The 53,646-nt window shown below is 59.2% G+C and carries 67 protein-coding genes, 1 tRNA gene and 2 pseudogenes (1 of these 70 only partly in view); 24 read left to right on the top strand and 46 right to left on the bottom strand.

What is annotated here, in order from left to right; genetic code table 11:
- The 3 genes from PGX04_RS10705 to PGX04_RS10695 all read left to right on the top strand — a co-directional run.
- On the top strand, positions 1–220 hold the 3' portion of the coding sequence (locus PGX04_RS10705; RefSeq protein ID WP_273738479.1) for a MaoC family dehydratase. It extends 167 nt beyond the left edge of the window; only the last 220 of its 387 coding nucleotides appear in the window; its start codon lies beyond the left edge, outside the window; the stop codon is at positions 218–220.
- A gap of 201 nt (positions 221–421) precedes the next feature.
- Complete coding sequence (locus tag PGX04_RS10700; protein ID WP_273738478.1) at positions 422–559, top strand: hypothetical protein; 138 nt, start codon at positions 422–424, stop codon at positions 557–559.
- Entirely contained in the window at positions 556–945 is a 390-nt protein-coding gene (locus tag PGX04_RS10695) for a type II toxin-antitoxin system VapC family toxin (RefSeq protein ID WP_273738477.1), read from the top strand. The genes PGX04_RS10700 and PGX04_RS10695 overlap by 4 nt, the downstream gene beginning before the upstream one ends.
- A 236-nt stretch (positions 946–1,181) precedes the next feature.
- Here PGX04_RS10695 and PGX04_RS10690 read toward each other — a convergent pair whose 3' ends face one another.
- The 4 genes from PGX04_RS10690 to PGX04_RS10675 form a co-directional block, all read right to left on the bottom strand.
- Positions 1,182–1,382 carry a hypothetical protein gene (locus PGX04_RS10690; RefSeq protein WP_273738476.1) on the bottom strand — a complete coding sequence of 67 codons (201 nt, stop codon included), beginning with the start codon at positions 1,380–1,382 and terminating at the stop codon, positions 1,182–1,184.
- A gap of 111 nt (positions 1,383–1,493) precedes the next feature.
- Entirely contained in the window at positions 1,494–1,910 is a 417-nt protein-coding gene (locus PGX04_RS10685; RefSeq protein WP_273738475.1) for a hypothetical protein, read from the bottom strand.
- Positions 1,910–2,155 (bottom strand): hypothetical protein, encoded by a 246-nt coding sequence (locus tag PGX04_RS10680; RefSeq protein ID WP_273738474.1) that lies wholly within the window; start codon positions 2,153–2,155, stop codon positions 1,910–1,912. The genes PGX04_RS10685 and PGX04_RS10680 overlap by 1 nt, the downstream gene beginning before the upstream one ends.
- Entirely contained in the window at positions 2,152–2,349 is a 198-nt protein-coding gene (locus PGX04_RS10675; protein WP_273738473.1) for a hypothetical protein, read from the bottom strand. Before PGX04_RS10675 ends, PGX04_RS10680 begins: the two co-directional genes overlap by 4 nt.
- A gap of 181 nt (positions 2,350–2,530) precedes the next feature.
- Here PGX04_RS10675 and PGX04_RS10670 point away from each other — a divergent pair, with 181 nt between their 5' ends.
- From PGX04_RS10670 to PGX04_RS10660, 3 genes are read left to right on the top strand one after another with little or no spacing between them, the layout of a single operon-like run.
- Positions 2,531–2,809 (top strand): helix-turn-helix transcriptional regulator, encoded by a 279-nt coding sequence (locus PGX04_RS10670; RefSeq protein WP_273738472.1) that lies wholly within the window; start codon positions 2,531–2,533, stop codon positions 2,807–2,809.
- On the top strand, positions 2,802–3,005 hold the full coding sequence (locus PGX04_RS10665; RefSeq protein WP_273738471.1) for a hypothetical protein: 204 nt from the start codon (positions 2,802–2,804) through the stop codon (positions 3,003–3,005). The genes PGX04_RS10670 and PGX04_RS10665 overlap by 8 nt, the downstream gene beginning before the upstream one ends.
- Entirely contained in the window at positions 2,983–3,240 is a 258-nt protein-coding gene (locus PGX04_RS10660) for a hypothetical protein (RefSeq protein ID WP_273738470.1), read from the top strand. The genes PGX04_RS10665 and PGX04_RS10660 overlap by 23 nt, the downstream gene beginning before the upstream one ends.
- 432 nt (positions 3,241–3,672) lie before the next feature.
- Here the strand turns inward: PGX04_RS10660 and PGX04_RS10655 are convergent.
- Positions 3,673–3,816, bottom strand: a pseudogene (locus tag PGX04_RS10655) (integrase core domain-containing protein); the annotation flags it as partial.
- Between the two features lie 149 nt (positions 3,817–3,965).
- Between PGX04_RS10655 and PGX04_RS10650 the strand changes: the two are divergent.
- Complete coding sequence (locus PGX04_RS10650) at positions 3,966–4,772, top strand: SDR family NAD(P)-dependent oxidoreductase (RefSeq protein WP_273738469.1); 807 nt, start codon at positions 3,966–3,968, stop codon at positions 4,770–4,772.
- Positions 4,773–4,887: 115 nt separating this feature from the next.
- Here the strand turns inward: PGX04_RS10650 and PGX04_RS10645 are convergent.
- Positions 4,888–5,080, bottom strand: a pseudogene (locus tag PGX04_RS10645) (IS6 family transposase); the annotation flags it as partial.
- Between PGX04_RS10645 and PGX04_RS10640 the strand changes: the two are divergent.
- Positions 5,075–5,368: a hypothetical protein gene (locus PGX04_RS10640; protein WP_273738551.1), complete on the top strand. Its 294-nt coding sequence runs from the start codon at positions 5,075–5,077 to the stop codon at positions 5,366–5,368. The pseudogene PGX04_RS10645 and the gene PGX04_RS10640 overlap by 6 nt on opposite strands.
- Before the next feature lie 140 nt (positions 5,369–5,508).
- On the opposite strand, the gene PGX04_RS10635 is transcribed toward PGX04_RS10640, so the two are convergent.
- Entirely contained in the window at positions 5,509–5,697 is a 189-nt protein-coding gene (locus tag PGX04_RS10635) for a hypothetical protein (protein WP_273738468.1), read from the bottom strand.
- 57 nt (positions 5,698–5,754) lie between these two features.
- Positions 5,755–6,018, bottom strand: a complete 264-nt coding sequence (gene ddfA, locus PGX04_RS10630; RefSeq protein WP_273738467.1) for a DdfA family disk-determining factor — start codon at positions 6,016–6,018, stop codon at positions 5,755–5,757.
- Between the two features lie 125 nt (positions 6,019–6,143).
- Between ddfA and PGX04_RS10625 the strand changes: the two genes are divergently transcribed.
- The 4 genes from PGX04_RS10625 (at position 6,144) to PGX04_RS10610 (ending at position 11,403) form a co-directional block, all read left to right on the top strand.
- Positions 6,144–6,476: a DUF7344 domain-containing protein gene (locus PGX04_RS10625; RefSeq protein ID WP_273738466.1), complete on the top strand. Its 333-nt coding sequence runs from the start codon at positions 6,144–6,146 to the stop codon at positions 6,474–6,476.
- Positions 6,477–6,884: 408 nt separating this feature from the next.
- Positions 6,885–7,064: a hypothetical protein gene (locus PGX04_RS10620; protein WP_273738549.1), complete on the top strand. Its 180-nt coding sequence runs from the start codon at positions 6,885–6,887 to the stop codon at positions 7,062–7,064.
- 1,150 nt (positions 7,065–8,214) lie between these two features.
- Positions 8,215–10,629 carry a BGTF surface domain-containing protein gene (locus tag PGX04_RS10615; protein WP_273738465.1) on the top strand — a complete coding sequence of 805 codons (2,415 nt, stop codon included), beginning with the start codon at positions 8,215–8,217 and terminating at the stop codon, positions 10,627–10,629.
- A gap of 138 nt (positions 10,630–10,767) precedes the next feature.
- The gene (locus PGX04_RS10610; protein WP_273738464.1) at positions 10,768–11,403 is read left to right on the top strand and encodes a hypothetical protein; all 636 of its coding nucleotides are present in this window, start codon (positions 10,768–10,770) and stop codon (positions 11,401–11,403) included.
- Positions 11,404–11,859: 456 nt separating this feature from the next.
- On the opposite strand, the gene PGX04_RS10605 is transcribed toward PGX04_RS10610, so the two are convergent.
- The 16 genes from PGX04_RS10605 to PGX04_RS10530 form a co-directional block, all read right to left on the bottom strand.
- Positions 11,860–14,610, bottom strand: a complete 2,751-nt coding sequence (locus PGX04_RS10605; protein ID WP_273738463.1) for a fibronectin type III domain-containing protein — start codon at positions 14,608–14,610, stop codon at positions 11,860–11,862.
- The gene (locus tag PGX04_RS10600; RefSeq protein WP_273738462.1) at positions 14,610–16,961 is read right to left on the bottom strand and encodes a fibronectin type III domain-containing protein; all 2,352 of its coding nucleotides are present in this window, start codon (positions 16,959–16,961) and stop codon (positions 14,610–14,612) included. The genes PGX04_RS10605 and PGX04_RS10600 overlap by 1 nt, the downstream gene beginning before the upstream one ends.
- Before the next feature lie 150 nt (positions 16,962–17,111).
- The gene (locus PGX04_RS10595; RefSeq protein ID WP_273738461.1) at positions 17,112–18,278 is read right to left on the bottom strand and encodes a hypothetical protein; all 1,167 of its coding nucleotides are present in this window, start codon (positions 18,276–18,278) and stop codon (positions 17,112–17,114) included.
- Positions 18,279–18,281: 3 nt separating this feature from the next.
- Positions 18,282–18,869, bottom strand: coding sequence for a hypothetical protein (locus PGX04_RS10590; RefSeq protein ID WP_273738460.1), 588 nt, complete (start codon positions 18,867–18,869; stop codon positions 18,282–18,284).
- Positions 18,870–18,962: 93 nt separating this feature from the next.
- Positions 18,963–20,444, bottom strand: a complete 1,482-nt coding sequence (locus PGX04_RS10585; RefSeq protein ID WP_273738459.1) for a hypothetical protein — start codon at positions 20,442–20,444, stop codon at positions 18,963–18,965.
- A 141-nt stretch (positions 20,445–20,585) separates the two neighbouring features.
- Positions 20,586–21,131, bottom strand: a complete 546-nt coding sequence (locus PGX04_RS10580) for a hypothetical protein (RefSeq protein ID WP_273738458.1) — start codon at positions 21,129–21,131, stop codon at positions 20,586–20,588.
- A gap of 6 nt (positions 21,132–21,137) precedes the next feature.
- Positions 21,138–22,097, bottom strand: a complete 960-nt coding sequence (locus tag PGX04_RS10575; protein ID WP_273738457.1) for a phage tail tube protein — start codon at positions 22,095–22,097, stop codon at positions 21,138–21,140.
- A gap of 37 nt (positions 22,098–22,134) precedes the next feature.
- Positions 22,135–22,680, bottom strand: coding sequence for a hypothetical protein (locus PGX04_RS10570; protein ID WP_273738456.1), 546 nt, complete (start codon positions 22,678–22,680; stop codon positions 22,135–22,137).
- Positions 22,677–23,132: a hypothetical protein gene (locus tag PGX04_RS10565; RefSeq protein ID WP_273738455.1), complete on the bottom strand. Its 456-nt coding sequence runs from the start codon at positions 23,130–23,132 to the stop codon at positions 22,677–22,679. The genes PGX04_RS10570 and PGX04_RS10565 overlap by 4 nt, the downstream gene beginning before the upstream one ends.
- On the bottom strand, positions 23,132–23,872 hold the full coding sequence (locus PGX04_RS10560; protein WP_273738454.1) for a hypothetical protein: 741 nt from the start codon (positions 23,870–23,872) through the stop codon (positions 23,132–23,134). Before PGX04_RS10560 ends, PGX04_RS10565 begins: the two co-directional genes overlap by 1 nt.
- A gap of 2 nt (positions 23,873–23,874) precedes the next feature.
- Positions 23,875–24,183, bottom strand: a complete 309-nt coding sequence (locus PGX04_RS10555; protein ID WP_273738453.1) for a hypothetical protein — start codon at positions 24,181–24,183, stop codon at positions 23,875–23,877.
- Positions 24,184–24,186: 3 nt separating this feature from the next.
- Entirely contained in the window at positions 24,187–24,588 is a 402-nt protein-coding gene (locus PGX04_RS10550) for a hypothetical protein (RefSeq protein ID WP_273738452.1), read from the bottom strand.
- An 11-nt stretch (positions 24,589–24,599) separates the two neighbouring features.
- Positions 24,600–24,785 (bottom strand): hypothetical protein, encoded by a 186-nt coding sequence (locus PGX04_RS10545; protein WP_273738451.1) that lies wholly within the window; start codon positions 24,783–24,785, stop codon positions 24,600–24,602.
- Positions 24,786–24,796: 11 nt separating this feature from the next.
- Complete coding sequence (locus PGX04_RS10540; protein ID WP_273738450.1) at positions 24,797–25,750, bottom strand: phage major capsid family protein; 954 nt, start codon at positions 25,748–25,750, stop codon at positions 24,797–24,799.
- A gap of 2 nt (positions 25,751–25,752) precedes the next feature.
- Complete coding sequence (locus PGX04_RS10535) at positions 25,753–27,216, bottom strand: XkdF-like putative serine protease domain-containing protein (protein ID WP_273738449.1); 1,464 nt, start codon at positions 27,214–27,216, stop codon at positions 25,753–25,755.
- A 210-nt stretch (positions 27,217–27,426) separates the two neighbouring features.
- Positions 27,427–29,346 (bottom strand): phage portal protein, encoded by a 1,920-nt coding sequence (locus PGX04_RS10530; RefSeq protein ID WP_273738448.1) that lies wholly within the window; start codon positions 29,344–29,346, stop codon positions 27,427–27,429.
- A gap of 296 nt (positions 29,347–29,642) precedes the next feature.
- On the opposite strand from PGX04_RS10530, the gene PGX04_RS10525 reads away from it, so the two are divergent.
- Together PGX04_RS10525 and PGX04_RS10520 are read left to right on the top strand one after the other, a co-directional pair.
- Entirely contained in the window at positions 29,643–30,065 is a 423-nt protein-coding gene (locus PGX04_RS10525) for an ester cyclase (protein WP_273738447.1), read from the top strand.
- Between the two features lie 18 nt (positions 30,066–30,083).
- Positions 30,084–30,704, top strand: a complete 621-nt coding sequence (locus tag PGX04_RS10520; protein ID WP_273738446.1) for a helix-turn-helix domain-containing protein — start codon at positions 30,084–30,086, stop codon at positions 30,702–30,704.
- 139 nt (positions 30,705–30,843) lie between these two features.
- On the opposite strand, the gene PGX04_RS10515 is transcribed toward PGX04_RS10520, so the two are convergent.
- From PGX04_RS10515 to PGX04_RS10500, 4 genes are read right to left on the bottom strand one after another with little or no spacing between them, the layout of a single operon-like run.
- Entirely contained in the window at positions 30,844–32,484 is a 1,641-nt protein-coding gene (locus tag PGX04_RS10515; RefSeq protein ID WP_273738445.1) for a phage terminase large subunit family protein, read from the bottom strand.
- A complete protein-coding gene (locus PGX04_RS10510) occupies positions 32,477–33,106 on the bottom strand; it encodes a hypothetical protein (protein ID WP_273738444.1) in 630 nt (209 codons plus the stop codon). Before PGX04_RS10510 ends, PGX04_RS10515 begins: the two co-directional genes overlap by 8 nt.
- Before the next feature lie 36 nt (positions 33,107–33,142).
- Positions 33,143–33,424, bottom strand: coding sequence for a hypothetical protein (locus tag PGX04_RS10505; RefSeq protein WP_273738443.1), 282 nt, complete (start codon positions 33,422–33,424; stop codon positions 33,143–33,145).
- On the bottom strand, positions 33,421–33,624 hold the full coding sequence (locus PGX04_RS10500) for a hypothetical protein (RefSeq protein ID WP_273738442.1): 204 nt from the start codon (positions 33,622–33,624) through the stop codon (positions 33,421–33,423). The genes PGX04_RS10505 and PGX04_RS10500 overlap by 4 nt, the downstream gene beginning before the upstream one ends.
- Positions 33,625–34,206: 582 nt before the next feature.
- On the opposite strand from PGX04_RS10500, the gene PGX04_RS10495 reads away from it, so the two are divergent.
- Positions 34,207–34,578, top strand: a complete 372-nt coding sequence (locus PGX04_RS10495; RefSeq protein ID WP_337959463.1) for a DUF7344 domain-containing protein — start codon at positions 34,207–34,209, stop codon at positions 34,576–34,578.
- A 25-nt stretch (positions 34,579–34,603) separates the two neighbouring features.
- Here PGX04_RS10495 and PGX04_RS34620 read toward each other — a convergent pair whose 3' ends face one another.
- From PGX04_RS34620 to PGX04_RS10485, 3 genes are read right to left on the bottom strand one after another with little or no spacing between them, the layout of a single operon-like run.
- Positions 34,604–34,750 carry a helix-hairpin-helix domain-containing protein gene (locus PGX04_RS34620; protein WP_377042546.1) on the bottom strand — a complete coding sequence of 49 codons (147 nt, stop codon included), beginning with the start codon at positions 34,748–34,750 and terminating at the stop codon, positions 34,604–34,606.
- Complete coding sequence (locus tag PGX04_RS10490; protein WP_273738441.1) at positions 34,747–35,067, bottom strand: hypothetical protein; 321 nt, start codon at positions 35,065–35,067, stop codon at positions 34,747–34,749. The genes PGX04_RS34620 and PGX04_RS10490 overlap by 4 nt, the downstream gene beginning before the upstream one ends.
- Before the next feature lie 5 nt (positions 35,068–35,072).
- Complete coding sequence (locus PGX04_RS10485; RefSeq protein WP_273738440.1) at positions 35,073–35,585, bottom strand: hypothetical protein; 513 nt, start codon at positions 35,583–35,585, stop codon at positions 35,073–35,075.
- Positions 35,586–36,168: 583 nt separating this feature from the next.
- Here PGX04_RS10485 and PGX04_RS10480 point away from each other — a divergent pair.
- Positions 36,169–36,648 carry a hypothetical protein gene (locus tag PGX04_RS10480; RefSeq protein ID WP_273738439.1) on the top strand — a complete coding sequence of 160 codons (480 nt, stop codon included), beginning with the start codon at positions 36,169–36,171 and terminating at the stop codon, positions 36,646–36,648.
- 969 nt (positions 36,649–37,617) lie between these two features.
- Here the strand turns inward: PGX04_RS10480 and PGX04_RS10475 are convergent.
- Entirely contained in the window at positions 37,618–37,809 is a 192-nt protein-coding gene (locus tag PGX04_RS10475; RefSeq protein ID WP_273738438.1) for a hypothetical protein, read from the bottom strand.
- Positions 37,809–38,507 carry a hypothetical protein gene (locus tag PGX04_RS10470; RefSeq protein WP_273738437.1) on the bottom strand — a complete coding sequence of 233 codons (699 nt, stop codon included), beginning with the start codon at positions 38,505–38,507 and terminating at the stop codon, positions 37,809–37,811. Before PGX04_RS10470 ends, PGX04_RS10475 begins: the two co-directional genes overlap by 1 nt.
- Positions 38,508–38,881: 374 nt before the next feature.
- Here PGX04_RS10470 and PGX04_RS10465 point away from each other — a divergent pair, with 374 nt between their 5' ends.
- Positions 38,882–39,421 (top strand): hypothetical protein, encoded by a 540-nt coding sequence (locus tag PGX04_RS10465; RefSeq protein ID WP_273738547.1) that lies wholly within the window; start codon positions 38,882–38,884, stop codon positions 39,419–39,421.
- Between the two features lie 1,200 nt (positions 39,422–40,621).
- On the opposite strand, the gene PGX04_RS10460 is transcribed toward PGX04_RS10465, so the two are convergent.
- The 9 genes from PGX04_RS10460 to PGX04_RS10420 all read right to left on the bottom strand — a co-directional run bounded on the left by PGX04_RS10460 (position 40,622) and on the right by PGX04_RS10420 (position 44,016).
- Positions 40,622–40,870 (bottom strand): winged helix-turn-helix domain-containing protein, encoded by a 249-nt coding sequence (locus PGX04_RS10460; RefSeq protein WP_273738436.1) that lies wholly within the window; start codon positions 40,868–40,870, stop codon positions 40,622–40,624.
- Complete coding sequence (locus PGX04_RS10455; protein ID WP_273738435.1) at positions 40,863–41,042, bottom strand: hypothetical protein; 180 nt, start codon at positions 41,040–41,042, stop codon at positions 40,863–40,865. The genes PGX04_RS10460 and PGX04_RS10455 overlap by 8 nt, the downstream gene beginning before the upstream one ends.
- On the bottom strand, positions 41,039–41,266 hold the full coding sequence (locus PGX04_RS10450) for a hypothetical protein (protein WP_273738434.1): 228 nt from the start codon (positions 41,264–41,266) through the stop codon (positions 41,039–41,041). The genes PGX04_RS10455 and PGX04_RS10450 overlap by 4 nt, the downstream gene beginning before the upstream one ends.
- 486 nt (positions 41,267–41,752) lie before the next feature.
- Positions 41,753–42,136: a hypothetical protein gene (locus tag PGX04_RS10445; RefSeq protein WP_273738433.1), complete on the bottom strand. Its 384-nt coding sequence runs from the start codon at positions 42,134–42,136 to the stop codon at positions 41,753–41,755.
- Complete coding sequence (locus PGX04_RS10440) at positions 42,133–42,390, bottom strand: hypothetical protein (RefSeq protein ID WP_273738432.1); 258 nt, start codon at positions 42,388–42,390, stop codon at positions 42,133–42,135. Before PGX04_RS10440 ends, PGX04_RS10445 begins: the two co-directional genes overlap by 4 nt.
- Positions 42,387–42,587 carry a hypothetical protein gene (locus PGX04_RS10435; protein ID WP_273738431.1) on the bottom strand — a complete coding sequence of 67 codons (201 nt, stop codon included), beginning with the start codon at positions 42,585–42,587 and terminating at the stop codon, positions 42,387–42,389. Before PGX04_RS10435 ends, PGX04_RS10440 begins: the two co-directional genes overlap by 4 nt.
- Positions 42,588–42,794: 207 nt before the next feature.
- Positions 42,795–43,349 carry a hypothetical protein gene (locus tag PGX04_RS10430; protein WP_273738430.1) on the bottom strand — a complete coding sequence of 185 codons (555 nt, stop codon included), beginning with the start codon at positions 43,347–43,349 and terminating at the stop codon, positions 42,795–42,797.
- Positions 43,346–43,567, bottom strand: coding sequence for a hypothetical protein (locus PGX04_RS10425; protein ID WP_273738429.1), 222 nt, complete (start codon positions 43,565–43,567; stop codon positions 43,346–43,348). Before PGX04_RS10425 ends, PGX04_RS10430 begins: the two co-directional genes overlap by 4 nt.
- A gap of 298 nt (positions 43,568–43,865) precedes the next feature.
- Positions 43,866–44,016 (bottom strand) — tRNA-Met (locus PGX04_RS10420).
- 102 nt (positions 44,017–44,118) lie between these two features.
- Between PGX04_RS10420 and PGX04_RS10415 the strand changes: the two genes are divergently transcribed.
- Positions 44,119–45,270 carry a DUF7115 domain-containing protein gene (locus tag PGX04_RS10415; RefSeq protein WP_273738428.1) on the top strand — a complete coding sequence of 384 codons (1,152 nt, stop codon included), beginning with the start codon at positions 44,119–44,121 and terminating at the stop codon, positions 45,268–45,270.
- Between the two features lie 77 nt (positions 45,271–45,347).
- On the opposite strand, the gene PGX04_RS10410 is transcribed toward PGX04_RS10415, so the two are convergent.
- On the bottom strand, positions 45,348–45,767 hold the full coding sequence (locus PGX04_RS10410) for a DUF5830 family protein (RefSeq protein WP_273738427.1): 420 nt from the start codon (positions 45,765–45,767) through the stop codon (positions 45,348–45,350).
- Positions 45,768–46,777: 1,010 nt separating this feature from the next.
- Here PGX04_RS10410 and PGX04_RS10405 point away from each other — a divergent pair.
- The 3 genes from PGX04_RS10405 to PGX04_RS10395 all read left to right on the top strand — a co-directional run bounded on the left by PGX04_RS10405 (position 46,778) and on the right by PGX04_RS10395 (position 48,675).
- Positions 46,778–47,071 (top strand): PadR family transcriptional regulator, encoded by a 294-nt coding sequence (locus PGX04_RS10405; protein WP_098727058.1) that lies wholly within the window; start codon positions 46,778–46,780, stop codon positions 47,069–47,071.
- Positions 47,072–47,439: 368 nt separating this feature from the next.
- Positions 47,440–48,411 (top strand): transcription initiation factor IIB, encoded by a 972-nt coding sequence (locus PGX04_RS10400; RefSeq protein WP_273738426.1) that lies wholly within the window; start codon positions 47,440–47,442, stop codon positions 48,409–48,411.
- Positions 48,412–48,675 carry a MarR family transcriptional regulator gene (locus PGX04_RS10395; RefSeq protein ID WP_273738425.1) on the top strand — a complete coding sequence of 88 codons (264 nt, stop codon included), beginning with the start codon at positions 48,412–48,414 and terminating at the stop codon, positions 48,673–48,675.
- A gap of 42 nt (positions 48,676–48,717) precedes the next feature.
- Here PGX04_RS10395 and PGX04_RS10390 read toward each other — a convergent pair whose 3' ends face one another.
- Complete coding sequence (locus tag PGX04_RS10390) at positions 48,718–49,872, bottom strand: multicopper oxidase domain-containing protein (RefSeq protein WP_273738424.1); 1,155 nt, start codon at positions 49,870–49,872, stop codon at positions 48,718–48,720.
- A 242-nt stretch (positions 49,873–50,114) separates the two neighbouring features.
- On the opposite strand from PGX04_RS10390, the gene PGX04_RS10385 reads away from it, so the two are divergent.
- On the top strand, positions 50,115–50,474 hold the full coding sequence (locus PGX04_RS10385) for a cupin domain-containing protein (RefSeq protein ID WP_377042503.1): 360 nt from the start codon (positions 50,115–50,117) through the stop codon (positions 50,472–50,474).
- A gap of 16 nt (positions 50,475–50,490) precedes the next feature.
- Here the strand turns inward: PGX04_RS10385 and PGX04_RS10380 are convergent, their stop codons facing one another.
- Entirely contained in the window at positions 50,491–51,123 is a 633-nt protein-coding gene (locus PGX04_RS10380) for a uracil-DNA glycosylase family protein (RefSeq protein ID WP_273738423.1), read from the bottom strand.
- 148 nt (positions 51,124–51,271) lie between these two features.
- Here PGX04_RS10380 and PGX04_RS10375 point away from each other — a divergent pair, with 148 nt between their 5' ends.
- Positions 51,272–51,763: a metal-dependent hydrolase gene (locus PGX04_RS10375; protein WP_273738422.1), complete on the top strand. Its 492-nt coding sequence runs from the start codon at positions 51,272–51,274 to the stop codon at positions 51,761–51,763.
- 27 nt (positions 51,764–51,790) lie between these two features.
- On the opposite strand, the gene PGX04_RS10370 is transcribed toward PGX04_RS10375, so the two are convergent.
- Positions 51,791–52,666 carry a COX15/CtaA family protein gene (locus tag PGX04_RS10370; RefSeq protein WP_273738421.1) on the bottom strand — a complete coding sequence of 292 codons (876 nt, stop codon included), beginning with the start codon at positions 52,664–52,666 and terminating at the stop codon, positions 51,791–51,793.
- 269 nt (positions 52,667–52,935) lie between these two features.
- Between PGX04_RS10370 and PGX04_RS10365 the strand changes: the two genes are divergently transcribed.
- Positions 52,936–53,646: M24 family metallopeptidase (locus PGX04_RS10365; RefSeq protein WP_273738420.1), on the top strand; the 711-nt coding region annotated here is incomplete at its 3' end.

The raw sequence follows: 53,646 nt of genomic DNA, 5'->3' as shown, positions 1-53,646 counted from the left end.
GAAACTGGGTAGCGACAACGAAGTGTTAGCCAGTACGATGGAATTCAACTTTCACCAGCCGGTCTACACCGGCGAACCAATCACATGCCAATCAACGTTTGACACCGTTGAAGAACGAGATGACCGTTACGAATTCACGTCAGACGTTGTTTGTGAGAACGCGGATAATGAGACTGTGTTGACCTCGGCGACTAACGGAATTATTTGGAAAGACGAGTAACTCGATCAACGGTACATACGCATCTGTAGTTACCGAATTGGGCGTATCAGTTTCATGTCTACTTCTGAATAAAGAATCCGTATTACCAACTACTGCTACTCGCTGGTCGCAACGCCGTTGAGGTTCCCAGTACATTTATCCACCACGCACCGGAGCTACATTACCAATAGAACCATGGCTGTAGCCATCAATCCCTCTGATATGGACGACGAAACCTCGCCACCAAACGACGACGGCGACGATGTCCCATTAGGGACGCTTCTGTCACAGGCGTTCGATGACGTCGACGTCGACGTCGATTCGGTAGAGGACGTCCGAGAGATCCGCGAAGACGTATGAAGCTGTTCGTCGATACGAACATTCTCGTCGCTGCGACACTCAACGAATCGGAACGAGGCGATATCGCAACTAAATTCTTGGATTTAGATCGCGAGCTATCGACGATATTCAACCTGATGGAGTTCCGAACCGTATTGGCGAAGAAAAAGCGGCTCAATCAGGACCGGGTTGAGAACCTTCTCGAGAATCTCTGGGATCGGGTGACGGTCTACCGGCCAGACACTGACGATATCCTCACATCCTACTCAGTCCAAGAGCGGACGCTACTGTATCCGATGGACTGCCTTATTCTCTCGACGGCTGAAGAAACAGATGGTGTCCTGGTCACGTTCGATTCTGAACTGCTCGAGAACGGTGCCGTCTCGCCAGAAGAGTTCCTGGACTGATTATTTACCGATCGCGACGTCGTCGGTTGCGGCAACCGTGAACGTTACCCACACCTTCAAGCGACGTGGTATAGTGTCACACTATGCGGCCGCCACGGCCATCAATGTACTGAGTTGACATCCGTGGACCCATCGGCATGCGTGGGCCCATCGGCCGCAATTAGCACCCTTCGCCACCCACTCGGCCAGCACGCCGAGTGGGCGCGAACTTACGACATCGAAAAACAGCCTGACTATTAGCCGATCGCGACGCCGTCGGAAGTCTCGAGGGCGACGTTCGCGACGATCTCCTCGCCAGTTATCCGCCAGCGTCCACGCCGGCGCTCGTAGGTAATCCGATCCCAACCGCCACTCGATCGCGGCTCGAAGACGACCTTCTGGGGCCGTCCACGAGGCGGCGAGTACCGGACAGCGAAACTATCCCGCCGGTCACTCATCGTCGTCCTCCAGGAACTCGGCGATCGCCCGACAGCGCTTGGCGACCTTCTCGTCGGTCAACGGCCGTTCGAACTCGACTCGCATCTCGACCGTGTCACCGCTGGCCGCCATCACGCGGTCACCTCTTTCCAGACGCCGGCGCGCTTCGCAGCCTCGGAGTGTCCCTGGAGCCAGTCTCGAGCCTCGTGTTTCGCGGCGTCGATATCGCCCTGGTCGTGGACGTCATCCCAGTCGTCGATGACCTCGAGCAGATCCGCGAGTGCGGCCGCGATGACTTCGTCGACGACGTCATCGATGTGACTGTCAATCTCTTCGGCAGCCCCGAAGACGTCCAGTCGGCGGTCCTCGAGATCCTCGTCGGCCGAGAGCTCGTAGACGTCTTCGGCGACCGAAACGTACCGCTCGAGGTCTGGCCCGTGGTCATGGTGGCCCTGGACTGCCTCGTAGACATTGTTGTGACAGATCGTCGCGTCGAACGCGTTCGCGTGCTTGTGAGCGAGTTCGTTGAGTCGTTTCCGAGCCTGCATCACCACTCACCTCCGCCGTCGCCGCCGGCACGGATCTCTGGGCCGGCGACCGCATCGGCTTCGCAAGCGAGCTGACGCTGGTGCTCGAGATCTTGTTGAGCCTGCTGTTCGCGGGCATTCGCGACTCGGGCCCTGAGTTCGCGCCGATCGACAACCTTCCCGCAGGAGTCACATAGGCCGCGAGCATCGAGCGGTCGGAGTGCATCGCAGCGTTCGCAGCCGTTGGGATCTCTGCCGGCTATCATAGGTCTGCTCCCTGTTCGATAACATGCTCGAGCGTGTCCTTCGTCGCCTTGCACACGGCGTTGAACTCCTGGAAGTCCGGGAGCTCGTCGCCGGTCGGGACCGTCTGCGCGACGATCTCGTTCAATTCGATGGAGGTGTGGTCGTCGGTCGGTTCGTCCGAAACCGTTTCGTGGATTCGCGGTTGAATACTCATTGTCCTTCTTCCGAGGACACAGGTCGGGTGTTAGAGCACCCGGCCGAGAACCGTTTTCCCGGCCACCCTGCGTCACAGTTACTACTCTATTCGCCAGTACCATAAAGATTGTGCATAATGCACAGTCATTAGCCCCATCCACATCACAATGGCTTAGTGCTTACAACTGGTACTTATGCACATGGCGACTGCACAGTCTCCTCAAGACATGGATGCGGATGACCTGACACGGACAGATCGTGCCATTCTCGACGTGCTGAAAGAGGGGCGCGGTGGAGACGAGCCGTGGGGGATCGCAACGAAAGGGCGTCTCGTCGATGAGACCGACTTCTCGAGAAATAGTGTCTACAACCGGCTCGAAGTGCTCGAGGCTGCAGGCTTCGTTGAACTAATCCACGAGCCTACTCGAGAGTTCAAATTCGCCGAAGACCCACGCGGGGAGGCGGATCGCGATGAGTAGTCCGGCAGATCACCTCCGCTCTGCGGCGGACTACATCGATAATGCGCGGACTGATCTGGATTACGGCGATCTCGAGATGCCGGGCGACGAACTCCAGCGCCAAGTCGCCGGCCTGGACGACGTGGCCCACGATCTCGAAGACACGCTTCGCGAAATCGCGATCCTCATGGAAGTTGAGGAGGTGGACGCTGAGTAGCACCCAGTACACTGACAAGCGAACCATCGACTGGCCTCGAGGCCACGGCTGCACCGACCCAGCCAACCGCGAATCCTATCCGGGCGACCTCACGCCCACGCGCAAAGAGTCGTTCCAGTCGATCGTCGACAAGCTCGAAGCGTGGAAGGCCACCGAGGGAAACGTCCGGACCGAGACCGCCTCGCAGCACTACGTCGACCGGCCGAAATCCCCACCAGCACGACAAGCCCGATGACGCCGGCGAGAGTGGCGAGACGATCGAACAGGACGTGCGTTTCGTCCTGAACTTCGAGGAATTGGACGATGTCGACCGACTCATGCGCACGTCGAATATTTAGCTCATCGAGGCGATCGTCTCTCAACGCCCAGAGAGCATCCGCCAGGCGGCAGCCGCTATTGGCCGTAACTACCGTTAAGTGCATCGAAATCTGAAAGAACTCGAATTATTAGGCGTCCTCGAGTTCGAGACAAGTGGACAGAGCAAGAAGCCGATTCTCCGAGAAGGGGCCGAGAACATCGATTTCTCGATTCGGTCCCCACGGCCTGCTGAAAACGAAGAACGGCCCGGCGCATCTCCGTGAGAACGTTTTGAAAACAGAGTAGGGAAAGGGGTCGCACCTCTAAAGGGGTGGGAATGGGAGATCGGAGGCATCAGCACTGTTTAGTTCTAAACTGCCTCGACTGGTGTTTTTCTGTTGAGAACTTGATGCGGTCTTTGCTGATTGTAGTAATGTGCGAACTGTTCAACTCATATGTGTACGTTTGACCGACTGCCGACCCATGAATTATGGAAGAGGTCGGTTCTTATTTTAGATACGCTCGTGATTAGAGGGTGGCCACCAATCCAGCAGCCGCTGAAACACGGATCCAGAGCTACGCATATTGCTGGAACCAACTAATCTGAACAATGCCGTTATTCGCAAGCCGAACGTTGATTTCCAGACTAGTTGGAGGCAGCATATGGTAGAAGAACATAATCTAGATAGTTTGGTTGCTATCGTCACCGGTGCAGCAGGCGATATTGGTGGTGGTATCACACGTGAGCTAGCGAAGGAAGGTTGTGATCTCGCTCTTGTAGACCTTGGTGTTTCTGAGGAAGCAGCCGAGAGCGACACAAAGCCAGACAACCGCGAGCATGCACTTGAACTTGCTGACGAGCTCAATTCCCTGGGAGCGGAGGCGCGGCTTATTGAGTGTGATGTCACTGACGCAGAGCAGGTCAGGGATATGGTTGAGACAACGGTTGAAGAACTTGGAAGTCTTGATATACTCGCAAGCAACGCTGGTATCATCTCGTATTCGCCCGTCGAAGAGATGGATGAGGGCCAGTGGGATGCTGTTATGGATGTCAATGCAAAGGGGGTATTCCTCTGTGCACGAGCAGCTATCCCACATCTCAAGGGTGGGGGGACGATCATCAACACTGCCTCAATCGCAGGCGAAATCGGATCTAAAGGAATCGCCCACTATTCGGCGTCAAAACACTCCGTCATGGCGCTCACAAAAACACTTGCACTTGAACTTGCCGAGGATGACGTAACAGTCAACGCGATTTGCCCCGGTATCGTTGACACGCCAATGTGGCGCGATGTACTTACGCCTGCTAGCGGTGAGGCTTATGAGGATACGATCCAGCGATCCATTCCGCTTCACCGCGACCAAAAGCCTGAAGACATGGGACGCCTCGCTGTCTTTTTCGCCCAAAATCGCAATATTACTGGGGAGGCGGTCAAGGTTGACGGTGGAATCACTCAAGATGTACTCTAACAATAGACAGTGGTTTATCTATTCGGCATTTGTTAACAGCCACAAGCAACCAGAGTAAGATGAAAAATGAACTGGCTTGATATACCGGTATCAGCGGCACTGTCCAGTTCTGTCCCTCCTTGATTGGTGCCTTTCTATCGAGAGATTGGCGCGGTCTCTGATAGCTGTAATTAATGCACGAACTGTTCAAGCCACTCGCGGACGCTCGCCCGACTGCCCGCCCACGAAGTATGGAGACGGTCAATACTCATTTTGAGGGTGTGAAACCACTTTTCGATGAGGTTTCGATCGGTATAGTTGACTTGGCCGTGAAAATCGCGGTAAGTACAGACAACCCACCAAACGCTCGAGCGCCTCGAGGCAGCGGTTCGCGATCGCTGGGTGACGAGTGGTCGATCTGGGTGACACACTTCTCTGACGGGACGATGCAGGCCTACGCGTACCGCTCGCGCGGCGTCGTCGACAACGATCGTGAGGAGAAAACGCTGGAGCAGGAACGACTCTATACGGACGGCGACAGGGTCGTGTTTCGACGTGTCCATTTTCATCTGGAGGACGTCGTCGACGTTCTTGAAGAGCGTGAGATCGAGGGATGACTACCGCCACTCGCGATACAGCCAGTCCAGATCATTGCGATGCTCCTCGAGCCAGTCCTCAAGATCGACATCGTTCTCGAGCCGTCCGCCGTAGGCCTGAGTGCCGTCGGTGTTGATGGTGTAGGTATCGAGCGTCGCCCCTATCGCGAAGAACTCGTTTGATCGGTAGACCAGTGCCTCGCGGCCACGATCACGTCTGCAACGAGATTTCCCTCGAACGGCGTGGCGAGCGCCTCAACCATTGCCTCGACGTCACCGTCACGGAGCTCCAGGAGTCGCTTCCCGAGCTCGTATCTAATGACGCGTCGATTCCGTTCCTCCTCGTGCATATGAAGTGAACAGACGCGACCCCTCTTATCGCTATCTGGGCCGGACCGACTCTTCCGTTAGCTCCGTGTTGAGATCCCTTCCACTGTGACCGTTGGCTCCTCATCAAATTCGACGAGGACCTGATACCCAGCATATCGGAATTCGATCCGGCCAGATCGCTCTGCCTCATCCGTAGTCGTCGCGAACAGATCACCAAGGGCGTCAGAATCAATACTATTGTATAACGGAGGAAGATCTAAAGGATCTGTATCATCCTTTTGTGCAACACTATCAAGGATACTGACGCAGATGTCTTCTTTCCTAACCGAATTCCCTCCCATAGCGGGTTCTTTACGTGATTGCATTAATAAATGACGAATTTCTTATTTCCAATAGTTATGGCTATTGGGGCTAACTCTCCTCCACAACCATCATGGTTTTACTTGACCGAGTACTACTTACTTACATGGTTTCTGTTGATAAGACGCTAGATCTGTTGCGTAATGACCGGCGGCGGTACACATTGTATTATCTTCAAGAGCAGGATGGACCTGTTCACATAGACGATGTAGTGGAGACGGTTGCCGAAATGGAAGCAGATGCGGCGGAAACGAAATCTGATGGCAATCTGGAAGACATCGAACTGTCCCTGTACCACAAACACCTGCCAAAAACGCAGCCGCTCGAGTTCATCTACTACAACAAGGACGAGCAGACGATACAACTCACCGATGAACCGACCAAATTCGACATGCTGCTCACGGTTGCAAAGGTGTTAGAACAGCCAAGTGGCCAGTAATCCAAGCGGCTACACAATTCGGTTTCAGGAAAAGGAAATGCGAGTGAACCCTGTCGAACGATAGTACCTCATCCAACAAATTATTGTGCTCGGATATGGGCAGTAGTGGTTTCGTATGGTGTTATATAGCCGACAAGTTGATGGATTACCAATTCCAAAGGGTGGATGGCGAGGGGGCATGGATTCAGTCGTTGCCAGACAGAATCCGTCCGACATTAGACATACGGTCCCTCGTCTTCCGAGATCGAATCACGTTCCGACGTGAAGCCAATAGCCATATTGTCAGACCCGATTTCGGTCCCACCCAAGTCGATACCCATTGACTTTGGATGGGGGCTCAACGCTGGCCTCTGGCCGGCGTTTCTGTGATGCGAGAATTTATACGGGAAGCCGCGGCCAACGCCGGCGATCTCTCTGGACGATCATCGCGAAGACCTCTTGATCGCTATTGCACTGGCCGAGTTTTCTGTCCACTACGAAGCTGCTGATCCCGAACTCGCCGTGCATGCCTGGCAACTCGCAGCGAGCCGCCTCGTCGATCGCGACGTCGAGCCCGCCGAGGCCGTCGACGCCCTCGAGATCGGATAGCTATCGCTCGGTGTCTAATCGTCTCGAGAAGACCTCAAAAGGCCGCCCGGATGGGCGCAGGGGGGATGGCCGCCGGGCGGCATGGAAACTGGATCTGTGGGGTTTGGTGCTGATTGTCGCGTGGTGGGAGCGCGACAGTGAATATGTTCGTCCTTTCCTATATCAATCTCGCTCCGATTCCAAGTGCGTTGGAATCGTCCTACTGATCCTTTGAAATCCCACCGAGATCAAGTTCGACATGTCAGCTATCGTCCTAGTTGCCAGCGAACGATAGCCGCCAGTTCTGAATGGGATAGGTCTCCGACTTGAAACTCGCCACTGCTGGCGCATCGATCGTCACGGTCTGGGAGCCCCTCTCGAGTCATCGATGAAGGACTTGCCGTCCGGAACTGATCGCTCGAGGATCGAATCGGGGAAGCACGCGGTATCGACGATCGTCGCGAAGACCTCCTGATCGCCGTCGCACTAACCGAGTTCAATGTCTATTACGAAGACGTGGATCCCGAACTCGCCGAGCAAGCCTGGCAGCTGACTGCCAACCAGCTTGTCGATCATGACGTCGGACCCACCCCTGAGTGATACATCACCTAATAGATGGGAGCTCAACGCTGGCCTCTAGCCGACGTTTCTGTGATGCACGATGTTCTATGCAGAGCACCAGTCAACGCTGTAGAGATCCCTGGGTGACACAGAGTTAGCACTTTGAGGTTGGAAAACGCGCCGTGGGAGAAGAAAACTACGGTCCCTACCCGGTAGCTTTCCCCAGGCAGCGCGAAACGCCATATCACGATCGCGACGTTATGTGGGGAGTAACCCCATGCTAATATCGTTTTGCTGAATACCATTATTCTTCCGACAGAGACATTGTATATCGTGGATGCTATCTTCACCGACAGTGACATTGTAGATTGTGGATGCTATATTCAGGAAGTAGCCGTGTGCATGCGTAGGACATCAAATTCAGAGGGTATTGAATCGGTTGGAAAAATGGGGTAAGGGGACACAAAGCTTATGCCATGAGTGGTAAGTTGATATTAATACCCCTATCCGGAGGCCCGTCGGTATGCGGCGAGATGTCGATACCACGTGGACGGTCGCTTCCGTTGAATCGCACGCAAACTAACGCAGACACGACAATAACAAAAACATAATGACAAACGAAACGACCTATCGCGACAAGGGACGTGCAGTCGTCCTGGCAGCGCTTATGGTCCTCTCTGTTGTTGCCATGACCGTTTCCTTCACGGGTGCGGCGGCAGCACAGACGGCGACAAACGCAGATGCAACGATCGATGCAAACGATCTCAACGGAGATAACGTCTGGATCGGACAACAAGTAAATATTACAAACCTCCAGTCACCTGCTGACCTGACGCAGGGTGGCGACGTGGTGAAAAGCCTTCGTGTTAACGACGGCTCCGCCATGCTCGACACGAGTGACCTCAGTGCAGGACGTTACAACATTGAGGTGGATGGTTCCAGTAACGGATCCATCTGGATCAACGAACACGAAATCAGCACTGGTTTCAATAGTAATACTGTCGTTCAGGGCGGCAATGCTGGCCTCACATACGAAGACGTGAGTGACTACGCACGCCGCTCTGGTGACGCAGATAACGCAGTTGAGGTCAGTGTCACTGGTGAGTATGAGGGAGAAAACCTCAGCGATTCGGAACTCGCCGCCATCTTCGATAACGCTGACGCTGGCACTGGTGATGCTGCGGACGACAACGCAGTCCTTCTCACTGGCCTCAACAATCAGTCTGGAGAAGCTGCCGAAGAAAATATTGCGACTACCTTCGGCGACAGTGAAGAAGCCGGGAACTATTCCTTCACGTTCGACGTGACCGACACGACGGCCTCGGATACTGCCGAGATTACTGTCGTGGAACAGGGTTCCTCAGAAGTTAACTTTGGTCAGACCACCTACCAAGGTGTCGCTGGTGACAATGTCGAAATCGATCTCGACCTCACCAACACCAACAACGCGTACCTCAACCTGACCCACGAGGGCACTCACGTCGCAAACATCAATGTTTCCGATGTCAACGAAGAGGACGTGACTGTTGTCGTCGATACGTACAACGGCGAGATCGTCAAACTCCTCGATGGAGACGGTGAGGAAATCTCGAGCAGCGACTACGATGCAGCGAACACGGAATTCGACTGGGCAACCTCACAGACGGCGCTGCCAGCAGTCGAATACGACCTTGAGGCTCAGTACGATCCCGCAGAAGACGTTACTGACGGCGCACTGCTGATCCTCAACGACCGATCCACTGACGGAATCACGACGCATGTCGCACCGTCGGAGATCGATTACGACAGCGATAATCCTGAAGACTTCCTTGGATCTGCGACCGAGCGCGACTATGTCGCAAGTGGTGACTACCTGATCACACAGGTTGAAGCGACTGGTATCTACAGCCAACTTCAGGCTACGGGTGCGGACTCCGGTCTGAACAGTGGCCAAGGTCTCAGCCTCACATACGAACGACAGAGCACCGGTGCGTTCGATACGACTGAAACCTTCACCCTTGCTGACCTTGACGACAAGGGAATCAACTATCACATTTACGAGGACGCTGACAATGGAACGTTCTACGTGATCTTCAACACTGCTGACCTCGCAGATGTCAGTGATGAGGACTACGATCTGTCCGCTGGAGAAGAGTGGAACGCTGAGTTCGAAGTTAACGGCACCGAAAACGCCTACGTTGACGAGGACGAAGTTGAGACCGTCGATACAGACTTTGACGTCGAAGCAATCAATACCGAACTGACCGGGGAGTTCAACGAGGACGACCGTCTGCAGGTCTCGAACAGCGCAGAATCCGAGATCAGCGCGCAGACTAACCTCGCGCCTGGTACGACAGCTGACTACTACGTCCGCTTCCAGACGGAGGTCTACGAGCAGGAGACCACCGTTGGAGAGGATGGTATGATCTCCGCAACGTTCGACTTCAGTGACCGTTCCGCCGGTGATGAGCTCAAGACGGTCCGCGTCAGTCCCTCTATTGGCGATGCGGCTAAGAGCAGCGGCATCATCGTCGCTTCTGAACCCGAACCTGAGGCAAACATCTCCATCGACGGAGAACTCACTTCCTCTGAGGTTCAGGTTGGCGAAGAGGGCGAACTCGTCGTGACCGTCACCAACAGCGGTGACGCCGAAGGTACTGTTGACTTCCACGTCGACATTGGCGACGAGACTATCACCCAGGAACAGCTCACCCTCGCAGCTGGTGAGGACGTCACTCGCACCTATACTGACTTCAACACCAGCGAAGCAGGCTCCGAAATCAGCTGGGAAGCCCACGCTGGTAACGCCACCGACGAAGGTGCGCTGAGCGTCGTCGAGTCCGACGACCCGGGCAACTCTGACGACTCCGGCTCCGACGACTCCGGCTCCGGCGACTCCGGCTCGGATGACTCCGGCTCCGGCGACTCCGGCTCGGATGACTCCGGCTCCGACTCCGACGACGATGGCACGCCCGGCTTCGGTGTCGGCGTCGCTCTCGTCGCACTCCTCGGCGCTGCCATGCTGGCACTCCGCCGTCAGAACTAAGCTGTAGAACTACCGGATCACTCCGGCCCTAACTTCCGCGGTTTCTTTTATTGGGCGCTATACCCATCAGCGACAGCACCCGATACCGACAGCGGAGTCGGAATAAATACGGTTGTGAAACCCCAAGCCCGTTCTATTGTGACCTCACTCTATGACCAGCTTGCCGAGTGCCCCCAGACGAAAATCAACGTTGGGGGGTTATCCTACGACGAGCGGGCCGAACTCCGCCAAATAAAAGTCACGCAGTCAACTGATCTGACGAACAGTGGCGGTGCAGGTCGGTTCACGACCGTCTATTATCTCGAGGGCGATGAGCCCCAAGCAGCGGAAGTGTTCGTCGAAACGAACCGTTCGCAACTCGAGGGGATCGATTTCTCGAAGAAGAACGTCGTCCAGCGCGGCGTCGAACGCGAGGTATATGACTGGATCCTGCACACACTCGGAAAGCGTGAGCTGGAGAAATACGAATCAGTTGTTCGGGAAGTACGACCAGACGAGAACGTGACGTGGGTGATCAGCTGCGACCATTTCGACGCCTATCCGATGCGTCGGTACTCAGTCGGCGAAACGCCATCAGTACGTATCGATGGGACATCGCTTCGAAAGCTCTACGACGGCTTTGGCGAGGTGATCACGGCAGCCGACCTTGAGGGGTATGATACCGTGGAAGGAGATGTCCGCTACGTCCTCGAGTACTACCGTGTTGCCGACGGGTTTGCATGTGATCCCATCACCCATGAGGGAGAGATGTCGATTGAAAAACGCGATAGCTGACGCTATCTCTACCATGTGAGTTCTAATTACTGTTGGACGGCCAGTGAACGTGAGGTCGAGAGATTACATCCGTTTGTGTACATTTAGCAGTCTCGCTGGCCGATTCCTCGAGATCAGTGTAATAGTCAGCACCAACCATCCCGTTGGCCACGACGTCGAGACCGTCGGCGAACTTGAGATCAGGCAGATATCGATCTAAATCAGTGTATAGTCTCCTCGAAACCCCTCAGAACGCCCGGAGGGCCGGGGGCAACGGCCGCCGCCGGGCGAGGCTGAGAGTAATGTCAGACAGGCGTGATTGGAGCGCCCTTGTCGCGCGGTGGGAAACGCGACAGTGTATCTGTTCGGTGCACGCTTATCAACTTCGTCCCGATTCTAACTCTCTTAGAATCGTCACTGCTTGTCACACAACCGTGTAGTGATGGGGTCGACCATACAAGGCCGTCGCGTACTCCGTTACACCCGGTCGCTCGCCGCGTCGACGGTTGACTGAATCTGCTGGACCGTCTCCTCGACCCGTGATCGCGACCCCAGCCGGAGCGAGAGCCGCTCCGGTGTGACATCGAGGCTGTAGACACTCATCACCTCGCCGGCGATCCCGTCGACGTCCAGCGCCTCAAGGAGTCCACCGACGCGGTCGCCGGCCGGGATCTCGACGTCGGCCTCCCACCGTGGCGTCGAGGTCGTATCGACGATTAGCTTTGCGGCGAGCTCGCAGCCGCGCTCGGTGGTAATCGCGTTGATCGTTTCTTCGCGATCGTAACGTGCCTCACCATCATACTCGTCGGCCTCATAGCTGTCCGAAACCTTGTAGTCGTACTCGACCTCGAGCGTCTGTCCATCGGCGATGCTTCCGTTTGAGAGCACTTCGAGAGTGCCAGTGGGTTTTTGGATGATATAATCTCTGAGGTACTCGTACCGTTCGCCCGTATCTGCGTCTCGAACTGCCTCACTGCCTGAAACAACGTATTGGTTCTCGAGAGCGATGGGGTCATCGAGGACAGCGTCGACAGTCTCGCGGGCCGTCCGAGCACCACCCTTAACCGTACAGCGCAGCGTCCGATCGCCGCGCTTGGTCACGGAGTATGAGGACAGAGAGAGGTCGCGGTCACTCGAGCGCTGGCCGGCCTGCGCCCAGTGGATGACTGTCTGGTCGCCGTCTTGTCGGACTTCCCACAGAGAGTCGGAGCGGTCCGCCCAGTTGGTCAGAATGTCCCTGATGTTGGCGTCTCGGGCGTCGTTGATGACCAGCGGCGTGTCGTCCCCGTCCATCCGTAGCTCGTAGCTCTCGATCCGCTGGGGTTCGTAGCCATAGCGGGGCGACTGCGCACGCGCACCATTCGGTGAGTAGCCGCCGGCAGTCAGACGTGTCCGGAGGTTGGCGCCGGATCCTTCGAAGTCGGCCGACACCGAACTCGTGTTCACCGCCTCGATCCACGTGCGGCCACTGTCGTTCGAGACCGCGATCGCCTGGTTACCGGTCGTGTCGTTCCAGACCATATCAAGGTATCCCGTTCGGACCGAGTAGACGGTCTGGGCGTCGATCGACTCGACCGCCGCCGTCTCGTAGTCATGCGGCTCGTCGAGATATCCGTTGGCCTCGTGGACGTTGCTCGAGAAATTATCGCTGGTGTAGTAGCGCATATCGTGCAGCGAGACCACGTCGACCTCGACCTCGTCGCCCGACTGGGTGCACTCGACACGGAGGTAATAGTTACCAGGGACGAGATCGCCGCTCGTCCAGGTCTCGACATCGCCGCCTCGGTTCGTCGCGCCACCATGCCAGAGCGGGCCACTGGTCGCATAGCTGGCAGTCACAGCAACACTCCCGACGAGATCGTCAGTTCCCGCGTCGTAGATTTGGATCTCGAGTTGGGCCTCGTTCTGTCCGTTGTCCATCGCTCGGATTGCAGTCCCGACCTCGTTTTCAGCGATCGTGTGCTCGATAGTGAAGTTGTCAGTTTCGATCCAATCGCCGGCGGACGAGAGCCCCAGGCCATCGCCACCGGAGAACTCGTCGTTACCCGCCTGACCAACGTTGTTGATCATCGGAAAGCCACCCTCGCCGGCGTCGAACAGATAGGCTGTCTGCGTACGCTCAAGGGCATCGGTGCGTGGTTCGATAGGATCCGGTCCGCCGGTGTCAAAGTACTCCACGAACTCCTCGCCTGCCGTCGCCGCCTGGAGGAGAGCGTCGGTCACCTCCTCAACCACAGGCTCGTCGACGACCGCCATGTAGTCCGTCTCGGTCGTGATGAGATCCTCGGCGAGTACGTGCGCCTCCTCCTGGACGACGTCGCGATCCACCCGCCGTTGGAGTTGCGTGCCACCGATGCCGACCAGTTCCGTCTGGCCGGGGTCGAGAACGACGTCTTCGAGCTCACCGATCGGCTGACGATCGCCGTCCTTCCACACCCGCATGTCTGCGCCCTCGTAGGCTTCGAGCGTGTAGGCCTCGTTCCGCGGAACTGGGATGCGGGCCCGCGGTAGGTCATTGACCCGCGGCTCGAGGCGGGCATCATCCAAGACCTGTGGCGTGATCGTCTGCCCCGACGGATGGTCGATCTCAATGTGCCAGCCGCTCGAGCCTGTTGACGACTGGACAAGTCCCGCGTCAGCGGTCTCGACGCTACTGCTGACTGTGCTGTCGGCGTACTGCCACTGTGTGAGAGTTCTCACGTAGTATTCGTACGGTCGAATAGGGGCGACACCACCGTCAGCGTACGACGCTGCGTCTGAAGCAGCACTCCCAACAAGGTCCCAGCCTGCGCCGTCGTACTCGTAGTCGGCACGTCGACGATAGATCTGATGGGAGCCACGGAAGTCGTTATTGATCGTCCACTGAACGTCCAGCGAGGCCTCGGCGACGTTCGCGAACGTCACGTCACTTGAGGCGCGCAGCTTTGTGAGCTCCTCGGCAGCGATCCACTCGCCGTCGACATGCTCGGTCTGCGTTCGGATTCGAACGCTGTACTGCTCGCCGCCGAGGATGTTCTGGATAGTGTGCTGGTACGTTTCATCCCACGGAACCGTCGCCTCGAACTCGTAGGGAGGGTGGTTGCCGTCCGGATTGTCATCACGAAGTTCGATCCGGAACTCGCCGTTGTTGATACTGGCGCTCCAGTTAGCGATCAGTGATTCGGCGTTGCTCGCGTCGAGGGCGAGCGACATAACGTCCGGGAGATTCGTGGTGAATTGTGTCGGCATCAGTTGTCCTCCGTTGTGGTGTGCTCAGTCTGTGCGACGACCCGTGTGTCGTATAGCTCGCCGTGGAGAAGGTTGGCGACCGTCTCTGTCTCGGTGTTGCGAGCGAGGGTGCTGAACGTCGTCCACGACCCCGCATCGGACTGTTTAAACTCGACCCGGGTATCGCCGTAGTCGTGGTTGTCAGTCCATGAGATCGTCGCGCTGTCGATCGTGACGCTGTCGACGGCGAGATTCGTCGGTGCGGGGAGGATGGTGACGATCGTACTCGTCGCCCCCGTAGAGTTCCAGAACACATCTGTCGAGCCGTACCGGGGTTGTATGGGAGCGACTCGAGGTTCGATCATGTACTCCTCCCCATCCGTGAGACCGGTGATCGTGTTCGATGTCCCACCGTTTTTCGATTGCAATGTGCCGTCGAGGTACAGGTCCCCAAACGGACGGCTGGCCTCCTGAATCGCCATATTATCGGTGAACGAATACGTGATCTCGCCTTCACCAGTCGTCTCGAGCGTGAGACCCGTTGGTGCAGCGGGTCTCGTATACTCGTGGAGATTGTCGGAGACTATCACGCGATCGAATGCGACGTAGTCAACGCCACCGCCCTCATCCCGACCGACGCGGATGCGATTATCAATTGCGAGGTAGCTGGCTGGGACGGCAGCGTGATACTCCATCCAGCCTTGTCCGTCGTATTCCCATCCCCACTGTCTGAGGGTTTGCCACGTCGAGCCGTCGTACCACCAGAGGTCCCCGCGTTCGCTCGAGTTGTCGTTGCTGGCCGTCTGAACCGTCACCCGGACATGGACATCTGACTGCCCTGAGAGATCGCCGAGGCTTTTCTCGACGTAGCCAGCACCGCCCATCTCGACGGCGAAGCCACCCGTTTCCGGGGTTCGGGCACTATCACCTGCTACGAATACGGAATCCAGCGTATCGGTGACCGTCGCAGAGCCGCTGGTTGCGTCCCACGCCGAGGCATCGCCACTTGCGAAGTCATCGTCGAAATAGACGTTGAATCGATTTCCGTAATCGGCGTAGACATCCGCCGAGTTTGGGTTCGACGGGATATCTGTTTCGGCACGGAACTGGTAGCGAGCATCGTGCTGGAGTGCCACCCCCGCCTGATAGCTCGTTCCGACGGTATATTCGATCGTTACATCACTGTCTTTCGTATCCGGTGACCCACTGATCAGATGACTCTCGGACGCTGAGACGGTGTCGAACCACGTCCACGCCCCGTAGCCACTCCCTGTATCCTCTCGGTATTCGAGGCGGAGGTTGGTAGCGAGATCCGACTGAACGGTGTAATGGAACCGGAACGTCCCAACATCTGGTCGGGTGACACTCAGGCCATACGGCGGAGTTGCCGTGGTGAGGACGGTGTCACTGGAGACCCAATCGGTCGTTGTTCCGTCATCGGTCGCCATCCGAACCCGGAACTCAAACGCGGAATCCATGCCGACAGAGCCATCGTAATCGATCGCACTCCCGGCGGAGCTTTCCGGGGTGTAGGTCGCTGAATAGCTGCTCGAGCCATCTTCGGCGACTGTCGCTGGACCCCCAGCCGGCGACACCCAGCCGGCCCCGTCGCGGTTGATCTGGATCTCGTAATCGTCGGGGCTATCGTTCGTATCTGCTTTGTCCCACGAGAGCGTGATCTGATCGTCGGCATCGTAGGTCGCCGTGACGTTCGTGACACCCTCGAGCGTGTAGACGGTGACCTCGACGTAGCCATCTCCGCTGTTCGTTGCTGTACTGGGCGTTTGGACGGTCCCACTGCTGTCGACGTGAGCGGAGCCACCACCGCCGCCAGTGACTGCGACGACGTTTTGATCGTTGACTGTGTCGGCATCGCTGGCTGCGTTCCCACCGCCACCACCGTCATGTCCGCCACCTCCACCGCCTGCGGAGCCGGCACAATTGCCGAACGCTTCTTTTTCTTCGCGGAATACACCGGTCCCACCGACACCGTCCGCATTAACGCCAGCCGATGCCCCGGAGGTAGTCGCTGACGCATTGCCACTTGAAACAGATGCGCTGCTCGAGTCGCCTGTCCCGACCGCACCCACGCTGACAGCTGTATCGGCGTTTTGTGTGTATGAAAGTGAAGTCCCAGCGCCACCACCGCCTCCGGGGCCAACGATCAACGCATTGCTGATCGTTGCGCCGGCTGGGCGGATGTCGGAGGCCCCACCGCCACCGCCGCCTATGGGGGGTGTGTCATACGTACTTCCCGAGAGATCTTCCGCTCCGCCGCCGCCATTGAATCCACCACTTCCGACGGATCCAGCGTCCCCGACGTAGATATCAAACTGATCGCCGTTAGTGATCGATAGCTGTCCTTTCGTCACATCACCATCGCCACCGGCGGATGTTTCATACCCGCCCTGTCCGACTGATCCGGCTGCGCCCCCGGCTTCGACTTCAATCTGATACGCTCCGGCCGGAGCCGTCCACGAATGCTGCCCGACGGTTGTATACGTTGTTGTCGTTGTCCCCATCTACAGGCGCACCTCTTTTCGCGCCGTCAGCGTTTTCTCGGCCTGCGGATCGACGATGCTCGTCGACGCGATCGGCGAGAGCCAGTTCTCGAGATCCGCGTCGACCGGCCCCGTCTCGTTTTCGGGCAGCCCGAACAGGACGTCCTCGGCACCTCGAGCGACGATCGCGTTGAGCGCGAACAGGGTGCCGCCGATGTCGAAGGTCAGCTGGGCTCGAACCCGAGCCATCGCGACCGTCTCGAGATCGATGTCGAACAGCGTGACCGTCGACGGCTGATCTGCCTCGAGGCCGACCGTCGTCCAGGCGCCGGTGCCCGAATCCCAGGTCTCGGCCTCGATCGTGCCGGCGGCCTCGTCGAGACGGAGTCGAAGGAGCCCGGTGTCGATGACGAGCTCGTGATCGAAGTCGTGCTGGGTCGAGAACAGCTTCTGCCACTGGAGATCTCCGTTTCCGTCCTTCTTGCTGGCCTGGCCGAGCGTGTCGTAGACGCGGACGTCGACGTTCTCCTCAGCTGTGTAGGGGATCTCGTAGAGCAACGTCGGCGGTTCCTCTTTGAACGGCGGGGGTGCATACCAGGGGGCGTCCTCGAGATCGTAGATGTCGATGTCGCCGAGCTCGGCGCTGCGGGTCTCGACGAGCGATGCCGGAACTCGAGTGCCGTCCCCATCGGCGTTGAACCACTGGACCTTGCTGGCGGCCGATGGGACGCCGACGTGGGCCGTGAGGTCGGCACCCCACGCGTCGCGGTCCAGTTGGCCTGGCGTCGTCTCGAGAGCTCTCCAGTTGTCGTTTCGAGTGCCTTTCTTGGAGAGTGAAAGTTCGTAGCGCTGGGCCTTGCCTGTCTGTGCCTCTGCCGGTCCGATATCTTCCTCTTCGACGACGTAGTAGCCGTCAGCTGGCGTTGCTCCATCGACACCGGCCAGTGGGACAGCCTCGAACCCAGATGCTGACGAGAGTTCTTCAATCTCCGTCGCCATCTTCTCCGCATATCGACCGCGGTAGACGCCGTCGAGCGTCTGGTCGGCTGGATTACTCGAGAGCTGTTCTGCGACCCCACCATCTTGATTGAGGATACCGGACTGCGCCAACTGCTGGCGCTGTCGGTTTCCGAGTTCGGACTGCGAGGCGCTCGCGACGATGAGTGTATAGAGTTGTAGGTCTGGCATCGGTCATGCCTCGGTCTGCTTGCTGCCGTCGAGCGATCGGTTGAGGTCAACCGTCTCGACGAATGTTCCCGTAAACTGGTACGTATCCGCACTTTTGCGTTCGAACTTCGGCTGCTCGAAAACGACATCCAGCGGCTCGAGGACGCCGTCAGTAGAGTATTCGCCGTACTCCAGCGTCGCTGGCGTCAATGAGTCTGCCCCAGCGACGCGTGTATAGTGCTGAAAAATCTGAGTTTTCTGGAGGGCCGTTCCTCCAGTGGCCGTCGTCGCGCTGAACTGGGTCGGATCGTTGGACGAGCCCCACTGCAAGACGTTTCCATTTTCATCTTCCGTTGCTTCCGAGTTCACGTCCGCCCGGAGTCCGATCGCGTGAGTTCCTCCACCGAGATCGAGGTGGATGCCCTTGCGATCGGGCTCGCCATCCTCGAGAAGACCCCGGAGGATCGCAAGTGCTTGGTCGAGTCCGCTGTCGAGGAGATAGCCCGTTCGGACTTCGTCATCATCTTGAGGATTGACGAACGCTTCGAACACCCCCTCTACGGTACTGTTTCCGAAGTCTGCCGGAATTGTGAGTGTGAATGATTCTGACATGGTGAAATGGCCGAATTCTTATGTGCGAATAGTTGGATATCGAGAACATGACGCCACCGACGGTAGGCAGTTGCCTACAATTCCCTTTCGGAGTTATGGGTTAAGCGCCCTTGATAGCTTCTCCAGTTCCTCCTCTACCTCTTTGAATCGTTTCTGAACCTCGCGCTCGAGATCGGATGTATCTGCGTTGATCTCGAAGCTATTCGTCTGTTCAGCAGTGACGTTGCGGCCACTTTGATCTGTGCCGGACTCCTGGCTACTGGACGTTGCCTGCTGCTGTTTGGCTTTAGCCCCTTGTCGATAGGCCTCAGCAAGCATCTGGTTGAAGATGCTTGTGCCCCCGCTGTCGCCTCCATTAGATCCCCCTCCACCACTATCGCTTTGGGATTGGGTTTCGATATCGTAATTGTCCAGATCAATAGTTCCGGGGCTTGGACGCACATTGGTCGGCGACGTCTTCCACTGGTTTGGATCGTCAGCAGGACGCTTCTCTGGAGGGTTGTTTAAATTCCCGCCGGGGAAAATGCCGTATGCTCCCCGAAATCGTTCGAGCATCGACTGATCTTTCCACGGGTTCTCTCCGTCCGGGAACATCTCATCAGGAAGCGCTGCCGCGTCCATCGCTGGAGTTGTTGCAGAAGCAGCCTTCGGTCCGGCTGCTTTTCCACCAAATTTCACAAACTGCTGGCCTGCAGCATATGCCCCTGCAGCAGCCCCAGCGATCCAAGGGCCCAGCCCCCCACCGTTGCCGCTCGGAGAGCCATCTCCAGACGGACTACCAGTTCCAACAGGCGACCCGGTCGGAATCGGAATCCAGTCAGGTTTGTCGATCGTGATATCAGGAATACCCCAGTCATCCGGCACCGGAGACGGTATTTCCCAGTCGTCTGGCACTGGCGAGGGCATATTCCAACTTTCAGGGACTGGTGACGGCATGTTCCAGTCGTCTGGGACTGGAGAGGGCATGTTCCAGTTATCCGGTACCGGGGACGGCATGCTCCAGTTATCCGGTACCGGAGACGGCATCTTCCAGTCGTCAGGAACCAGATCGGGGATCTGCCAGTCCGTCGGAACGGGCGATGGCATTTCCCAGTCATCTGGGACCGGGCTGGGGATGTTCCAGTCTCGAGGGTCGAGCTTGCCGATGGCGTCGCTGATACTCGAACCCAGGCCTGAGAGCAGCATTGACCCGAGGCCGACGCCACCGATCGCGAGGCCGAGCACCCCGCCGGACAACCCACCTCCACCGGCGCTGCGAGCCGTTTGAGCGTCTTTTTCGGTGATGTCGGCGAGTTGGCGGAGCAGGTCGTTACGCTCGCGGTTGAGATCGAGGTTCTCGGTCCAGTGGCCGTCGATTCCGGCGAGGTGGTCGTTCCGCGTCGTGTCGAGCTGCCGGCCCATCGCCCGCTCGCGGCCGGCCATTCGACCACCGCCGCCAGAGCGGCTGCCAGTCGTCGAGACCCCGACCTCTACCTCGACGCCACCGAGTTCGTCCTCGATCGTTCCACGAGCCTTGCGCAGGCTATCCGGTGAGACTGTGACGTCGAGTGCCGCTGAAGTTGCAAAGTCGGACATGTTCTTAGAAGGGGATACCCCCGGACTGGGCCTGATTAGTGTACGGGAGGACAATCATGAACGCCTCGAGATCGCGCCACGCGTAGTCGGCGATGTCTTCGGGCGAATGGCCGCGGGCCATCAACAACGCTGTCGCGAACGTCACGACGACGTCTGGTGGTACTGCTCGGTTTTCTCCTGCAGCAACTCGTCGAAGTTGCCCCCGTTCCTGTTTCCCACTGTGCTGAGGTCGTTGATGCGACTTTCGAGCCAGTCGGTCATCTGCCGCGGCAGGTTGCGAACGGCCGCACACTTCGCATCGTAGTCTGCATCGTCGTCGACGAACGGCGCCTCGTCGATACCCTTCGCGACCCAGAAGATCGATTCGATGTTGTTGGTTGACTTCGTCGGCGTGATCGTCTCCGAGCGCAGATCGTTGCCGCGGTCGTTGACCTCGAGGGTCTCTGCCGTTGTGAGACCGGACAACGAGAACTCGACGTCACTGCCGAACTCGTCGCGGACCCAGTCGAGGCCGCCGAGGTAGCGCTCGATTTCGCCCACCTGCTGGCCGAGCTTGAGATAGTCTGCGTTCTCGTCAGTTCGTTCATCCGGGTGGATCTGTGCCATCTCGTCCGCCAGTTCCTCTTTTTCGTCCTCGAGATCGGCGACTGCCTCCTCGAGTGTGAGAGTTTCAGATTCCAGTGGCATGTGTAGTTAGGCGAAGGGGTCGGCCATTGAGACGTCTGCACTGGCCGTGACGCGGGTTGGGTAGAGTTCGATACCTTCCTGAACGCGCTCGTCGCCCGACGGCGGGACGTTATCCCAGCCGTAGGTATTCGTGGTGACACCCTCCATCGAGAGAGTGATCTGATCGCCATCGCCACGGGTGAGTTGGAGTTTCCCTGGTACACCGTCGATACCGGACGATGTCGCCGGCGCGTTCGAGTTGCCATAGGCCAGCGTGACGTTCGAACTCGTCTCCTCGGTCGCTATCTTCGTCGCGTTCACCGTGTAGTCGGCATCGCCGGCGACTGCGTCGACGGCCTTGCGGTTCCAGCCCTGGTCGAGGCTTCCGCCGTTGGTGATGTCAATCGACCCGCTCTGCATCTTCTTCTGAGTCGTCCCGTCGACGGTGAACGATCCGCCGTGGTAGACGTACGGCGACTGGTCGCCGCCGACAATCGTGCCAGGCGTCATGGTCGTATTCTTCGTCTCGTCGGCGTAGACGAGCGTCTGCGTGACACGGGCGTTCGAGTTCAGTGAGACCTGTAGTTGCAGCTGCGTGGTGATCGCCGCCTTCGGGACACGCTCAACGGTGTTCGATCCGATGTCGACACCGATGAACCAGCGCGAAGTCGGCATCTGACCGCGCCCCATCGACCACTCGAGGACGCCGTCAGAATCGTCGTCTGTGTGATTGCTGACGAACGCGTCGGTCAGCATCCACGGGTGGACAAGGTCGTACTCGAGTGCAAGTGCGCCTTCGAGGTTCTGTGCGATCGACTCGACTGCCTCGTTGTCGTCCGGGAGTCGCGACCGCTCAAGTGCGTTACTGAGTTCGATTTCGTTGACCGAGGCGTTGCGCCCGGCGTGGACGTACGTTGGTGTCGACGGTGCGGTCAGAAAGCTCGGTTCCCGGGTCCAGCAAACGCTGGTCGTTCCGGCTCCCGTCATGCTATTCCTCCATCAGTCTGCGTATGTTGTTTCATGATTATGGTAGTTCCTCGTGGCCCTGGAACACGACATCCGCCTCCCAGCGGTAGAAGTCGCGATACTCGTTGGACTGCGGGTCCTCGTTCGTCACGAGCAGCGTGTGATACTCGGTGTAGGGAACGTCCGTCTCGGGGTAGCTACGGGATCCAAGCAACGTCCGCCGAATTTGCCGTTTAACCATGGTGAACGGGACGCCGTTCGTCCCGTCCGGGTCGACGTGTCCGTGGAGTCCGCCCTGCGACGTCATTCCCTCGAGGCGAAGAGCGACAACCGTCTCGAGGTCGTGATCGTACTCGGAGCCCTCGGGTTCTGTCGCCCGGTCGGCCAGAGTTGCGCCAACGAAGATGCCGCTCTTGAGATCATCCTTACGCTTGTGCATCGGCTCGTTGAAATCGAGGCTCTCAGAGCCCTCGTAGACGCTGCTGTCGTCGCGGTTGACCCGCTTGAGTGCGACCGGGTTGCCGTTCCGGTTCGTGTAGTTGGCCGTGAGGTCGTCGACGACGCTTCCCAGCTGCTTGAGGACCCAGTTGACTTCCGTGGTCATGATTCGAACCTCCGACGGACGTAGTTCAACGAGTCGCGGATGAACCGGGACTCCGGCAGTCCCGACGGCTCGGTCTCAGGGAGGAACACGCGCCACCCCTCGCCTTCGCGATCGTACTCCTCGCGGACCCACTGCGGTGGATCCTCCCAGATGAACGAGAGGACGTCCGCGTTCCTCGCCTGGACGACGTGGTCGACAGTTCCTCTCTCGAAGAAGATCGCCGGCTCCGGCCAGCCCCAGCGGACGAGGACGCGACCCTTACACCTCTCGACTCGGGTCGTGCCGGCCTCGATGATCATGCCGACGTCGTAGTCGTGTCGCTGTCCGTACGCCTCGAGGAGATCGTGGGCGTGGGACTGGACCTCCGGCGCGATCACATCGCGGGCCCGCTGCTCGACGTCGTCCAGGAGCGCATCGCGAAGGTCGCCCTCGAAGTCGGATGCGAGTTCCATCAGCGGTAGACCTCGAGGAGTTCCTCGGCTGCTGACTCCATCGCCTGCTTCTTGCTCTCGGGGTTGACCAGCTGGCCGTTGTCCGGGATGCCCAGCGCACTCTCGTCGTCGATCAGTAGCTTCGCACACGCCCGCATCGCGACGGCCTTGCGGACAGTGTCCGGGATCCCCTCGTGGCCGTAGTCGAAGGTGACGTAGACCGCGTTCGAGTAGGATTCGAGCAGCGGCTCGTCGTCCTCGTCAAGCAGGTTCTCGGTGTCGAGATACAGCTGCGAGATGCCTCCGTTGTTGATCCGGAGGTAGTAGTCATCACCGAGTGCGTCAGGCCACGTGCCGCCGCTGTACTCGCTGCTCCCGACCCAGTCCTCGTAGCCGTCCGGCGTCCGAACGAGCAACTCCGTGATAGACTCGGCGTCGCGACGGTCCAGTTTGATCCGAGTGTACGTTCCCTGCCATGTTTTCGGCGTCACAGGCTCTCCAACGATGGATGCCCCACCGGTCGGGATATCCTCCTCGTCGTCGCGACTCTTCGGCCCGGTCGGGAGCAGTCCGTGGGTGTCCTCGTCGGGCCGCGTTGAGACGTACCAGTGTCGAGAGAGTTTCTTCTCGAGCCACTCGGTCTGGGCCGTGATCGCATCGACGACGATCTCATTGCCTTCCGATGCGAGCTCGCCGGTCAGCTCGGACTTTTGCTTCGCCCGACGGACGTCGTCGACGGTGCAGTATCCAGTATCGGGCATGGTTACGAGGGGTTGGCGCGGACTTCAATGCTGTACGTGACGCCGTTGCTCGAGGTGACAGAGACGGCCTCGCACTGCGGGATGTCGAGCGTGTAGGACTGCGCCTCCGCGAGCGTCCGCTCATCGGCCTGGTAGGTGCCAGCAGCGCCCTCGAACTCGATCGTGAGCGTGTCGTCAGCCGATCCCTCGAGGTTCTCGAGGTCGACGCAGACGACCGGGTCACGGAGGCCACTGATCAGCTCCTCGACGGCCGTCGCAGCCGCGAGGCTCTCGGAGTTCGCGAGGATGACCGTCTCGTTCCATGCGGCCATCGGTTACCCCTCGATCTCGGCACGACGGACACCGATCGCGTCGTGAACACCGGCTCGGTCCTGGCCCTCGCGTTCGGCATCCCCGACGGCCTCGAGGCGATCGTCGAAGCGACCGCTTTCGAGTTCCTCCTCGAACTCGGGGATGGTCATCCCGTCCAGTTCCTCGACGAGCCCGTCGTCTTCATCCGACGCTTCGCCTTCGTCGCTGGCGTCGTCATCCACGTCCTCGTCGGGATCGGTGTCTGTCTTCTCGATCGCCTCCTCGTCGACGTACTCGAAACTTCCGACGTCGACGACCAGATGCTCAGCCAGGCCTGCAGAGACCTCGCCGACATCACCAGGCTCGAAGGTCACACCGCCGGTACGATAGCGACCGCCCTCGTCAGTGTAGCGTACTGTTTCCATAGACGGTCACCTTAGACAGCCGTTGTGCTGAGCGAGACGATTCCGGTGCCTGCCTCGTAGCCCCGATACTCGTCCGCGGTCGTGTTGTACCACATCTCGCCGCCCTCGAGATTCGCCACGGCAGGATCAGCCGAGAGCCGAGTGATGATGCGATTCTCCTCGAGTGCAGTCCGGACTTTTTCGTTAGTAGTTGTCATCGTCGGCCCTCTTAGACCTCGATACCCGTTCCGAGGACCGCAGCTTCCTCGTCCTCGATCGCGAAGTCGTCACGAACCCGCATGAAGTAGCGAGCGAAGAGGTCGTTCTCGGCGACCTTGTCCGTCTCGGTGAGAACGCGGATCTCGACCTCGTCGTAGAGGCCGTAGATGAAGTTCTGCGGGTGCGTGAACACCGCAGTATCCTCGGGCCACGCGGCGACGCCGACGACGTCGTAGGAGAACGGCGTGATGTCCTCGTCGCCGAAGATGACGGCCGAGCCCAGCGGATCCTCGCGCTCGGTCAGCGCCATACGGTACTGCTGAACCTTGTTCTCGTTCATGTAGAACACGGGCTCGAACCGGTCCGAGCGCAGGTACTTGTTCGGCATCGCCTGGATCGACTGGTCGAACAGGCTCGTGTCGACCGGCTGGGCGTTGCCGTTGGCGTCGGTGTGGTCGTAGGTGCTCGTGTCCGCCGAGTTCGAGAGGATCTTCAGCCAGCCGTCGTTCTGGTTGAGGAACGCGTCCGCGTCGGCCTCGTCGCCGTTGATCCCCAAGTCCTGGGTGTCGACGGCGAACTGCCGGGCCAGCATGTCCAGGACGATCTCGTCGACGTTGTCGAGCGTGTCGTCGACGGACTCTCGAGAGAGATCGTACGCGAGGGTGCCTTTCTCGACGTCCAGGCTGACGGCGTCAGTGTTGACCTCGCCCTGGCCATCGTTGCCGGAGTTCTCGGCCGAGCCACGCCGCATGCGCTCGCCGACGCTGATGCGGGGCAGGTCCATCTGCGGCCGCGGAAGGTCCTCCGTTCGGGCCCCCTGGAGCATGGTCGCCGAGTCGACGACCTTCTGGTACCAGCTCTCGAAGAGATCCGGCGGCAGGACGCCGCCGGCCATGTCGGTCGTGTCGAGCTTTTCGACTGCCTTCTCGTTCTGCGTTCGAGTAGAAGTGAGATTCTGACTCATCGTTAGTTACCTCGAGCCTTCCGCGGGTCCAGCGTGAAGCCGCTGCCCTTCTCGGACTCTTCCGATTCGCTCTTGCCGATCTGCTGCGTGTCGGTGCCCGTCTGCTTCGAGATCGCGTCGATGCGCGCCTCGAGGCTCTTCGCCCACTCAGGCTTGTCTTCGCCGTCGTCGTCGAGCGCCTTCTCCTCGATCTCGTTGATGCGTTCGTCGAGGCTCTTCGCCCACTCGGGGGCGCCAGCCATCGAGTCGTCAGCGTCGCCGGCGCCGGCGTTCTTCTCCTCGCTCTCGAGGTTGTCGATACGGTCGTTGAGAGCCTTCGCCCACTCGGGGGCGTCAGCCATCGGGTCGTCTTCGTTGCTCATGTCAGTAGAATCTGAGTCGTCCGGCATGTCGCCGCCGGCGGCGTTCTTATCATCCTCTTCCTCGTCTTCGTCGTCCTCGGGCTCTGCCCACGTCCGAGCGCTGTGGTCGGAGAGGTCGAACGTCGTGTCCTCCCGATCGGTGAACCGAGTCATCCCGTGATCGACGCCGGCGTCCTGGAGGATGTCCAGTGAGGCGTCGATCGTCGCGTACAACGAGTGCCGGTTCGACGTCGAGAGGGTGCGTCCCTCCTTCTCGCTGCCACGCTCGCGACCGCGGTCCGGGGCCTCGGACGTCTTCGATGAGGTGTTGTCATCGGACCCAGATCCAGAGCCTGGAAAGGCGCTAAACGCAGCCTTTCCGATGCGCTCGAAAAAGGATGCCTTGCCCGGATCTCCCGCGCCCTCGATGTCGACGGCCCGGTTGAGGTACTCCCAGAGGCGTTCGGCCTCCGATTCGGAGTGGCCCCGCTGCTGGGCCTCCTCGAGGAAGCCGTCGCGGTTACCGAGGTGATCGGACAGGCGCTTGTCGGCCTCGGACTTCGTCTCGAGGATCATCGCATCCGGAACGGCCGGGATGTCGACGGCCGAGACCTCGCGGATGATCCCGTCGACGAGCTCCCAGACGAGTTGGTCCTCGTCGATCCGATCGGGCACGGTGACCTCGTCGGGGAGGTCGTCCTGTTCCATCGGATCGCCCCAGTGGACGTTCACCGCACCGATCGAGTAGCCCTCGAGGATGCCGTCGGCGACGAGTTCCCAGAGCTCCTCGTCTTCGAAGCGCCACTCTTGGATCCACGCGCCGGCGGGGGCTTCCGTACCGCCGATCTCCGTAGCCTCCTCGAGCACCTCGTTACGCTCGAGCGTAGCGTGTTCGTCGGGGAAGACAGCGTGCATGACGCCGCCACCGGCCTCGCCGACCGCCTCGAAATTGCCGAACTGCTCGGCGAACTGCTGGATTGTCTCGGGCCGTTCCCAGTCGCCCTGGAGATCGACCGCGTACGGCACCATCACGATGCCGGTGGCAATCTGCTCCTCGTCATCTTTCGCGACGAAGTCGACGTCCTTGCGTACGGTCGACTTGTCGGCTTTACTCACGGGAGGCATGGGTCAGTCCTCCGCACTGTCGTCATCAGCGGCCTCCGCGTCGGCGTCCTCGAGTTTCCGGGCTTGACCGGTGGAGAGGACGCCACGCTTCTCGCCGCGCTCTTTGTTGCTATTGTCGCTCATAAGTCAGATCCCGGTCAGGCCTCGCTCGCACGGGGAGTCGGGGCTCCCGTGCTCATGGTCATCGGCATCGACAGTTCGCGTAAGCTGCTACAGCGGGATGTCGTCGGGGACATCATCCGAGTCTGGACTAGGCCCCTCCGGAAGGCGATCGTGGTGGTTGGTGATCTCCACATAGTCGTACTCGAGGCGGACATTTTCGTAGTGGTAGCTGCCGTGACTCGAAGCGCTGTTGAGCGCCTCCCAGATGGCTGCCGGGACGTCGACGTAGGCGTAGAGGCTGTTCTGGCCTTCATCCCTCTCGAACGATATGTAACACTCTCGAGTTTCGAAGTCATAGAGACCCTCGGCCAGGTTCGAGCTGCTGAACTGCGTTTGCTCGATCGGATCCTTCGTTGCGACGCCGTCGACGACGTCCAGATCGGACTCGACTTCCGACCAGTCGCGCTCGCCGATCTTGTTCTCCTCCGGCGGGAATTGCTCCTCGAGCGTCGGTTCGTCGTCCCCTGGAGGCCCCTGACGTCCGCCGAGTTCCGCCAGCAATGTAGTGCCGTCGACGGGATGGTCGGCGGGCAACGGATCCCAGCCAGCGGCCTCTCGAGCCTCGTCTATCGTGACGGCCCGGCCCGCGGCGTCGACGCGGTTGCGAGCGATGCGGGCGTTCTTCTCCGGTCGATCAGCTCCCCTGAGCTCAAATTTCAGGGTCCAGTCGTCGACGCCGAGTGCGGTCTGGTGGAGGATCTTGTAAAGCCGGGCCTCGAACTTCTTCTGCTCGGGGGCGATGACGTCCTCGGCGAACTCGCGGACCTGCTCTTTCGAGCGGTTCGAGGTGTCGGTCACGTTGATGAGAATTGGTGGGACAGAGTGTACTTTGCTTATTTCGTGTTCGTTGCGCTCGCGGAACTTCTGGAACTCCATGTCGAGATCGTCGCGAGAGCCGACCGGCACCAGTTCGATCTCGATGTCGTTGCCATCCTCGCCGGTCAGGTCTTTCTCTTGCTCGAACTCTTCGACCTCGAGGATTGCCGTCCGATAACGAGTCCCCTTTAGGTTGTCCATCAGGTCCCGGAGCTCGTCCTTCGAGTCTTCCGTGAGCGTCCCTCCGGTGACCTTGACGACATAGTACGGGATACCGTGGTGGTCGAAGAGGTCGTGGTTCCACTCCTTCGCCGCTTGATCGGCCCCCATCGTCTGCATGGCGGCGACCCAGTCGGGGATCCCGTAGTACAGCGAGAGCGGCGACGGATTCGGGATGAAGATGAGTTCGTTCGCCGGCCCGTTATCGAGATCGCCAGCACTCGAGGCAGTGTCACCGTTCTCCTTGTCGACGAAGATCGGCTCGCGATCGTCGTCATCGCCCTGTCCGCGGTATCGGTCACCGGCTTCGCCGAAGTAGCGACGTCGTCCCTGTCGGACCTGCAGGTACCCGTGGCCCCGCTGGACGACCTCCCTTTCCTCACCGTCCTCAGTCTCGGTCTTGGACGTCGTCTTCCGGACCCGGACTGTCGTCGCGGGAACGTGCGCCAGGCCGATCGGCGTGCCGTCGCCCTCGACGAGGATCTCGAGTGCGGCCCAGCCGATGCCGTGGTAGTCCTGCCGGGCGAGCTCGAGGACCTCCTCCGGTGTGGAGGCGGCCGTCCCTTCAGGACCGATTTGCCAGCGGGAGTTGGCGCCCTGCCAGAACGTTTCGACGTCGTCGTGGTCGTCTCCGTCCGGATCCGGTTCGTCAGCCTGCGGGTGAGGCACGATCTCGAAACCGTATCCGACCTCGTAGCGGGACTTCTTCCGGACGCACGCATGGTGGGTCTCGTTCAGCTCTTGGAAGGCCGCCAGCGTCTCGGGGTTGTACGGCGGCTGGATCCCGAGGCCGGCGTCGATCGAAATCCGACGCTCGTCGAGTTGCGTCGTCTCGCGGGCCTTGTCCATCGTCTCCCCGTTGCCGAGCGTGTCGACTGAGAGCGATACTTCAGAGGTCTCCTGCGTCTCGTCGGTCGTGTCGTCGCTACTCATGATTTATCTGGTAGATTAGCATTAGTTGGCAATACGATTCCTTTATCCAGTCTATAGCTCGTAACTAACTCAGAATTTTGTTCAATAAGTGGTATAAGCTGAACGCCGAGGTATCTGTCATATAGAAATAGTTTTCGTAGAGTCGTGCTGAATAGATAGCGCTTATCCAGCATATCAGACGAGCAGGTCGGAAATTTTGAGCGCGGAATAATGCCATTCACACCGGGGACTCCCAACACGCCGATGGCAACATGTTGACCACAACTACCAATCTGGGTGCAGGAGTAACAGGTGATATGCAGACACCGGAAGACACACTCACCCGGCTGTATGAAGATGTTTGGAACGGGTCAAACCCAGATACAGCAAACGAATTAGTGCATGAAGAGTACCATATCCACGACCGGGAACTGGCAGCCGAAATGCAGGGGCCCGCCCTGTACAGGGCACTGGCACGCGGAACACGAGACATCTTTCCGGACATGACGGTCACGATAGAGGATATACTGGGGGCTGACGAGAAGGTCGCACTGCGATGGACGATGACAGGCACCCACGAGGGAGGGCCGATGTTCGGTGTCGAACCAACCGGACAGGAGGTCGAACTCACGGCCATCGAGATAAATCGCTTCGAGGACGGGAAGCTCATCGAGACGTGGACGCAAAGCGATCAACTCGGACTCGTCCAACAGTTGGGCGGGGAGTTAGAGGACAGTTGAGCCATAGCAACTGAACCCATGCCACAGGCAACACTGAAAATCAAGTCCAACGAAGCACTCGTTACCCTGTCAGAGCAATATCCTAAAACCGAGTTCAACGTGCTGGGTGCATGGCCGACTGATGGCAAACTCAGGGTGCTCGTCGAAACGTCTACTATTGAGTTGCCCTCTCTCAAGGAGGCGCTTTCAGCGATCCCCACTCTCACCGATGTCGAAATCAGACATTCGACAGCCGAGAGGATTCTATTCGAGGTGAGTACACCAACGCCTCCACCGCACGGAGCAATGGCGGATTCGGGGGTCGTTCCCTCGTTTCCGCTACGACTGGAAAACGGATGGTTTGTCGGCGACATCACGGCGTCGCGGGAGCAACTCTCGGCGTTCCGCGATGAGCTGGACGCTGGGGGAATAGAATACCACCTCGTCCAAATTTCTGGCATAGACGGGGCGGGGGATGCACTTACAAACCGGCAACAGGAAGTCGTCGAACTGGCAGTCGAGCACGGGTATTATGACTCACCTCGGCGATGTACGTTGAGCGATCTCGCTGACCGACTGGACGTAAACAAATCCGTTGTCAGCCGAATCCTCCAGCGGGCAGAGAGATACATCATCACCGCGTACTGTTCTTCGTGCTGACCTCATGCTCTGTATTTAGCAAGCTGTTTTTGGCAGACTCCGGGGGGATCGATACCTGCTCCCGTAACTGCTTTACCTGAATTGAGCAACGGTTCCACTGGCGGTTATGAAATATAAGAAACCGTGTTACCAACTACTGTTAGAGGTAACTGACACCGCTGCCACCGTCGTCCTGTTCGTCATCATCTCCATCGCCGGCGTCGCGATCGTCGACGTCGTCGAGCGCGCCCATCGACTCGAGCCGGCGGAACCCTTTCTCGGCCATGTACCAGCTGGCGATGAGGTCCGGCGTGTGGCCGTGCATCTTCCCATCCCGACGCTCGAGGCTCTGCATCGCCGTGATGAAGTCCTCAGTCGGCCGGTTACCGCGGTGGAAGAGGATGTAGCCGTTGTCGACGAGCATCCGGATTCGTGGGATGCCATTCTCCCAGCTGTGTTTCGTGCCGGACGTCGTCAGCCCGGTCACCTTCGCGGCCAGCTGGGCGTTGAACTCGATCGCGTCCTCGACGACGTAGGACTGCATCCCGTTGTCCTCAATCACGATCATCGCCGGGTCGTACCGACGATCGTACTCGAGAAGCTGGTTCTTCACCTGACTGGGCTGCATCCCTGCCTCAGCGTGAGCGTCCAGGAGGCGACGTCGACCGTCGCGTTGCAGGAGCCAGACCGAGAAGGCAGCGTCGTCGCCGGTCGGCGAGTTCGCTGGGTCGTGGCCTAGGATGATCGCCTCGCCGGGCCCGGCTCGGTACTTCGGCGGCGGATCACGATCGTCGATGGAGCAGCCGCCCTCCGCGGCCGGCTTCCGGACGTCCGTTGCCTCGATCAGGTTCCCGCTCGAGCCCATGATGACGAGGCAGTACTCTCGCCAGAACCGATGGTCGGCCATCTGGGATCGTTTGTTCGCGAGCCACTGGGGGCCTCGTGCCCCCGGCCAGAGTACCTGAAGCGTCTCGCCCTCGTTCCACGGGTCTTCGACCTCGGTGTAGAGCTCGGGATCAGGCCGGCGATCCTGCCAGTCGTCGTCGGCACCGAACTGCTGGTCCCAGAAGTCCAGCACTGCAGGATACTCGTCGAACTCGTAGCCCTCGAGGGCGCGGTAATCGTTGTAGATATCGTCTGGGCGCTTCCGCGTCCCGATCATGACGGTCCGGCCGCCCTCCTTGACCATCGGGACGGAGACGGCCTGGATCCAGTCGAGGACGTCTTCGGTGTCCCCGTCGCCTTTCTCTTTGATGATGTCGTCCAGGACGAGTAGGTGGGCGCGGTCGCCCTCGATCCCGCCGAAGAGCCAGCCCGAGTTCATGACCGAGCCGTGGTCCCACTCCTTGGCCTCGATCGTATCCTTCTTCCGCGGGCCGTTCAGGTTCGTGAGCCATGGGTTCCGTTCGACCATCTTCCAGAACTCGGTGTCGGCTTTCTTCTTGACCGAGCCCTGGTTGTTCATCGCCCAGATCGCGCGGAAGCCATCCTTGTACTCGAGCGAGGCGATGAGGTAGGCCAGTGTGATCGTCGTCTTCAGGCCGTCTCGGTGACAGAGCAGGACGCGATCGCCGCCGTCGAACGCCTCGAGCCAGTGTTCGTGATGGTCGCCTAGGAGGTGGTACTGATCCTCCTCCATCTCCTCGGCCATGTAGTTCCGCGTCAGCTCGTTCGCGTACGTGATCCAGTCGCCCGTCTCGAACGGGTTCAGGAGATCGCGTTTGGTCTCGGGATCGGAGACGATCTCGAGGAGCTGGTCGGCGCTGGCGTCGACGTCGTCGGCCTCGAGTAGGCTACTCATCGGTACCGTCGCCTGCTGCAGACTGCTGTTGTCTCTGACGGATCAACTCGCGGGCGATTTCCTTCTCGTCCTCACCGAGTTCTTGCGTAGTCGTCTGGTCGACATCGGCGTCGACCTTCGCCTCGAGCTTCTCCGCCGGCTTCTCGATCACGCCGAACTCCGAGGCCCACTGCCGGGCCTCGCGAAGGAACCGATCGTCTGCCGTCCGGAGGTATTTCGCGTACGCCTCTTTGACGACGTCCGCAGCGAAGTCATCGCCGTGCTCCTCGAGGTCGAGCGCCTCGATCGCCGCGGCCTCGGAGTCGGTCAGCCCCTCCTGCATGAAGTCTTGGAACTCGGAATAGGCCCCGTGCTTGTAGTTCGGGTTGTTCTCGCCACGGTTGTCGACTGCCCCGAGGTGGTGAGTGCAGGTGCCTTCCGACTTCTCATCGACACCCCAGCCGGCGGCCAGCGTGCAGTATGGGACATCGTCTCGCTCCCGCCCGTGATCGGTTGGCGTCGTCTTATCGGATTTCTGGGCGGCGCAGATCCGGTGACTCTTATCGGAGTCAGGGTGGACCGGGTGGCCCTCCGTGTCGGTCGGCGGGAGCTCCGAGATCTCGAGGTCTGGGTCGTCTGTCATGGTCGGGTCGTCTCCAAACTGGGTGTCATGGCGCGTTCATCGGGGCGGGCCGCTCCGGCTCACGCCTCGAGGTCCTTGTCGAGAGATTCCGGACGGGCCCTTTGGCTCGACGTCGTCGGGTCGATCGTGCTCGCCCTCGAGGTGACACTTCTCGCAGCGCTTCCGGAGGTTCGCCGGGTGGCCGTTGTGTTCGTCCTGGTCGCGATGGTGGACGTCCACTCGAGTGGCCGTATCGTACGAGCGGCCACAGCTAGGACAGCGTCGACCGGCGCGCTCGCTGTGTGTGCGTTCGCGATGGTGGTCTCTCGAGTCGGTCATGGACGCTCGATGAGGAGACGCCGGGTACACTCCGGACAGAGCGTGATCAGGTCGCCGGCATCGTACTCGTGTTCATGGAGCTGGCCGCCGATCCGAGAACTCTTGTACCACTCCTCGTTGAACTCGGCAGTAAGCGCTGGGTGACCGCTATAGATCGTTTCGCGGTTACAGAATCCGTCGCAGTTGTATTGATAGGTCATGGGAAGATTGCGGTCACCGCCAGTGCTTCAGGTCCAGTGCATTGGACATCCACAGCAAGCTACCCTCGAGGGAATCTCAATAGATGAGCCCGTCTCGAGTGCTTAAACAAGAAGAGTAGTACGGTCTCTTTATTCAGGGATAAGATTTGAATTTCTGTTCACACAGAGGTAAGAGACAACATTATCCCTCTGCCTAGCCTGAACTGGATAAGAACTGGGCGGCAATTCCATCCTCCATCATGACCCCTCCATCCTCACCTGATATACCGGATACATTCAAAGACGATCTTGTCAACCTTATTGTAACTGCATTTGGCCAAGGAGCCGTCATTGAAGGCACCTGGGACATCTCGCTCCCTATCGCTGATGCCCCACGTTGGACGGTCACGATCGAGCAGCACGAAAGCGATGACGAATCACCTTATGAACCGGAGTTCCTCGAGGAGTAACCAGTAGTAGAACCGTACAGTTTGTTTTCTATAATTATTTTTGTACAACAAAGGTTATGTGTGTGTCCGTCATACACCGCGGTGTACTCTGCTGAAGTCGCGACGTGAGACATGGTCGGTTAACAGCGTGTAGGTGAAGTACGCAGACATCATGAAGCCGCATACACAAACCCCCCAGGACACAGAGACCGGTACACCGAACATTTCCAATACAGAGCTGTTCGCCGCCTTTGCAGCAGAACGGCGGCAGTATGCGCTTACTTATCTCGCTCAGAAACCAGCGGCGATCCACCTCGGTGACCTTGCCGAATACATCTCGCTCAAGGAGAACAACCCATCATATGATTGGTATCAACGCGTTCTCGTTGACCTTCACCACCAACACCTTCCATACCTGTGTGATGTCGGTCTTGTCCATTACGAGGAGGAAACTGAGCTCCTGGAACTAGCAGTCGATCGGGATGTAGTTTCCCCGTTCCTGGAACTCATTGAACACGCCGAATAATTAATTACTGCGCTGGTGACTGCAGTCAAGAATATCCCGGCGCTCGTAATTTTCGATGAACTCGAGCGAATACGAGGACATCGTCGACGGTCTCGAAGCTAGCCTCCTCGAGCGCCTCGGCTATCGCTGGTCCGATGCCGTCGATATCGGTGAGGTTTTCGGTCGTGGTCAGTCGTCCTCAGTGTCCTCTTTTGACTTGCCGCCGTCAGTGAGCGTGACCGCGTTGAGAGCTCGCTTGACTTCGAAGTCCCACATCTTCCCGAGGACTGTGAACGCGATCGCGGTCGTCCCGATGACGATCTCGTAGCGCGCCGGGTCAGCGCCGGTGAACATCGGCCCGAGGACGATCGCTGCCCAAACGCCGAACAGGATGATCGTGCCGATCGTCCGTTCGAAAGTCTCGCTATCGGGCATCAGTGTTCTCCCCAGGCAGATGATCTCGATTTTTGCGCGCTCCAGCGGATCGGACTTCTTTGGTTTCGTCGACATGGCATCTATCGAGCCTCCTCAAGCACCTCGACGTCGACGCCGGCGTCCTCGAGGATCGTCCGGACCGCAGCGGTACCGACCTCGCGGTTGAACGTCTCCTCGCGGATATGCGGGCCCTTGTGCATCAGCGCCGAGGGTTCCTCGTGGGCATCCAGCGTGCCGTCGGCGAACAGCCGAACGTGCAGCTGGCGGAAGGGATGCTCCGGGAAGATGTCCGGATCGTAGTGGAAGCGGACGAGGTTCGCAACCTCGCCGCCGTACTCGTAGGAGAGGAGCCAGTTCGGGGTGAATCCCTCTCGAGCGAGGGCGATGACGACCTCGTTGGTCGACGCCTGCGGATCGAGCGTCGCGATGTCGTCACCGTCGACGGTTCCGATCCAGTCGGAAGCATGGGCCCGACCGATCCGGACAGCGTCCTCGACGAGCCGGAGGACTCGATCGTCCTGAAGTGCTTCCTCGAGCAGTTCGACCGGCTCGAGGTCCTGTAGGTCCTGTGCTGAAAGGGTGTCTTGTACCATGGTTGGTGTATGAAAAACGGGATGTACGCCGGGTCGCGTCTGCGAGGCTTTTTGACGAATCCCGGCGCGAGTCGGGACGGACCGTGGTGCCTGATAGTCGCGGTGTGCCAGCTGCCCCGAAGCGAGTGTGTCAGCGGAAGCGATGCGATGATGGTCCCCTTCAGCCCGGCGGGGTAGGGCGACGCCGGGCCACATCGGGAACGTTATCGAGGCCGGACGTCCGCTCGGCCGGTCAAGATCGTCGTTCCGTCAGCGTCATCGAAGCACCCTTGAGGGAGTCGAACCTGGCCACGCGATCGTGATTGTGGCCCACTAGGTCGTCGAGTAGGTATTGAAAGAGGAAAGGGCAGGGATGAGGAGTCGATCGCAGAGATGTATCAGTCATTTAGGCCCCTCGAGAGCACCTCTCGAGATTAGAGATAATCCGAATCAGCGGCCGTCATTGGAAATGCGTCACGGTTCGAAGTGACATTTCTAGAAACGTCGGCAAATCGAAATATACCCACATACGTGTTGAGTAGCTAAAGTGTGACTTTCAGTCTGAGATATTTCTTTTAATAATCATATAGTATCTCAGAGTGCAATGCGACGCAAAATTATACCGCTCTTGACGGTCCTCGCAATACTGCTTGTTGCTGTCGGCAGTACTGCTGCCGCCGGTAGTACAGGCACGAATATCGATTCTACAGCCGAGACAGATGCAAATACAATTAGCGCTGATGCTGGCATCTGCCTTGTCGGTGCTGACTCACCGTGCAACGATGCACCAATTATCGAACCTGTTGACAGTGACAAACTAAACGGCAGTGAGTCCGAGTTGACTGAGACGGATTCAGATGCAGATGACGGCGATGTCGGCATTTGTCTTGTTGGTGTTGACTCGCCGTGTAACGAAGCGCCCAATGACGGACCCGCTGACGGTAACAAGTCCGTGGAAACCGGCCAAAGCAATGAGGAGGAGCAAATCTGGATTCCGGAAGACCAGAACCGCGACGGCGAGATTGACGACCGCTTTGTCACCTCGTTTATGGGGATGTTTGCTGATATGTTCAGCTTCATCTGATTGATCTCGCCCTCCTGCACACCCGCCTCGCTTACTCAACACCCAATATTTGGTTCCGACTGTTGCTCGAGGCAACTATTGGTAGAACTCCTGAAAATAATGATGTTCGGTTTTAACAGTAGTTGGTAATAGAGCTTCTTTATTCAGAGTTGGCGCGGAATTGACGATAAGTACAGGTGAAGGACTTATTGAAAACCCTTCCTGTCCAGAGAGAGTGCGTGTTGGTCAGAAGAAAACTTATGTACCGTCAACTGGAATATGAATTATGAACAACACAAGACAACTCTACCATCGTTTCGATGAGTGGGCACGGAATCTATCGCGTATGCGATACGCTGCTTTCATCGGCGCCGTATCCGCTTCTTCTTACATGCTTGTTGGCGTATTATTTGGCGAAAACGTGACTCTCAAGGCCTTTACGATGGGTTTCACAATGGCTATCCTATTTTATGCGTCCAACCCTAATCAGCAAACATAATATCTCTTCACCTTCAACAGGGATGAATCACGGTTGGATAGTGAGAGGAAACGTACCCACACACGTAGTTGCCGTTCAGTACAGATGAGAAAAGTATTGTTCTGGAGTGATTGACCATATAATAGCATATTCGACATAATCGTGGAAATCACTGATAGCTATTCACCACCAATATTCATAATTGAGGAGTAGAGACATGAGCACACTTAAATTATTCCGGAAGGAATCCCGGTGGAAAAGGGGAGCCAGCAAAACAACACTGTACGAATGCCGTAACTGTGGGCAGAAATTCTCAACAGACGTTAATATGTGTTTCACCTGCGAATCAGATGAGATTGCGCACTACGAATTCTAAGCATCACCTAGAGTGAGACTTTTATACGACTGTTCTGTCGCGGTATTAACAAAGCACTTATGCTCTGTTCGCACATGTAGTTACCGAATCTTGTTGTTCAGTTCCACACCTCTTTCTGGATAAAGAAATTGTACTGCTAACTACTGTTATCGAGTCGGACGTTCGCTCGGCCGGTCGATATCGTGGTCCCGTTAGCGTCGACGACAATCTCCGAGCGCTGGTTCGCCCAGGTCGGCGTCCATCGGACATCGTCGACGACGCCTTGGATGTCACGACCGGCGAAGCGGTCCTCCACCGGCAGCTCCTCGTCGATCGGCTGGACCGTCATCAGAGGACCACCGCCGAGGTGAACGCCTCGCGGGTTGTCTGGTGCTCGAGGACGGCCTCGAACAGTCGGTCTCGATCAACGCGGACGTCGGTCTTATCCTCGGCGCGGAGGGTATCGACAGCGAGTGTCAGGTAATGGGCTGTCGTGAATGGGAGCCGTTTGCGGAGTGTTTCCGACTCGTGCTTGTGATCAGTCTGCCCGCAACAACAGACCGTGCCCGTCGGGACCGGTTCGTCAGCTCGGATCGACGGCTCGAGTGGGTCCCGAAAATCGGTGAAGGTGCCGACGTTGTGATCTTCGCCGTCGACGTCGTAGACGTAGACTGGATCGTGGCCGTCCTCGAAGTCGAGATCGGGGACATCGAGATCGTCGTCACCGTCGTCACGGATGTGAGACTTGATGCCGAACTCACCGTGTTCGGTGACGTGTTCCCAGCCGATCGCGGCGTCGGTGATCGACTTCCCTGCGGAGTTGCGCTCCGGGGGCTTTTCGATGGTCTTGACCTGTCTCCCACATGAGAGACAGAATCTGTGATCGTGCTCGAGCGTCTCGAAGAAGTCGTCTGCGAGCTTCTCGCGTCGGTGTTCGTTGTGGCATTCCGGCGAGCAGAACGAGCCCTCGATCGCGGGGAGGATGAACTGATCGCCGCACTGTCCGCACTCGACGCTCTGGGGTGGGGTGGTTGTGTGGACAGACATGGCTATGGGGATCCCGGGCCGCTACCAACGACCCCAGGAGAAACGGGTTACTATCAGGTATGGAGAGTGTCGCGCTTAAAACCGAATCAAATAGTGCTACTTTTCCGATTTCTTGAATACCGGGTGTGCGCCCATGAAGCTATTAGTAGTTAGAATTGCGCTTTCTTTGTTCGGAATAGCGTATGAGATGAAGCGCCTGATTTGGTAAGTACGTGTGCGACCTAAACATCACTTTATAACTGTTATCAGCTATTGTATAGAGAGTTGGATCTCCGATTAGACTTGATCTCCATGCATTAGACGGGTTCTCACCTATTCATATTGAGTCCCAAGCAAGCCCAATGACACAAGATAAGCATGTATCCCGTCGACGGATGCTCATGTTGACAGGTGTCGCAACATCAACGGCGTTCGTCGCCGGATGCGGTGGCGGCGGTGGCGGTAACGGTGGTAATGGTGGTAACGGCGGAGGCGGTAACGGCTACGAGATTGAGCCCGGGACAGAACTCGATTTTGGCGGCCAGACCCAATACTGGGAGGGCCTCGCGCCGTCTCAAATCGAGGGCGAGCAGAACCCGACACTCATCCTCCAAGAGGGAGAGGACTACACAATCGGCTGGTCAGAAGGTGACGGGCAGGCGCACAACCTAGAGATCCGGAACGACAGCGGCGAGGTGATCGACGACCTCACGACGGGCGAACCCGCCTCAACCCCCGATGATCAAGAGAACAATCCATTCCAGTTCACGGCCAGCAGCGAGATGGCCGTCTACCGCTGTCAACCCCACCCCCAGATGGAAGGTGAACTCCAGATTCAAGGTGGTGGCGGGGGTGGTAACGAAACCGGCGGCAACGAGACTGGCGGTAACGAGACTGGTGGGAACGAGACCGAAGGCGGCAACGAGACCGGCTAACAACTGCTACTTCGGTAGATCTTGGCAGTTGCCGCAGCGAAAGTGCAGAAGAATAACCCTATAATGCACTTCTTCTATTAAGATTGGAATTCTTTACTCCTGGCAAGGCCCGATACTGAGTTGCTGTCGAGCGCTGCTCTTCTGGATAGCCTTTACTCAGGGTGTCATAGATAAGTTCCCATACCCTCTCTCTGTGACTACCCGACAAACGGTAAGTACAGGTCAAATAAGTAACAGAGTGATGACTGATCTATCCGAGAAATAGCAGAAACTGCGTACTGAATACAGAGGATACATCGTCTGTTTCAGTCTGAAACAGGTGAACTATCCACTTAGTAGATCTGCGTATTGACCCCAGAGGACATTATCAGATGTAGAGGGTGTTCGTCGGGTCGTTTTGAAGAGAACGTAAGGATTCAACAAGACCGGTATTTGATTTACCACGATCTGTGGCATGCGATTACTGGAGAGAAGAGGCGTCGTACTCCGCGATTTCGGTCGAACCACAGGAGGGACACTTCCAGTCGGTAGGCTCGAGTATTGTCCCGCAATCTCGGCATTCGTAAACTACGTCGTCGTCGTTAACCAACCACCGCCGAACCGCGGTGGTGAGTGACATTGTATAGGTTTTCAACCACAGTGGGAAATTTGTTCCCCTTCCATCTGCCTGTATCTCGATAAATTTTTTGGCAAGGGTCGAGTATATTGTCGCTTACAGTGTTACATCGTTCACCTGCACTGAGCGATCACCACCTTCGCAAATCGAGCCATATCTCGTGCGACATTTGCGCTGTGTATTCAGCATGACTCTACCAACATCACCGATAACTGATGAAAGTACCAGCGTTAGATTTGCAAGTGTAGTGAACGGATAGTTCGCTCCAAATTAGGTGAAAAGAACGTCATGCGGATCATTCTATGACACCCTCTTTACTGTCAAGAGGACCGGGGCAGGTGTGATGACACGAGATGATGGGAGTATGGTTTTCCATCGCGCCCCGGCAGAGAATGCACATCCTCACCTTAAATAGGTATAACACCTTCGAAAACAGGTCCTATTTCTACGATACTGTCTGAAATTTCACCGAACAGAGAATCTTCTGACGTAACTTAGAAAATAGCTACTCGTACTAAGTGGTATGTGTATTCTCTGTACTTACCGCGACTTTCATAGGTTCTCTGAATAAAGAAACCGTGCTACTATCTACTGCTATCACACATCTCGCGTAGAAAGTAGACCGTGCAACGCTGGTCCGACGGGTGGTTGTAGCTGCTGATTAGATCCACGTTCTCGAGCGTTGCGGCAGCGTCGCGAACGGTCCGCGGTGTCAGTGCCGTTGCGTCGGCGAGTTCGGTTTGCGTATGCGAACCGTCGGCCTCGAGCGTCTTGTAGACGAGACGGACGGCGGGCGTTTCGTCGGCGACTGCTTTTGGGAGTTGTTCAGGCATCGTTTTTGGAAGTTTCCTCGGTCAGTTCGATATGGTCGGATGAGATCAGCAAGCGCAGCGCGTGTTCGAACAATCGGGGCGGCTGCTCGCCGGGATCGTCGTCGACGGCACGGGCGCGGTCGAACATCGTACGGCAGGCTTCGCGGACGTTTTCGTCGACATCGTCAGTCATCGAACCCCACCTCGCACTGCGCCGTGGACTTTTCGCGAGTCGGCTTTCGAACAGTCGAAGCAGAGTGTGTTGTGCAGATGGTCGTGGCCTCGATTGACCGCGTAGAGTTCGCGATCGACGTCCTCGGGATCAAACATTCGTCCGCAGTACGTGAAGCCGATGAGACTCTCGACGCAGTAGCCGTTATGGCCATTGTCGAGGTTGACCACGTAGCCGGTCGTCACGAGTCGTCACCCCCTTCACTTCGCGTAGAATTTCCAGACTGTGAGGCAGTGTGATCAGTAGCCGTATGTAGTGAACAGGTTGGCCTGTGGATTGCCGAGAGTTTTATCGGTCCCGAAAGCGTTGAGCGTCTGTGTTCCTCCACATTGACTGATAACGACGATATCCGTCGGGTACCGATCGAGTGTGCAAAGTGCGGGGAAATCTTGCCTGCGCGGATCAAGCCAGACGGATCAGTCAAACCCCTCGGACAAAAGACCGTGTGCGACTGCGATGAGCCGGATCTCCAGATCGTCGATAAGGACGATCCCGCTGACGAGTGGGAAGCGAACTGATGACAAGAGACTGGATAATCCTCTCCCTTTTCCGGATAAGGAACCTCAATGTTACTGTGGGCACTGGATTGTTGGCCCAACCATGATTCAGTAACCCACATCTATTCATCACCACCAGTGCGTTCAGTTCCGCCCGAGTAGTGTGCGTTTTCGTCAGTCATCGGTCTCACCCCGCAGATAGTCGACGCGTTCGTTCGCAACCCGTAGCCGGAGCGCACCGCTGCGTGTCGTCCGCTCGGATCGGTCATGATACTCCTGTATCTTGCGCTCGAGGTCGTCCGGGTCGTCGATCCCGAGGTAGGTCCGCTCGTGCTCACCTGAGTCGTCGGTGACTCGGACGAGGTCGCCCCGGGACGTGGCCGCCGCGATCGCCGACCGGACCCGTGAAGGATGCTCGTCCGGGTAGCTCCACGAGACGCTCGCGATGACCGGTGCCTCGTGAATCAGCGGTGGTTGGAGACCCCCGGTGTTGTGCTCGACGTAGCCAAGGACCGAGTCGTAGATCTCCTTCGACGAGGCGTCCGTCTGGTTACTCATTGCGATCCCTCCGTCCCCAGTACGCATTCGCGTTCATCGATCGCCTCAAGGACGATGTCCCGGCCACCGAACTCGCGGATCTCCACGGCCCGGTACGCCGAGAGTAGGCCCTGTTCCTGGATCCCGCGAATCCGAGCCACCGGGAGGTAGTGCTCAGATGAGGAGAGGAACCGGGCAGGATCCTCGCCCATATCCGTAGCGATGTTCGGATACCGCGGCCGGTCCGAGAGCGCCGCCTGTTTCGGGACGCTCATATTTTCTTGACCACTCCGTTAACGACATAGATCTCGCCATGGGCCTCGAGCTGATCGGCGATGTCCTCGACGAACTCTCGGTCGGCGTCCGTCTCTTCCGTGACCGCATCGATCAGCTCTGTTCGTTCGCTGTTACTCTCCTCGAGTCGTGAGAGGAGAGCGTTCCGTGCATCGCGTGTCTGTGTTGGTGTGTGCATTGTCCGTTTTCGTGATCGTTGGTGATTGACCGGCCCTTTCACGCCGCGAACAACGGGACCGGCATCCGTTTACCGCTTTCAACGCTGGTTGAGACGGCGTTGAGACGGTGTACCCGCAGCTACCGAACCGATATATACAGATAGATAGACAACTAAAGTAGGAGAGAATGAAACGGTGGTGGGACGGGGGGCTGGAAGAAACGCATCTTAGCCCTCCACCTCGCTGACTCCGTTGTTCGCGGCGTGAAAGAGCGTCTCGTCGTTCACGTCGTCCAGATTCACGCGAAGTTGGTTTGTCCGGTCATCGAACTCTTTGAACGCGAAGCCGTCAGCGTTCCCGGCGATCTCCATCAAGTCGTAGGCGTGTCCTGGTGACGGCTGGCCGTCGAACAGCGCGACGACGTCGTTGTACTCCATCGCGAACTTCCCGCTATGTCGCGATGAGGCCATGCTGACGAGGTACTCACGTAGCTTCTGGACCTTCTCGTCTCGGCCGAGTTCCTTGTAGGGCTTCGAATCGGGGTTCGGGTTGAGCTCGGCTTCGAGCTTCCCGACACGCTCTTTTAGGCGCTCGTTCTCCGCGGCGATCTCGGTGATCGTGTTGACAGCGTGTGCGGCCTGTTCGTTCGGCCCCATTCGCCGATCCTCGAGATCGGGCGCGAGATTTGAGATGAGGACGTTAACCGCGTTGTGGAATCGTGCGTCAGGGTTGTCCTCCATCTCGTCGATGTTCCGGAACTTCTCTGGGTCGAGATCGCTCATGCGACCACCCCCAAATCATCTGCCGCTGCATCGAGGTCCTCGAGCGAGATCGAGCCGAAGCCGGCGTCGAACGCCTTCCGAAGTGCAGCGTTGGTCAGTTCCTCGAGATCATCGTGATCGTCGACGTCGTACCGTTCGGCACAGACGTCCGCGGTTACCTCGGGCTCGAGACGAACCACCGATTCGTCGAGACGCTCTTCCCAGACCGCTTCAGACATGACGAAACACCTCGTGAGCGTCAAAGATCAGGCGACAGTGGGAACACTCGCGACGTGTTGGATCGTGGTCAAGCCGTGTCGGCTCGCCGAGGATCCGACCACACTCCGGGCACGACGGGAGCTTGTCGAAGTAGTCACTCCCGATGCTCACGCGCAGACACCTCCGTTATTCGATGATAAACCAGATGACGCTGTAGAAACTGGAACTGGTGTGTTCGGCGCTTCTACGCCATCAGTATGCAGTATAGACTGCCCACTATAGGGGGTTCTTACGTGGGCATGTAAAGAATTTGATGAGTGCCCGGGGAGGGCTCCGAACCCTCGATCTCCGCATGTCCCAGGTTCGAGGCTCGGCAGTCCTCGAGGGACACGGAGGCTTCCAAGGCGAAACCGCACCGAATCTCTGAACCCTATGAGTGCGGCGCTATGTCCAGCTAAGCCACCCGGGCTCGGTTACGAGTAGTGGAGTCCGTTTCTTTAAGCTTTGTATTCGCAGCCGCCGTGCAACGCGGACCCACGGATTTATCATACGGTGTTACGAACGCCAGTGCATGAGCGTTCCCGGCATCGTCAACTCTACTCTCGGTGGCGAAGAGATCGCAGCGCGCGTCTCTCTCGGCAGCGATGACGAGCTCTTCATCACACCCACACGGACCATCGTCTACCGTGCAGACGGTCTTCTGAGCGACGAATCGGCCGACGAATACCCCCACGACGCCGACCGACTGACGCTCTCCGAGGGTCGTCGCAAAACGAAGTTTACGCTCGAGTACGCCCTCGACGGGGAGCGGACGTTTTCGATTCCCTCGAGCGTCACCGACGACGTGTTGCATCCCGTCCTCGCCGGCGTGCTAAACGGCAACGGGATCACCGATCCAGGTGAGACGGTCGTCAAGACCTACCGGTTCAGTGAACTGACGCTGATCATCACGAGCGACCGACTCGTCAAACACATCGGCGGGGCGGTCTGGGACGGGGACTACGAGGAGTATCACTTCGGCGACGTGACGCAGCTGGCGTTCGAAGACGGCAGTGTCGCCACCCAGATCGTCCTCACCGTCGACGGACGACCGCAGCGGATCAAGGCCCCGAACGAGGAGGCGAACGATCTCCGGGAACGACTGCAACGAGCCCTGTTCGACTATCACGATGTCGGGTCGCTCGAGGAACTCAACGAGGCGGTCGGCGAGGACGACGAGGCCAATACCAGTCGTGGAGGATCGGTCGACTTCGGCGGTGGCGTCGAACCCCTCGACGCCGATCCTCCGGAACCGGACGATCACGACGCGACCGTCGAGGCGGCACGCGATGCTGCCGGATCGGGGAACACGGATCCGCTCGCCGGCGGCGAGACGGACGACGTCGCAACCGGTGAGTCCGGACGGCGGGCGAACGGAAGCGACGGCGGGCAGGCCACATCGACACAGGAGGCACCCCCGAACCGCGACCGTGACGGCCCGGTGGGAACCACGGAGACCGACTCCCGCTTCGAAACGGGCGACGACACCGATGCGTCGGCCAGTGCCGCCGATCTCGCGGAGCATGCCGACGCCGATATCCCCGAGTCCACGGCCGGAACCGACACCGAACTCCTCGAGCGCCTCGACGCACTCGAGGGGGCGGTCGAGCGCCAGAGCGAGATCATCGAGAAACAGGGAGAGACGATCGAGCAGTTGATCGCGGAACTTCGGCAGGGCCGGTAGCGTCGCGTCCGTGCGCCACTGAACGCGGGAACCGGGAGCTGTGAGGTGATCCGCTCTCAGTCACCGATAATGCCTGATCAGTCGTCCCGTCCGGTCACTTTTCGGATACACGAAGAGCCGAAAGGGCCGAGTTCGCCCGCCTCGAGATCGATGAAGTGGCCGGTCGACAGACCCGAGCCACAGCGTCGGCAGGTGAACTCGCCCTCTCTCGTGACGACGTCCCGTTCGAAGCGCACGTACTGACGACTCTTCGGGCGGACGATCCCGTCCTCGCGTTCGATGAGGCCGCGGAGTTCGGCTCGATCGAGGATCGTTCGGGTTACCGTCGGATCGCTCGTGACCGTCTCGAGGCGGTCGATCACTGCGGCCAGCGGAAGCGATTCGTGTTCGAGCCGGGCGAGCAACGCCAGTCCGAGTTCGACGCGGTGATCGTCCGCCTCGAGGTCGGCGTCGACACCGGACTCGCCGCGTTCGGTTCGATCCCCGTCTCGATCCATCTGTCTGTGGTGTCGTCTCGGAACGAGTAAACGTTGTTCCTCTCGAATCGGAGCCGGACACGCAGTCGCTATTTCGCGCTGTATCGCTTCGCGTTCCACGACATCTAACTGCTGCCGCCGCTAGAATCGTTGTGGCGAGCGGGTTCAGGCACGGACACCGAGAATTGCGACCGCCTTCGACAGGAGAATTCGACCGTCGAACGCTCGCGGAAAATCGGGTTCACTCGACGGCTCTCACCGAGTGAGTAGATCGTGCCACGACGCCGTGCGCGAGTCGGGCGACGTACCGGGGCAGCGCCATTCGATCGGCTATAGTTCGTACCGGATAATATCGTCCGAACCGCATTCGGGGCACGCCTCGGTATCCGCATTCACATTTGTCCCGCAACGCCGACATTCGAACAGGGTTCGATCCCGGTCTCGATTGAAAATACGTTTTAGTTTGATCATAGCAGTTTTGTTCCGGTATTCGAGTGTGAGGATACCGCTGCAGAGTGGACAGTCAGCCCAAGTTTCGAGACCGCCACTGGGTTCGCCCGCAACCAGCGGCTGCCGCCGAGACCTGTCTTCGCCCCAACGGGGCACGAACCGAGTACGGGCCGTTTGTGACTCATAGGTCTGTTATTCTCGCTGCTGCCGTTCGAACGAGTGTTCTGGGAAATCGGAAGCGTGTTTGGTGGCAGGTGATCCGTGAGTGCGCGAACCCTTTCCCCGCGTTCGCGCTCTTCAGGCCCTCTATTGAGTCGGGGCCCGTATATACGTGAGCCAACCGGAGTGAAAGTAAACTAGTGCGACTCTCATGCGAACTCCTCGAGCAGTTGTCGCCCGTTCACGTCGGTCTCGCGCCGCGTTCCGCATCGGTGCTCGCGATTATTCTGCCCGTGCTGAGAAGCGTCACGTTCATCGCCCCCCGTTCCACGATGCGGATAGTGACCAGGCACGTGTTCCCGACGCTATCTCCACTCGTTTGTTCTCGGAAACCTTATCTGACGACACACGGAAATTCCGATATGTACGATCTTACCGGCTTCCAGCGCGACCTGCTGTATACGATTGCTGGGCAAGACGACCCGCACGGCCTCGCGATCAAAGACGAACTCGAGGACTACTACGAGAAGGAGATCCATCACGGGCGGCTCTATCCGAACCTCGACGAGGTCGTCGACAAAGGGCTCGTCGAGAAGGGCGAACTCGACCAGCGAACGAATTACTACACGATCACGGCTCGCGGTCGGCGCGAACTCGAGGCTCGCCGAGAGTGGGAAGATCAGTACGTCGGCGAGTTGCTCTCCGAATCGGAGTGATGGGTCGATATCAGTAACAGTCGCACGCTCGAGTATCCGAAAGAGATACTCCTGCCAACTGGTGCCGGATACTCCGTCGCATCAGCTCATGCGGCGTCGCCTTTCGCTCCACAAAGCCGACTAAATGCGAGCGGTAGCACCGGTGAGACGGCTGAGTTCAGGCGAAACCGCCCGGAATACGACCGCCTCACTCTTCAGCCCCTGCCCTGAACGGCGCCCTCGAATCCAACGGACACGACTTGGAGAGAGAAGAGCGTCTCCGACCGTTCCCACGGCCTGGGAATCCGCCGGTCGTTGATACTGTTGCTCCACCGCAATCCAAGAGAGGCAATCACACGGCCGGAATGCACTCCGGCGGACACAGACCAATGAGTCAGACGATCGTCGATACGGCTGACGGAGGATCGACCCGGAACGGAGAGCGCGAGACCGCTCCTGAGCGGCGGGGATCCGAGTGTCCGGAATGCGCAGGCTCGATCCACCACGACGAGGAACGCGGCGAACGGGCGTGCGCGGAGTGCGGCCTGGTTATCGATACGGACGAGATCGATTACGGCCCCGAGTGGCGGGCGTTCGACGACGAGGATGACCGGCGACGGGTCGGCGCGCCGGTGACGCCGCTTCGACACGACAAGGGCCTGAGTACGACCATCGGCTGGGAGAATCGGGACGCCTACGGCAACCAGCTCTCGGGGCGAAAGCGCGAACAGCTCCGGCGGCTGCGGACGTGGAACGAACGCTTCACCTCGAAAAACGCCGCGGAACGGAACCTCAAACACGCTTTCGGCGAGATCGAGCGCATGGCATCGGCGCTCGGCTTACCGAAGCCCTGTCGCGAAACGGCCGGCGTCCTGTATCGCCGCGCCGTCGAGGACGGACTGCTTCCGGGACGGTCGATCGAGGCGATGTCGACCGCGTGTCTGTACGCCGCCGCTCGGCAACACGGCACGCCGCGGACGCTGGTCGCGTTCGCCTCGGTGAGTCGCGTCGAAAAGCTCCCCGTCCAGCGAGCGTATCGCTATCTCTCGGACGAACTCGATCTGCAGATCGAACCCGCCGATCCGATCCACTACCTTCCGCAGTACGCTTCCGAACTCGAGATCAGCGACGACGCCGAACGGCTCGCCCGCGAGATCCTCGAAGCGGCCAAGGAGCGGGACCTCCACAGCGGTCGAAGTCCGGCCGGGCTGGCGGCCGCGGCGATCTACGGTGCGGCGCGGCTGACGAACGAACGGATCACCCAGGAGACCGTCGGCGCCGAAACCGGCGTAAGCAAGGTCACGGTCCGAAACCGCTATCGGGAACTACTGGACGCATACGGGGAGGTCCGTGATCGATAGATGTTCGGGCACCGACTCGAACAAGAGATTCTCGACGCGCTCGCTGACGGAACGCCGAGCTACGTCGTCGACCTCGCCGCGACGATAGACGAGCATCCGGTCGCGGTCGAACACGCCTGCGATCGCCTCCACGAGGACGGATCGGTTCGGTCGATCGGCTGCCAGCGGTACGCGATCACCGCGTCGGGCCGTCACCAAATCGCCGGTACGAACCCGCTACCCGTCGAATCGGAGACGCCGACGGAGACGGAAGGCAGAACGTAGAATCAGTCGAAACGTCGTTCGCGTCCGTTCTCTATCCGCTTATCACTCGTATCCGGCGTACTCCATGAGGTCAGCGAAGACGTCGGTATCCATCGCGTCGCGGTAGACGATGCCGTTGACCATCCCGCCGGGGTAGAACTCCCCGTTCATCGCGTGGTTGACCTTGTGGCAGTGCACGAGGTAGATGCCGGGGTCGGCGTCGGCCTCGAACTCGACGGTGTGGCGCTCCGCGGGGGCGATAGTGGTGACGTCCTGTTCGTACTGGGCCACGTCAGGAATCTGGCCGCCGTCTCTCTCGACGAGGCGGAACCGGTGGTTGTGCGTGTGCATCGGGTGGGACATGTAGCCAGCGTTGACCATGTGAAGGCGGACGGTGTCGCCACGGTCGACGATGATCGGCGAGCCGTCTTCGGGGTGGAGCGTCCGCGGGAGGCTCTTCCCGTTGATCGTGAACACGTCCGGATTGCGATCGCGTGGGCTGTACTCGACGTCTTCGCCGGCCAGCTGCCGGTTCACGCGAGAGTCCCAGTCTTTCAGTGTGAAGAAGTACTCCTTGTCCGCGGGCTCGTACCCCTTCGGATCGACGCGGAAGATGCCGTACATCCCCATATCGATGTGGCGATGGGTCTGATAGTGGCAGTGATAGAGGTGCGTCCCCGGAACGTTCGCGGGAATCGTGTAGGTGTGTTTCTCGCCGCCGGTAACCGTAATACCCGTCGTGGTCGGGACGCCGTCGTTCTTCCAGGTCTTCCGCGACCCGTGGAAGTGAAGCGTGTGCGGCATCTTGGCGTCCGTATTGTCCAGCGTTACTTCGATATCGTTTCCCTCGGTCGTCCGGAGGATCGGCCCCGGCACGCTCGGCGTTCCGTCGTCGGCTTTGAACGCCCGGACCTTCGGTAGTTCCACCGGGCCGCCCATCGAATCCATCGGGTGAACGGCGTGACGCGATGTCACCGATTGCAGCGTAACGCTGCCGTCCCGTTCGTCGACCTGGACGACCGCCGGGGAACTCGTCCACGGCAGCTCTGAGCCGGACTCGTCCGAGGTTTTCTCGGACGAATCCGGCGGACTCGAGTCCTGTGTGGCCTCCTGGCTCGTACAGCCGGCCAAGCCGGTCAGTGCCGCAACACCGCCGGTCGCGGCAACGAATTCGCGTCTCGATATCCCCAGTCCGGGTGCACCAATTCGATCACTCATAACAACGAAATGTACGAAGTACCGGTGTATAACGGGTCGAGCCGGTTCTTACGGATCGGGAAGACTCGAGAACATGTTCTCCGGTAGTATTTAAACGATCAGCCGCGGCCCTGGTTTCCGAGCAAAACAACGCCGTCGAACCAGTCTACCGGCGGCCGCTCTCGTGACTCGCTCCGACCGACTCCGTCGATCCGAACGGGTTCGTCCGCAGGGTCACGGACGAGAGCCGTCACGGTACATCCATGCCGGCGCTCAGGACATCCATGCCGGAACTCGGGTCGAGAGACGAACTCGAGGCGACGACCCACGCCGAGGTGGTCGACGAACGGGCCCCGCGAACGGTGCGATTACGCCTCGAGGCGGTCGAGCGCGTGCCTGCACACCACCATCCGGAGTCGAACGTGGTCCTGCACCTCCTCGAGGGAGCAGTCGCCCTCACGCTCGGCGACGACGTCTCCACTCTCGAGTCGGGGATATCGTCCGATTCGATGGCGATCAGGAGATTTCCCCGCACGCGGTCGATGACAGTACGGCGCTGCTCGTCTTCGCACCGAAAACGGACTCGTAGCGAGCACAGCGTTCCCGATCGTCCGAGCGACTGAGCGATGATGCCACCGCTCAGCCGACCGTCGTCGCGACCCCTTTCGTCTGCCGATAATCGCTGGCCAGCAGCGCCTCGAGTCGCGAGACGATCGCCTCGAAATCGCCGTCGACCCACTCCGCGGGTTCCTTGATCGGGACGACCATGAAGCCGCGACCGCGGATCTCAGTGGCGTGAAGCGACGCCATCTCGAGGTCGAATCGCCGTCGCTGCGTCGTGTACTCTCGGAGGACGCGATCGGTCGCACGGGCGCCCACCGGCAGGAGGATGTGGGCGTTGATCGCGCGGAGTTCGGCGTCGAAGAAACGCTCGAGGTCGGCGTACGCCTCGGCGGTCGGTGCCTCCCCGTCCGGGAGGCTGCACATGTGGACGTAGCTCAGAAAGCAGTTCTCGAGGACGGGTTCGTCCCGCGGGCCGCTCGCGAAGCCCGTCTCTCGAAGCACGTCCTGGAGCGCGAGTCCGCTCTCGGTCTCGGTGAACGGGACGCCGGTGGATTCGCCGCCGTGGATGCCGGGGTAGTTGCCGATCACGTGGAAATCGGCGTTAGCGTCTCCGTAGCCGAAGACGGCCGTTCGGTCACCGGGGTCGGAACGGTCGAACGGTGGTCGGAGTCCGAACGGGTTGCTCGTCCTGTCGGTCACGTTTCGCACGACCGGGAGAATGCCGTCAGCGATCAAAACCCCAGCGATCGCGGCCGGCAGATCCGGAACCGACGTGACCTCGTCCCTGTCGATCTCGTCGCGTCGGTCGGTCGGATGGCGGTGGGTTTATACTCCGTTCGCGTGTCTCGTGTCGTACATGTATCAGGTGGGGCACTACGGTGGTGCGCTCGCGGCGTACGCGCCGCTCGGCACCATCGTCGCCCTAGGTGGATACGGCGAGATCGCCATCGTCGGCGGTCTCGTCTGCGTCGCCCTGTCGACGGTACCGGACTACGACCACCGGCTGCCGCTAATCGACCACCGCGGCCCGACCCACACGATTCTATTCGCGCTACTCGTCGGGGCCGGGCTCGCGGCGCTGACCGCCGTCCTCGTCGACGCCTCCTCCGCGTTCGTCGACGCCGGCGTGGTGAGCTTCGCGTTTCTCGTCGGTTTCGTCTCGATCGGCTCGCACCTCCTCGCGGACGCGCTGACGCCGATGGGAATCCGTCCGCTCTGGCCCGTCTCGCGCCGTCGATACTCGCTCTCGGTGACGACGGCCGCGAATCCGATCGCCAACTACGGACTGCTCGGGGTTGGCGTCGTCGCCGTTCTCGCAGGAATAGGGATCGTCATCGTCTTCGGCTGATTCGTCCCTCGCGACGCGACTCAGCTGCTACGGTGAGAGTGCGTCGGACGCGTCACTCGAGGCGGACCCCCGCCGGGTGAGCACGACTCCGGCGACGAACGTGGCGACGAGCGCGACGGTAGCGGCGAGGTACGGAACCTCGAGGGTGGGGTTCGCCGCCTGTCGACCGAAGAAGAGAACGACGACCGCGAGCGGGGGTGCCGCGAGCAGTGGAGTCACGGCCCGTCCGGTAAAGCGCCGGCGACCGACCATCGCGGCGACGATGGCCGCGCCGAGCAGCGTGAGACTGACGGCGTACATCGTCAGTTGCATCGTCGGCGAGTACGTCGCGATCCCGGCGTCAATAACGGGACTGAGGACGAGGTGCGCCGGGATCGCGACGATCCCGAGCGCGAGTGCGGCGGTAACGTGAGTGCCCGTCAGCCGCGGTGTCCACACGAGGACGGTGGCGATCAGGAACAGCGTGAAGATAGTGACCGCCGTCCAAAAGTGCAGCGAGAGGATGTCCATCGTGTACTGCTTGACCGTCTGCCGGCCGAGCGCGACCTGGACCGGCGTCAGGACCATTCCGGCCACGACCAGTCCGGCGACCCGCCGGTCGACGTCGGGGAGCCGCCACGCTGCGAGCGCGGAGCCGACGATGGCGAACCCGGCGAACATCGAGACGAAGCGGTGGAACCACTCGTAGAAACTCGGCATACTCCCCGGCAGCAGATTGTACGGTCCGGCGTCACACCGGGGCCAGTTGGCCTCGCAGGCCAGCCCCGAACCGGTCGCCTTCGCCGCGACGCCCAGCAGAATCGTCGCCGCGACCAGCGCGAGCGTTGCGGTCAGCAGGTGCGGATAGCCGAACCGATCGATCAACGACCGAAATCTCGAGGGCGCGTGATTGTCGTACGACACGGGCGTTCTGTCGAGGCTTAGGACGGGCCGTACTTAGGTTGACCGAGTCGTCCGATTCGACGGAAATCGGGTGTTCGGCGTGCGGGTTTGCACCGGATTTCAGACGGTCCGCTGTACCGCTGTACCGGCGCACCCGTCTGGCGGGTCCCGGGTGCGCCGGAACTGACGGACAGTAGTCCGTCTCACTGGCCACTCCCGTTTCGACCACTCACGCCGATCGACGGCTCGGTGTTCGCCGCATTCAAGAACCGTCCTCGCCAGCACCCGACATGGACAAACGCGAGCGACTCGAGGACTACCTCGAGTCCGACGGGCTCGATTCGATCTGGTTCGCCCGGCCGAACTCGTTTGCGTGGCTCACCGGCGGGAACAGCGTCATCGATCGAGAGGGCGATACCGGCGTCGCGGCCGTCGGCTACGACGGTGACGAACTCGTGATCGTGACCAACAACATCGAAGCCGACCGCATCGCGGCCGAGGAACTGGCGGATCTCGAGATGAGCGAGGCCTCGATCGAGCAGTTCCCCTGGTACGCGTCGTCGCTGACCGAAGCGATCACCGAACGCGTCGGGAGCGACGAGCGGGCCGCGATCGACATCGAACTGCCAGGGTTCGAGCGCGTCGATCCGACGTCGCTGCGTCAACCGCTGACCGAGCGCGATCGCGACCGCTATCGCGACCTCGGCGGCCAGACGGCGTCCGCCGTCGAGTCGGTCTGTCGCGAACTGCAGTCCGGCGACACGGAACACGAGGTCGCATCTGCGCTGCGAATCGCTCTCTCGGCTCGAGACATCGAAGCGCCGGTCGTCCTCGTCGGCGGCTCGGAACGAGCACAGCGGTACCGCCACTACACGCCGACCGGGGCCGAACTCGGCGATTACGCCCTCGTCTCCGTGACCGCCCAGCGGGCCGGCCTTCACGCGAGTTGCACCCGGACCGTCGCCTTCGACCCTCCCTCGTGGCTCGCGGAGCGTCACGAA

It is taken from the genome of Natrinema soli (genome assembly GCF_028618695.1).
The sequence above is the reverse complement of the archived record's forward strand: the minus strand, read 5'-3'. Positions and strand labels throughout refer to the sequence as shown.

Bases quoted from the DNA above. Each gene is read 5' to 3' on its own strand.
- PGX04_RS10700 (WP_273738478.1), top strand. From the start codon at position 422: ATGGACGACGAAACCTCGCCACCAAACGACGACGGCGACGATGTCCCA.
- PGX04_RS10695 (WP_273738477.1), top strand. From the start codon at position 556: ATGAAGCTGTTCGTCGATACGAACATTCTCGTCGCTGCGACACTCAAC.
- PGX04_RS10690 (WP_273738476.1), bottom strand. From the start codon at position 1,382: ATGAGTGACCGGCGGGATAGTTTCGCTGTCCGGTACTCGCCGCCTCGT.
- PGX04_RS10685 (WP_273738475.1), bottom strand. From the start codon at position 1,910: ATGCAGGCTCGGAAACGACTCAACGAACTCGCTCACAAGCACGCGAAC.
- PGX04_RS10680 (WP_273738474.1), bottom strand. From the start codon at position 2,155: ATGATAGCCGGCAGAGATCCCAACGGCTGCGAACGCTGCGATGCACTC.
- PGX04_RS10675 (WP_273738473.1), bottom strand. From the start codon at position 2,349: ATGAGTATTCAACCGCGAATCCACGAAACGGTTTCGGACGAACCGACC.
- PGX04_RS10670 (WP_273738472.1), top strand. From the start codon at position 2,531: ATGGCGACTGCACAGTCTCCTCAAGACATGGATGCGGATGACCTGACA.
- PGX04_RS10665 (WP_273738471.1), top strand. From the start codon at position 2,802: ATGAGTAGTCCGGCAGATCACCTCCGCTCTGCGGCGGACTACATCGAT.
- PGX04_RS10650 (WP_273738469.1), top strand. From the start codon at position 3,966: ATGGTAGAAGAACATAATCTAGATAGTTTGGTTGCTATCGTCACCGGT.
- PGX04_RS10635 (WP_273738468.1), bottom strand. From the start codon at position 5,697: ATGCACGAGGAGGAACGGAATCGACGCGTCATTAGATACGAGCTCGGG.
- ddfA (WP_273738467.1), bottom strand. From the start codon at position 6,018: ATGGGAGGGAATTCGGTTAGGAAAGAAGACATCTGCGTCAGTATCCTT.
- PGX04_RS10625 (WP_273738466.1), top strand. From the start codon at position 6,144: ATGGTTTCTGTTGATAAGACGCTAGATCTGTTGCGTAATGACCGGCGG.
- PGX04_RS10615 (WP_273738465.1), top strand. From the start codon at position 8,215: ATGACAAACGAAACGACCTATCGCGACAAGGGACGTGCAGTCGTCCTG.
- PGX04_RS10605 (WP_273738463.1), bottom strand. From the start codon at position 14,610: ATGCCGACACAATTCACCACGAATCTCCCGGACGTTATGTCGCTCGCC.
- PGX04_RS10595 (WP_273738461.1), bottom strand. From the start codon at position 18,278: ATGCCAGACCTACAACTCTATACACTCATCGTCGCGAGCGCCTCGCAG.
- PGX04_RS10590 (WP_273738460.1), bottom strand. From the start codon at position 18,869: ATGTCAGAATCATTCACACTCACAATTCCGGCAGACTTCGGAAACAGT.
- PGX04_RS10585 (WP_273738459.1), bottom strand. From the start codon at position 20,444: ATGTCCGACTTTGCAACTTCAGCGGCACTCGACGTCACAGTCTCACCG.
- PGX04_RS10580 (WP_273738458.1), bottom strand. From the start codon at position 21,131: ATGCCACTGGAATCTGAAACTCTCACACTCGAGGAGGCAGTCGCCGAT.
- PGX04_RS10575 (WP_273738457.1), bottom strand. From the start codon at position 22,097: ATGACGGGAGCCGGAACGACCAGCGTTTGCTGGACCCGGGAACCGAGC.
- PGX04_RS10570 (WP_273738456.1), bottom strand. From the start codon at position 22,680: ATGACCACGGAAGTCAACTGGGTCCTCAAGCAGCTGGGAAGCGTCGTC.
- PGX04_RS10565 (WP_273738455.1), bottom strand. From the start codon at position 23,132: ATGGAACTCGCATCCGACTTCGAGGGCGACCTTCGCGATGCGCTCCTG.
- PGX04_RS10560 (WP_273738454.1), bottom strand. From the start codon at position 23,872: ATGCCCGATACTGGATACTGCACCGTCGACGACGTCCGTCGGGCGAAG.
- PGX04_RS10555 (WP_273738453.1), bottom strand. From the start codon at position 24,183: ATGGCCGCATGGAACGAGACGGTCATCCTCGCGAACTCCGAGAGCCTC.
- PGX04_RS10550 (WP_273738452.1), bottom strand. From the start codon at position 24,588: ATGGAAACAGTACGCTACACTGACGAGGGCGGTCGCTATCGTACCGGC.
- PGX04_RS10545 (WP_273738451.1), bottom strand. From the start codon at position 24,785: ATGACAACTACTAACGAAAAAGTCCGGACTGCACTCGAGGAGAATCGC.
- PGX04_RS10540 (WP_273738450.1), bottom strand. From the start codon at position 25,750: ATGAGTCAGAATCTCACTTCTACTCGAACGCAGAACGAGAAGGCAGTC.
- PGX04_RS10535 (WP_273738449.1), bottom strand. From the start codon at position 27,216: ATGCCTCCCGTGAGTAAAGCCGACAAGTCGACCGTACGCAAGGACGTC.
- PGX04_RS10530 (WP_273738448.1), bottom strand. From the start codon at position 29,346: ATGAGTAGCGACGACACGACCGACGAGACGCAGGAGACCTCTGAAGTA.
- PGX04_RS10525 (WP_273738447.1), top strand. From the start codon at position 29,643: ATGCAGACACCGGAAGACACACTCACCCGGCTGTATGAAGATGTTTGG.
- PGX04_RS10520 (WP_273738446.1), top strand. From the start codon at position 30,084: ATGCCACAGGCAACACTGAAAATCAAGTCCAACGAAGCACTCGTTACC.
- PGX04_RS10515 (WP_273738445.1), bottom strand. From the start codon at position 32,484: ATGAGTAGCCTACTCGAGGCCGACGACGTCGACGCCAGCGCCGACCAG.
- PGX04_RS10510 (WP_273738444.1), bottom strand. From the start codon at position 33,106: ATGACAGACGACCCAGACCTCGAGATCTCGGAGCTCCCGCCGACCGAC.
- PGX04_RS10505 (WP_273738443.1), bottom strand. From the start codon at position 33,424: ATGACCGACTCGAGAGACCACCATCGCGAACGCACACACAGCGAGCGC.
- PGX04_RS10500 (WP_273738442.1), bottom strand. From the start codon at position 33,624: ATGACCTATCAATACAACTGCGACGGATTCTGTAACCGCGAAACGATC.
- PGX04_RS10490 (WP_273738441.1), bottom strand. From the start codon at position 35,067: ATGTCGACGAAACCAAAGAAGTCCGATCCGCTGGAGCGCGCAAAAATC.
- PGX04_RS10485 (WP_273738440.1), bottom strand. From the start codon at position 35,585: ATGGTACAAGACACCCTTTCAGCACAGGACCTACAGGACCTCGAGCCG.
- PGX04_RS10480 (WP_273738439.1), top strand. From the start codon at position 36,169: ATGCGACGCAAAATTATACCGCTCTTGACGGTCCTCGCAATACTGCTT.
- PGX04_RS10475 (WP_273738438.1), bottom strand. From the start codon at position 37,809: ATGACGGTCCAGCCGATCGACGAGGAGCTGCCGGTGGAGGACCGCTTC.
- PGX04_RS10470 (WP_273738437.1), bottom strand. From the start codon at position 38,507: ATGTCTGTCCACACAACCACCCCACCCCAGAGCGTCGAGTGCGGACAG.
- PGX04_RS10465 (WP_273738547.1), top strand. From the start codon at position 38,882: ATGCTCATGTTGACAGGTGTCGCAACATCAACGGCGTTCGTCGCCGGA.
- PGX04_RS10460 (WP_273738436.1), bottom strand. From the start codon at position 40,870: ATGCCTGAACAACTCCCAAAAGCAGTCGCCGACGAAACGCCCGCCGTC.
- PGX04_RS10455 (WP_273738435.1), bottom strand. From the start codon at position 41,042: ATGACTGACGATGTCGACGAAAACGTCCGCGAAGCCTGCCGTACGATG.
- PGX04_RS10445 (WP_273738433.1), bottom strand. From the start codon at position 42,136: ATGAGTAACCAGACGGACGCCTCGTCGAAGGAGATCTACGACTCGGTC.
- PGX04_RS10440 (WP_273738432.1), bottom strand. From the start codon at position 42,390: ATGAGCGTCCCGAAACAGGCGGCGCTCTCGGACCGGCCGCGGTATCCG.
- PGX04_RS10435 (WP_273738431.1), bottom strand. From the start codon at position 42,587: ATGCACACACCAACACAGACACGCGATGCACGGAACGCTCTCCTCTCA.
- PGX04_RS10430 (WP_273738430.1), bottom strand. From the start codon at position 43,349: ATGAGCGATCTCGACCCAGAGAAGTTCCGGAACATCGACGAGATGGAG.
- PGX04_RS10425 (WP_273738429.1), bottom strand. From the start codon at position 43,567: ATGTCTGAAGCGGTCTGGGAAGAGCGTCTCGACGAATCGGTGGTTCGT.
- PGX04_RS10415 (WP_273738428.1), top strand. From the start codon at position 44,119: ATGAGCGTTCCCGGCATCGTCAACTCTACTCTCGGTGGCGAAGAGATC.
- PGX04_RS10410 (WP_273738427.1), bottom strand. From the start codon at position 45,767: ATGGATCGAGACGGGGATCGAACCGAACGCGGCGAGTCCGGTGTCGAC.
- PGX04_RS10405 (WP_098727058.1), top strand. From the start codon at position 46,778: ATGTACGATCTTACCGGCTTCCAGCGCGACCTGCTGTATACGATTGCT.
- PGX04_RS10400 (WP_273738426.1), top strand. From the start codon at position 47,440: ATGAGTCAGACGATCGTCGATACGGCTGACGGAGGATCGACCCGGAAC.
- PGX04_RS10395 (WP_273738425.1), top strand. From the start codon at position 48,412: ATGTTCGGGCACCGACTCGAACAAGAGATTCTCGACGCGCTCGCTGAC.
- PGX04_RS10390 (WP_273738424.1), bottom strand. From the start codon at position 49,872: ATGAGTGATCGAATTGGTGCACCCGGACTGGGGATATCGAGACGCGAA.
- PGX04_RS10385 (WP_377042503.1), top strand. From the start codon at position 50,115: ATGCCGGCGCTCAGGACATCCATGCCGGAACTCGGGTCGAGAGACGAA.
- PGX04_RS10375 (WP_273738422.1), top strand. From the start codon at position 51,272: ATGTATCAGGTGGGGCACTACGGTGGTGCGCTCGCGGCGTACGCGCCG.